The sequence below is a fragment of the Kribbella sp. CWNU-51 genome (genome assembly GCF_054073265.1).
The window spans coordinates 61244-107592 of record NZ_JBSXMZ010000018.1; the positions used below are offsets into that span (position 1 = coordinate 61244).

Annotated in this window: 35 protein-coding genes and 1 pseudogene; 22 read left to right on the forward strand and 14 right to left on the reverse strand. The window is 68.9% G+C overall.

Annotated features, from left to right (window positions below; translation table 11 throughout):
- Positions 1 to 148: 148 nt before the first annotated feature.
- Together ACXC9Q_RS21355 and ACXC9Q_RS21360 are read right to left on the reverse strand one after the other, a co-directional pair.
- Positions 149 to 769, reverse strand: coding sequence for a Type 1 glutamine amidotransferase-like domain-containing protein (locus tag ACXC9Q_RS21355; RefSeq protein ID WP_457058365.1), 621 nt, complete (start codon positions 767 to 769; stop codon positions 149 to 151).
- A 67-nt stretch (positions 770 to 836) separates the two neighbouring features.
- Entirely contained in the window at positions 837 to 5189 is a 4353-nt protein-coding gene (locus ACXC9Q_RS21360; RefSeq protein ID WP_457058366.1) for a S8 family serine peptidase, read from the reverse strand.
- A 511-nt stretch (positions 5190 to 5700) separates the two neighbouring features.
- Between ACXC9Q_RS21360 and ACXC9Q_RS21365 the strand changes: the two genes are divergently transcribed.
- Positions 5701 to 6291: a winged helix-turn-helix domain-containing protein gene (locus tag ACXC9Q_RS21365; RefSeq protein ID WP_457058367.1), complete on the forward strand. Its 591-nt coding sequence runs from the start codon at positions 5701 to 5703 to the stop codon at positions 6289 to 6291.
- A gap of 11 nt (positions 6292 to 6302) precedes the next feature.
- Positions 6303 to 7466: a threonine synthase gene (locus tag ACXC9Q_RS21370; protein WP_457058368.1), complete on the forward strand. Its 1164-nt coding sequence runs from the start codon at positions 6303 to 6305 to the stop codon at positions 7464 to 7466.
- On the opposite strand, the gene ACXC9Q_RS21375 is transcribed toward ACXC9Q_RS21370, so the two are convergent.
- Positions 7463 to 9451: an alpha-1,4-glucan--maltose-1-phosphate maltosyltransferase gene (locus ACXC9Q_RS21375; RefSeq protein WP_457058369.1), complete on the reverse strand. Its 1989-nt coding sequence runs from the start codon at positions 9449 to 9451 to the stop codon at positions 7463 to 7465. The genes ACXC9Q_RS21370 and ACXC9Q_RS21375 overlap by 4 nt on opposite strands.
- A 206-nt stretch (positions 9452 to 9657) precedes the next feature.
- Between ACXC9Q_RS21375 and glgP the strand changes: the two genes are divergently transcribed.
- Entirely contained in the window at positions 9658 to 12252 is a 2595-nt protein-coding gene (glgP, locus tag ACXC9Q_RS21380) for an alpha-glucan family phosphorylase (RefSeq protein ID WP_457058370.1), read from the forward strand.
- Positions 12253 to 12345: 93 nt separating this feature from the next.
- Complete coding sequence (locus ACXC9Q_RS21385) at positions 12346 to 13215, forward strand: alpha/beta fold hydrolase (RefSeq protein ID WP_457058371.1); 870 nt, start codon at positions 12346 to 12348, stop codon at positions 13213 to 13215.
- Between the two features lie 86 nt (positions 13216 to 13301).
- Here ACXC9Q_RS21385 and ACXC9Q_RS21390 read toward each other — a convergent pair whose 3' ends face one another.
- The 6 genes from ACXC9Q_RS21390 to ACXC9Q_RS21415 all read right to left on the reverse strand — a co-directional run bounded on the left by ACXC9Q_RS21390 (position 13302) and on the right by ACXC9Q_RS21415 (position 17034).
- Entirely contained in the window at positions 13302 to 14171 is an 870-nt protein-coding gene (locus tag ACXC9Q_RS21390; protein ID WP_457058372.1) for a transglutaminase-like domain-containing protein, read from the reverse strand.
- Positions 14171 to 14995: a MerR family transcriptional regulator gene (locus ACXC9Q_RS21395; protein WP_457058373.1), complete on the reverse strand. Its 825-nt coding sequence runs from the start codon at positions 14993 to 14995 to the stop codon at positions 14171 to 14173. The genes ACXC9Q_RS21390 and ACXC9Q_RS21395 overlap by 1 nt, the downstream gene beginning before the upstream one ends.
- A 40-nt stretch (positions 14996 to 15035) precedes the next feature.
- The gene (locus tag ACXC9Q_RS21400; RefSeq protein ID WP_457058374.1) at positions 15036 to 15422 is read right to left on the reverse strand and encodes a hypothetical protein; all 387 of its coding nucleotides are present in this window, start codon (positions 15420 to 15422) and stop codon (positions 15036 to 15038) included.
- Positions 15419 to 15826: a MarR family winged helix-turn-helix transcriptional regulator gene (locus ACXC9Q_RS21405; protein ID WP_457058375.1), complete on the reverse strand. Its 408-nt coding sequence runs from the start codon at positions 15824 to 15826 to the stop codon at positions 15419 to 15421. Before ACXC9Q_RS21405 ends, ACXC9Q_RS21400 begins: the two co-directional genes overlap by 4 nt.
- 44 nt (positions 15827 to 15870) lie before the next feature.
- Positions 15871 to 16656 (reverse strand): SGNH/GDSL hydrolase family protein, encoded by a 786-nt coding sequence (locus tag ACXC9Q_RS21410; RefSeq protein WP_457058376.1) that lies wholly within the window; start codon positions 16654 to 16656, stop codon positions 15871 to 15873.
- Between the two features lie 108 nt (positions 16657 to 16764).
- Positions 16765 to 17034, reverse strand: a complete 270-nt coding sequence (locus tag ACXC9Q_RS21415) for a hypothetical protein (RefSeq protein ID WP_457058377.1) — start codon at positions 17032 to 17034, stop codon at positions 16765 to 16767.
- A gap of 202 nt (positions 17035 to 17236) precedes the next feature.
- Here ACXC9Q_RS21415 and ACXC9Q_RS21420 point away from each other — a divergent pair, with 202 nt between their 5' ends.
- On the forward strand, positions 17237 to 21517 hold the full coding sequence (locus tag ACXC9Q_RS21420; protein ID WP_457058378.1) for an nSTAND1 domain-containing NTPase: 4281 nt from the start codon (positions 17237 to 17239) through the stop codon (positions 21515 to 21517).
- Here ACXC9Q_RS21420 and glgX read toward each other — a convergent pair.
- Positions 21514 to 23586 (reverse strand): glycogen debranching protein GlgX, encoded by a 2073-nt coding sequence (gene glgX, locus ACXC9Q_RS21425; protein WP_457058379.1) that lies wholly within the window; start codon positions 23584 to 23586, stop codon positions 21514 to 21516. The genes ACXC9Q_RS21420 and glgX overlap by 4 nt on opposite strands.
- A gap of 128 nt (positions 23587 to 23714) precedes the next feature.
- Here glgX and ACXC9Q_RS21430 point away from each other — a divergent pair.
- The 6 genes and pseudogenes from ACXC9Q_RS21430 to ACXC9Q_RS21455 form a co-directional block, all read left to right on the forward strand.
- Positions 23715 to 24755, forward strand: a pseudogene (locus tag ACXC9Q_RS21430) (Gfo/Idh/MocA family protein); the annotation flags it as partial.
- On the forward strand, positions 24752 to 25795 hold the full coding sequence (locus tag ACXC9Q_RS21435) for a Gfo/Idh/MocA family protein (protein ID WP_457058380.1): 1044 nt from the start codon (positions 24752 to 24754) through the stop codon (positions 25793 to 25795). The pseudogene ACXC9Q_RS21430 and the gene ACXC9Q_RS21435, both read left to right, overlap by 4 nt.
- A 159-nt stretch (positions 25796 to 25954) precedes the next feature.
- The gene (locus ACXC9Q_RS21440) at positions 25955 to 26734 is read left to right on the forward strand and encodes an enoyl-CoA hydratase/isomerase family protein (RefSeq protein WP_457058381.1); all 780 of its coding nucleotides are present in this window, start codon (positions 25955 to 25957) and stop codon (positions 26732 to 26734) included.
- Positions 26735 to 27691 carry a methyltransferase domain-containing protein gene (locus tag ACXC9Q_RS21445; RefSeq protein WP_457058382.1) on the forward strand — a complete coding sequence of 319 codons (957 nt, stop codon included), beginning with the start codon at positions 26735 to 26737 and terminating at the stop codon, positions 27689 to 27691. It abuts the gene before it with no gap.
- A gap of 9 nt (positions 27692 to 27700) precedes the next feature.
- Entirely contained in the window at positions 27701 to 28561 is an 861-nt protein-coding gene (locus ACXC9Q_RS21450) for an acyltransferase (RefSeq protein WP_457058383.1), read from the forward strand.
- Complete coding sequence (locus ACXC9Q_RS21455) at positions 28554 to 29615, forward strand: hypothetical protein (RefSeq protein WP_457058384.1); 1062 nt, start codon at positions 28554 to 28556, stop codon at positions 29613 to 29615. Before ACXC9Q_RS21450 ends, ACXC9Q_RS21455 begins: the two co-directional genes overlap by 8 nt.
- On the opposite strand, the gene ACXC9Q_RS21460 is transcribed toward ACXC9Q_RS21455, so the two are convergent.
- A complete protein-coding gene (locus ACXC9Q_RS21460) occupies positions 29590 to 30336 on the reverse strand; it encodes a class I SAM-dependent methyltransferase (RefSeq protein WP_457058385.1) in 747 nt (248 codons plus the stop codon). The genes ACXC9Q_RS21455 and ACXC9Q_RS21460 overlap by 26 nt on opposite strands.
- 140 nt (positions 30337 to 30476) lie before the next feature.
- Between ACXC9Q_RS21460 and ACXC9Q_RS21465 the strand changes: the two genes are divergently transcribed.
- From ACXC9Q_RS21465 to ACXC9Q_RS21480, 4 genes are all read left to right on the forward strand, one after another.
- Positions 30477 to 31271: an electron transfer flavoprotein subunit beta/FixA family protein gene (locus ACXC9Q_RS21465; protein WP_457058386.1), complete on the forward strand. Its 795-nt coding sequence runs from the start codon at positions 30477 to 30479 to the stop codon at positions 31269 to 31271.
- Between the two features lie 14 nt (positions 31272 to 31285).
- On the forward strand, positions 31286 to 32242 hold the full coding sequence (locus ACXC9Q_RS21470; RefSeq protein WP_457058387.1) for an electron transfer flavoprotein subunit alpha/FixB family protein: 957 nt from the start codon (positions 31286 to 31288) through the stop codon (positions 32240 to 32242).
- 748 nt (positions 32243 to 32990) lie between these two features.
- Positions 32991 to 33788: an NAD-dependent epimerase/dehydratase family protein gene (locus ACXC9Q_RS21475; RefSeq protein WP_457058388.1), complete on the forward strand. Its 798-nt coding sequence runs from the start codon at positions 32991 to 32993 to the stop codon at positions 33786 to 33788.
- A 13-nt stretch (positions 33789 to 33801) separates the two neighbouring features.
- On the forward strand, positions 33802 to 34467 hold the full coding sequence (locus tag ACXC9Q_RS21480; protein WP_457058389.1) for a nucleotidyltransferase domain-containing protein: 666 nt from the start codon (positions 33802 to 33804) through the stop codon (positions 34465 to 34467).
- Positions 34468 to 34504: 37 nt separating this feature from the next.
- Here the strand turns inward: ACXC9Q_RS21480 and ACXC9Q_RS21485 are convergent, their stop codons facing one another.
- Together ACXC9Q_RS21485 and ACXC9Q_RS21490 are read right to left on the reverse strand one after the other, a co-directional pair.
- Positions 34505 to 34987, reverse strand: coding sequence for a pyridoxamine 5'-phosphate oxidase family protein (locus tag ACXC9Q_RS21485; RefSeq protein ID WP_457058390.1), 483 nt, complete (start codon positions 34985 to 34987; stop codon positions 34505 to 34507).
- On the reverse strand, positions 34987 to 35568 hold the full coding sequence (locus tag ACXC9Q_RS21490) for a dihydrofolate reductase family protein (protein ID WP_457058391.1): 582 nt from the start codon (positions 35566 to 35568) through the stop codon (positions 34987 to 34989). Before ACXC9Q_RS21490 ends, ACXC9Q_RS21485 begins: the two co-directional genes overlap by 1 nt.
- A gap of 118 nt (positions 35569 to 35686) precedes the next feature.
- Here ACXC9Q_RS21490 and ACXC9Q_RS21495 point away from each other — a divergent pair, with 118 nt between their 5' ends.
- The 5 genes from ACXC9Q_RS21495 to ligA all read left to right on the forward strand — a co-directional run bounded on the left by ACXC9Q_RS21495 (position 35687) and on the right by ligA (position 43834).
- Positions 35687 to 36226 (forward strand): response regulator transcription factor, encoded by a 540-nt coding sequence (locus ACXC9Q_RS21495; RefSeq protein ID WP_457058392.1) that lies wholly within the window; start codon positions 35687 to 35689, stop codon positions 36224 to 36226.
- Positions 36227 to 38355: 2129 nt separating this feature from the next.
- Positions 38356 to 39558: a cysteine desulfurase family protein gene (locus ACXC9Q_RS21500; protein WP_457058393.1), complete on the forward strand. Its 1203-nt coding sequence runs from the start codon at positions 38356 to 38358 to the stop codon at positions 39556 to 39558.
- Positions 39558 to 40652, forward strand: a complete 1095-nt coding sequence (mnmA, locus tag ACXC9Q_RS21505; RefSeq protein ID WP_457058394.1) for a tRNA 2-thiouridine(34) synthase MnmA — start codon at positions 39558 to 39560, stop codon at positions 40650 to 40652. Before ACXC9Q_RS21500 ends, mnmA begins: the two co-directional genes overlap by 1 nt.
- The gene (locus ACXC9Q_RS21510) at positions 40649 to 41626 is read left to right on the forward strand and encodes a methionine synthase vitamin-B12 independent (protein WP_457058395.1); all 978 of its coding nucleotides are present in this window, start codon (positions 40649 to 40651) and stop codon (positions 41624 to 41626) included. The genes mnmA and ACXC9Q_RS21510 overlap by 4 nt, the downstream gene beginning before the upstream one ends.
- A gap of 78 nt (positions 41627 to 41704) precedes the next feature.
- Complete coding sequence (ligA, locus tag ACXC9Q_RS21515; RefSeq protein WP_457058396.1) at positions 41705 to 43834, forward strand: NAD-dependent DNA ligase LigA; 2130 nt, start codon at positions 41705 to 41707, stop codon at positions 43832 to 43834.
- 99 nt (positions 43835 to 43933) lie between these two features.
- On the opposite strand, the gene ACXC9Q_RS21520 is transcribed toward ligA, so the two are convergent.
- Positions 43934 to 44569: a hypothetical protein gene (locus tag ACXC9Q_RS21520; protein WP_457058397.1), complete on the reverse strand. Its 636-nt coding sequence runs from the start codon at positions 44567 to 44569 to the stop codon at positions 43934 to 43936.
- On the opposite strand from ACXC9Q_RS21520, the gene ACXC9Q_RS21525 reads away from it, so the two are divergent.
- Together ACXC9Q_RS21525 and ACXC9Q_RS21530 are read left to right on the forward strand one after the other, a co-directional pair.
- Positions 44507 to 45484, forward strand: a complete 978-nt coding sequence (locus tag ACXC9Q_RS21525; protein ID WP_457058398.1) for a hypothetical protein — start codon at positions 44507 to 44509, stop codon at positions 45482 to 45484. The two genes, ACXC9Q_RS21520 and ACXC9Q_RS21525, sit on opposite strands and share 63 nt — an antisense overlap.
- Before the next feature lie 46 nt (positions 45485 to 45530).
- A complete protein-coding gene (locus ACXC9Q_RS21530; RefSeq protein ID WP_457058399.1) occupies positions 45531 to 45755 on the forward strand; it encodes a hypothetical protein in 225 nt (74 codons plus the stop codon).
- Positions 45756 to 46349: the final 594 nt, after the last annotated feature.

Sequence of the window (46349 nt, forward strand, 5' to 3'; positions counted from 1 at the left end):
CGGGTGCGAACGCAGCTGGTGGGGATCCCCGCCGGTACGACGAATTGACCGTCCACGTCGCGTTGACACGCGCGTCTGGATCGTTCGGCAGCCGCGATTTTCCGGAACTTCACTGCCGCCTGGTGACGAAGAAGTTCCGGAAAGCGCGTCAGCGGTTCCAGTCCGCCGTGATCGCGGACGGGCGCCGGTCCACGAGTCCGTTGGTGATGAGCAACGCCTCGTCGTCGTTGTAGGCGATGAAGGTGAGGCCGGGCCGGTCGGCGATCAGCTTGTGGTAGCGCTCGCGGCGTCCGCGGTTGGTGTGGACGAGAGGGTAGAAGGGAACGAGACCCAACCCGGTGGTCGAGTTGACCTGGCCGGGGTCGTCGGGGGCGTCGTACACCGCGAGATCCGGGGCGGTGAGGAGGGCGCCGGCCGAAACTCCGGCGTACGCGAGACGTCCGGAACGGACCGCCGGCGGGACCGCCTGCGCGAAGCCGCTGCGCTGGGCGTGTTCGAGCAGGAAGATCGGTTGGCCGCCGGTCACGAAGACCAGGTCGGCGTTCTCGAGTACGGCGTCGACGTCGTGGCGGCCGGCGCCTTCGAGGTCGAACCTCACGACACCCAGGCCGCAGGTGGTGAGCACGTCCATGGCGACGTCGACCCAGGGAGTGGCCGGTAGGGGATTGCCTGCGGTCGGTATGAGGACGGCGCGGCGTGGACGGCGGGGGAGCTCGTCGAGCCAGGCCGGGAAGGCCCCGAGACCTTGGCTTCCGAGAAACAGGTGCACGTCGACACCTTAGAAGGGACCGGCCCTCGCCCCGTGCGGGGCGAGGGCCGGCCTACCTAGCGCAGTGTTACTTGATGGACTTCAGAGCGAAGTCTTCGGTGACCGGGGTGCCGGCAACCAGCTTGGTCGTGCGGGTTTGGGGCTTGTAGCCGTCCTTGGCGGCGATCAGGGTGAGGGGGTTGTTGCGACGGTCAAGCCAGTAGGCGTAGTTGCCGTCCTTGTCGGTGATGAACGTGTAGGACTGCGCCCACGAGTCCACCTCGAGGATCGCGCCCGGGAGCGGCGCTGTGGTGCCGGACGAGCTGACGCCCGTGACGGTGCCCTGCAGCTTGCTCCAGGTGTTCGGCGGGGTGACGGTCATCGTCACACCGACCGGTGCCACCGTGTAGGGCGTGTTCTCGCCGATCGTGACCGCACCGCTGTAGGTGCCGGGCTGGTCCACGTTCGCGGTGAGCGTGACCTTGACCGTCGTCGACGCGCCCGGGGCCAGGGTGGCCTCGGTCTTGTCGATGGACAGCCAGCTCACGTCCGCCGACGACTCGGAGCAGTCCTCGAGACCCGGCAGGGCCTCGCTGTCGACCGTGGCGGTGAATTGACCCAACGAGCCACCGACCTTGTAGAAGCCGCAGGCCGCGCCACCGCGGTATCGCGGCAGGTTGGCGTTCGGCAGGGCGGCCCAGATGTCCGACGCCGGGTCGTACGAGAACCCGGCGTTGGTGATGGCACCGGCCTGCACCCCGCCGACGATCAGCAGCTTGCCGCCGGCGACGGCGAACGACGCCGCCCAGTGGTCGGTCGGAGCGTCGGCGACGGCGGTCCAGGAGTCGGCTCCCGGGTCGTAGACGTACGCCGACTTCTGCGCGTTCACGCCGTCGTTGCCACCGGCGCAGTACACCTTGCCGTCGATGGCGCCGCAGGATGCGAACGCGACCGACTTCGGGTAGTTGGCCAGCGTCTGCCAGGCGTTGGTGGCCGGGTCGTAGCGGACCACCGTGTTGCTCATCGGCAGACAGCCGGAGGTCGTGCAGCCACCGACGGCGTACAGCTTGCCGTCGGCAACGGCCTGACCGGCTGCGGCCCGCGGTGCCGGGTTGGCCGCCAGTGAGGTCCAGGCGTTGCTCGCCGGGTCGTAGGCCCAGGTCGCCGCGTCCGGTCCGGCAGCGCCCCAGCCGGAGCTGGCGATGATCTTGCCGGCTACGACGCCGACGGTGACGGCGTTGCGGGCACCCGGCAGCGGAGCGATGGCGGTCCACGTCATCGACGCCGGGTCGTACACGTAGCTGTTCGCGGTTGATGCGTTGCCGTCGCCACCGGCAATCGAGTAGACCTTGCCGTCCAGGTTGACCACCCGGTTGTCCATCACGGTCGCCGGGTAGTCGGCGATGTCGGTCCACGGAGCCGCGAGCGGCTTCGCGACAGCCGGCGTACCGGCGGTCTTGCCCGACAGCATGCTGGCGAACGAGGTCGGCACCGCGAGCCGCTGCAGCGGAGCACCGGTGCTGGTCAGCACCTGCGCCTTGGTGGTCTTGGTGCCGTTCGCGTTCTCGAGGACGAAGCCGTTGTCCTTCTCACCGAACTTGACGTCGACATCCGCGCCACCGGTGTTGGTGACGGTGAACGACTTGGTGACCTTGCCGGTTGGCAGCCTCAGGTTGCCCGACACACTGCCCGGCGTGACGCTCAGCCGGCCGGCCTTCAGCGCGTAGTCGGCCTGGGTCGTCCAGTCCGCCTCGACGTTGACGGTCGCCGTCGCGCTGACGTAGTTGCCGGCCTTGGCGGTGAAGCCCTGGTCGCCGTCGACGGACGAGTACATCCAGTAGAAGCCGTCGTTCAGGCCGGTGTCCTCGGGCGTCGCCACGGTGGTCGCGGACTCGGAGCTGCCGTCACGGGTGACGACCGCACCGTTCACGAACCCGTTCGTGTTGGCGTCCTTGACGTTGCCGACGACGATGCCGCCGCCGGTCGGCTCACAGGTGACCTGGCTGCCGATCAGCACGTTGTCGACGATCCACCACCATTCGTACGAGGCGTCGTAGTAGTGGAAGCGAACCTGTACGGCGGACTGGCCGGCCGCCTGCGGGATTGCGATCTCCTGGACGCCGCGGACGTCCGCCGCGTTGGACAGCACGTTGGTCCAGGTGGTTCCGCCGTCGATCGACAGGTCCACCTCGGCCTTCTCCTGGCTGAACTGGTTGAAGTCCTGGTTGAACCGGATCACCGGGGCGGTGACCGCGCTCAGGTCCACGACCGGGCTGACCAGCGACGTGTCCTGCGAGCCGCCGGAGCCGTACCTGTCACTGTCGACGACCGCGAACTTGCCACTGCCACCGGACAGGTTGCCCCGGTTGCCCGGGTCGTTGAACTGCCAGACCTGGCCGTTGCTCTTGTTGTCGACGACGGTCCAGCCACTCGGGACCGCGCCGGAGTCGAACGTCTCGTAGACACCGTCCGAGCCGAACTTGTAGCCCGGTGCGGTGATGCAGTCGGCCGTGACCGGGACGGCGATGTTCTTGGTCACGTTGCCGGTGCCGACCGTGATCGGCTGGCTGACCGTCTGGTAACCCGGGTACTGCGACTCGACCTTGAGCGAGTACGCGGCACCGGACGGAACCTTCAGGCTGAAGCGGCCGTTGCTGGGCGTGGTGTAGTCGAACACGCCACCCGGACCCTCGACGCTCACCTTCGCGTACAGCGGCCAGCCGTGGCCGGAGCCGTCCGTGATGGTGCCGCCGACACTCACCTGCGGAGTGCTCTCCAGGGCGAAGTCCTTCGTGGTGGTCTGACCGGTGGTGACGGCGACCGTTGCCGTCTGGGTCTTGTACCCGAACGACTCGACGGTCAGGTCGTAGCTCCCGGCCGGCAGGACCGACGAGAACGTGCCGGTGCTGCTGGTGGTCAGCACCTTGTCGGGCTGGCCGGCCGCCTTCACGGTCACGCTGGCGCCGGCGAGGGCGGCACCGCCGGTGGCGGCGGTCACCTTGCCGGTCAGAGTGCCGGTGTCACCGATCGGTGCGGCGTTGAGCAGAGCCAGTGCGTCCAGACGGCCCTGACCGAAGACGTTGTTGTTCTCCGGGGTGCCGCCGCACTGGCTGTCCGGCGCGTCGACGGCGGTCTGGTTCAGCAATGCGCGGGTGGCGCTGACGTCACCCTTCAGCGCCGGCGAGGCGGACCACAACAGCGCGATCGTGGCCGCGAGGTGTGGTGTGGCCATCGACGTACCGCTGATGCTGCCGTAGGTGTTGCCCGGCAGGCTGGACCGGACGTTGACGCCGGGGGCGGAGACGTTCGGCTTGATCGTGCCGTCCTGACCGGCACCACGGCCGGAGAACGACGCGATGTTGTTGTTGATGTCGTAGGCGCCGGCCGAGTAGTTGCTGGTCAGGCTGCCCGGCGACCCGCTGGTGTTACAGGCGGAGCCGCTGTTGCCGTTGGCGAACGCACCGAAGATCCCGGACGCGGTCCAGGCCAGGGTGATGTCCTCCATGAACGGGTCGTTCGACGGCAGCTGCGAGCCCCACGAGTTGTTGATGACGTTCGGCCGCTTGCTCGCGTCCGGGTTCTGGCCCGCGAGGTTGGTCGGCTCGAGCATCCACTGGCCGGAGCTGATCAGGGCCGCGTCGCTCGGGCAGCAGCCGTTGGCGGCGATCCACTTGACGCCTGGTGCGACGCCGACCTGGTTGCCCGCGCCGTCGTCACCGACCATGGTGCCCATCGTGTGGGTGCCGTGGCCGTTGCCGTCGGCCGGCTGGCTCGGCGAGGTGCCGGCCGCGTCGAACCAGTTGTAGTTGTGGTCGAACGTGCCGTCGCCGTTGTTGCCGCGGTACTGCTTCACCAGCGCCGGGTGGTCGAACTGCACCCCGGTGTCGATGCTGGCGACGACGATCCCCTCGCCCTTGTCGCCGTACTGCGACCAGACCTGGTCGGCCTTGATGTTGGCGACACCCCACTCGACCGAGTTGATCTCGTGCTCGGTCGTGCCCTGGGTGACCTTGGGCACCTCGATCGCGACCGGGGCGTACAGGCCCTCGACCTCGGTGTGGGTGGCCAGGTTCTGGGCCAGCGCGAGCGAGCCGCTGTTGATGCGGATCGCGTTCGTGCCCCAGAACGAGGTGTACTTCACGTGCTGCGCGTCCAGCTCGGCGCGGATCTTGGCCTGGCTGTCGGCCGCGGTCTTGCGCAGCGCGGCGGCCACGGCGGTGCCGCGCTCGGTCCAGTCGGTGATCTTGCTGGCGGCGGTCAGGTCGGCCTTCGGTGCGAACCGGACCCAGTAGTCCGTCGCCGCCTTGGCGTCCTTGCCTTCCAGCTTCGCCATCAGTTCCGGCTTGATCTTGGCGGCCGGTGCTGGTGTAGCTTCGGGTTTGGTGGTCGGTGCGGCCTGGGCCTGGCCGACGGCGGCCAGGCCGGTTGCGACGACAGCCACCGTCGCCAGGGCACCCACCAGCGATCTGGCGAGTCCCCTCCGTGGTTGATGTGACATCTCTGCAGCCCCTCACTTGGAACGACCCCGAGTCGACTCCCCCGAGTCATTTCGTAGCGTGCAGAGGTGCAAGGGGGTTCGCGTCAGGGCGAACGCTCCGTGCCCCCCAGGTCGCGGCATGTGACACCGCGAGCCTGACGTGGAGCCTATGTGTCAGAACAACGTGGTAACAAGCACACTTGGTGAGCAGCATGTGACTAGCTGTCGCACCAATCGAAGCAAAGTGGTCAAACGTTGGCAGTCCGTTGACGATCCCGGGCAGAGGTTGACATCGTGACCAAATGGTCACCGCCCGTGTCCCCGCTGTGCTTTTGGCCTCGCCTCCGGCTCGGCGCGGTGATGGGGCTTTACGCCCGGCCTTCCCTCGTCGCTCCGGTCGCTTCGCTCCCTGCGCTCCTCAGTCCAGGCCGGGCGGCCCCATGACCGGGCTCCTCAGTCCAGGGCGGGAGGCCCCATGATCCCGGCGGACCTCGATCTGACCACGGCTGGTCCGGAGCCGTTTCCGTTGCTTATCGCGGTTGCGGCCTCGCCTGAGCAGCGCGTCCGCCTGGCCGAGCTTGTCGACGACGTGGCGCCACTGCTCCTGGTCTCCAGCCTCGACGAACTGCGCAAGCTGCTCGTGCCCGCGCAGCCGCCCCCGCCCGGGTCCCCCGAACACCCCGAACCGCCGGAGCCCGACGCCGTCGACGCCACCGCGATCCGGGACTCGGACGAAGAGCCGGAGGCCGACGTCCTGACGATCGACCGGGTCCGTTCGGTCGCCCGTTGGCGCGGCCGCGAGATCCAGCTCACCGAGCTCGAGCACGACCTGCTCACTCGGCTGATGTCGGAGCCACTGCGCGTCTGGACGTACGACGCTCTGCACCAGACCGTGTGGCGCAGTCGCGACCTCCGCGGCACCGCCGACGTGCATTCGGTGGTGAAGCGCCTGCGCCGCAAGCTCGACGAACTGGGGACCACGGTCACCATCGACGCGGTCCGCGGCACCGGGTTCCGTCTCACCGATCACCAGCGCCCGGCGATCACCAATCTCCGGGCCGGGTAGTTTCTGCAGGTGTGACGTTCTCTGCGCTGAGTCATCTCGAGTGCCCTCGTTGTGGATCCGTCCACGACGCCGACCAGGTCATCGGCCTCTGCCCGTGCGGATCACCCCTGCTCGCCAGGTACGACGTACGCGCGGTGACGCTGACCAAGGACGAATTGGCCACGCGGCCTCCGGACCTGTGGCGGTACCACGAGCTGCTGCCGGTGCGATCCGCCGACAACGTGGTGACCCTGGGGGAGGGGATGACGCCGCTGTTGCCGTTGCCGCGGTACGGGCGTGAGCTCGGGGTCGACCGGCTGCTGATGAAGGACGAAGGGCTGATCCCCACCGGCACGTTCAAGGCACGGGGTGCCGCGGTCGGGGTGTCGCGCGCGTACGAGGTCGGCGTACGGAAGATCGCGATGCCGACCAACGGCAACGCCGGGTCCGCCTGGGCCGCGTACGCCGCCCGGGCCGGGATGGAGGCGTTGATCGCGATGCCGATCGCGGCGCCGGAGATCTGCCGGCGCGAGGTGACCGTGGTCGGCGCCGAGCTGCACCTGATCGACGGGCTGATCGGCGACGCCGGCGCGTTCGTCCGCGCGGAGCTGGCCAAGCGCGAGGGCTATCTCGACGTGTCGACTCTGAAGGAGCCCTACCGGATCGAGGGCAAGAAGACGATGGGCCTGGAGATCGCAGAGCAACTCGGCTGGCAGCTGCCCGATGTGATCCTCTACCCGACCGGTGGCGGCGTCGGCATCATCGGCATCTGGAAGGCGCTCGTCGAACTCCGCGACCTCGGCTGGATCGAGGGTCCGCTGCCGCGGCTGGTCGCCGTACAGTCCACCGGCTGCGCGCCGATCGTGCGCGCGTGGGAGAAGGGCCTGCCGGAGAGCGAGCCATGGCCGGACGCGCAGACCGTTGCCTTCGGCATCACGGTGCCCAAGGCGTTGGGTGATTTCCTTGTCCTGCAGGCGATCGCGGAGACCGACGGCTGTGCCGTTGCCGTCGACGACGCGGACATCCTGGCGGAGCAGCACAAACTCGCCCGGCTGGAAGGTGCCTTCATCTGTCCCGAGGGGGCAGCGAACTTCGCGGCTGTCCGGCAGCTGCGGGAGTCCGGCTGGATCCGCGCCGATGAACAGGTCGTCGCCCTGAACACCGGCGCGGGTCTGAAGTACCCCGAGACTGTTTAGGCCTGGCCGCGGCGGACGGCGAGGATGTGGCACGGTTCGCCGTTGGGGTCGAGCCTGATGTAGTTCTGCTGGCCCCAGCGCCAGGTCGCGCCGCTGATCTCGTCGTACACGGTGAAGGTGTCCTCGGGGCGCATGCCGAGCGCGGCCATGTCGAGGTGGACCATCGACTCGCGGACCGAGTGCGGGTCGGTGTTCACCACCACGATGACGGTGTCGCTGTGGCCGTCGGGCGCGGTCGTGCGCTTCGAGTAGCACATGATCGCGTCGTCCTCGACCGAGTGCAGCGACAAGTTGCGCAGCTGCTGCAGGGCCGGGTGCCGGCGGCGGATGTTGTTCAGCAGCGTCAGGTACGGCGCGAGCGTCCGCCCCTCGGCCGCCGCGGCATCCCAGTCCCGCGGACGGAGCTGGAACTTCTCGGTGTCCAGGTACTCCTCCGAGCCGGGCCGGAGTGCGACGTGCTCGAACAGCTCGAACCCGGCGTACACGCCCCAGGAGGGTGACGACGTCGACGCGATCGCCGCCCGGATCTTGAACGCGCCGGGACCGCCGTACTGCAGATAGGCGGTCAGGATGTCCGGCGTGTTGACGAAGAAGTTCGGCCGCAGGAAGTGCCCGGTCTCCTTGGTCAGCTCCTGCAGGTACTCCTCCAGCTCCCACTTCTCGTTGCGCCAGGTGAAGTACGTGTAGGACTGGTGGAACCCGACCTTGGCCAGCTCACGCATCATCGGCCGCCGGGTGAACGCCTCGGACAGGAACACCACGTCCGGGTCGGTCTTGCGGATCTCGCCGAGCAGGTACTCCCAGAAGTTCACCGGCTTGGTGTGCGGGTTGTCGACCCGGAACACGGTCACGCCGTAGGAGATCCAGAGCTTCACGATCCGCAGCACCTCGGCGTAGATGCCCTCGGGATCGTTGTCGAAGTTGATCGGGTAGATGTCCTGGTACTTCTTCGGCGGGTTCTCGGCGTACGCGATCGAGCCGTCCGCGCGGACCGAGAACCACTTCGGGTGCTCCTTGACCCATGGGTGGTCCGGCGACGCCTGCAGGGCCAGGTCGATCGAGACCTCCAGGCCGACCGCGCGAGCCTGGCTGACGAAGTACTCGAAGTCCTCGAAGGTGCCGAGCTCCGGGTGGATCGCGTCGTGGCCGCCCTCCTCCGACCCGATCGCCCAGGGCGAACCCGGGTCACCCGGCTTCGGGTCGAGGGTGTTGTTCGGGCCCTTGCGGAACGAGTGACCGATCGGGTGGATCGGCGGCACGTAGATGATGTCGAAGCCCATCCCCGCGACCGCCTCGAGCCGCTTGGCCGCGGTCCGGAAGGTCCCGGACGTCCACTGCCCGGTCTCTTCGTCGTACGACGCTCCCTCCGACCGTGGGAAGAACTCGTACCAACTGCCGTACAGCGCGCGGGTCCGGTCGACCCACACCGGATAGGTCTCCGAGGAGGTGATCAGCTCGCGGACCGGATACCGCCCGAGGGCGGACCGCACCTGCGGCGAGATCCCCGCGGCCAGCCGGGCCTCCGGCGGCAGCGCGCCGTTCGCCAGCGCATGCGCGGCATCGCCGAGCGTGGCGCGATCCGCGCGTACGGCGGGGGGCACACCGGCGGCCGCCCGGTCGAAGAACGCCGCGCCCTCGGCGAACATCAGATCGATGTCGATCCCGGCCGGGATCTTGATCTCGGCGTTGTGCCGCCAGGTCCCGTACGGGTCGCTCCAGCCCTCGACCGCGAACGTCCACGCGCCCTGCTCCTGCAGGGTGACGTCGACCGTCCACCGGTCGCTGCCCTGGCCGACCGGGGTCATCAGCATCCGTCTGGTCTGTCCCGACGGCGAGGTCAGCACGACGTTCGCGTTCACCGCGTCGTGGCCCTCCCGGAAGACCGTGGCAGCGATGGTGAACGTCTCGCCGACCGACGCCTTGGCCGGATACGCTCCGGCGTCGACGGTCGGGGTGACCTCGGTGATCGGGATGCGCCCAGTCATGGCGTAGACGAACCTTCCCTGTCTGAGTGTGGATCCGCCCGGTTGCGGATCCGGCGGGGTGGGTAACTACGTCGAGAACTACAGGACTGATGTTATGGGTTCCCAGTGCTTGCCTGTGACATGCACCTCTGCAAAATCTTGCTCGCGTTGCAAAATCGATGCAGGCCGAGGGTGTCTTGCGCACCTCGGGCCGGTACGGTGTCCCGGTGCGAGCGATACGACGATTCTCCGTCCGCCCTGTCCTCCCCGAGCCGCTGACCGGCCTGGGCACCCTGGTGAACAACCTCCGCTGGGCCTGGCACCCGGAGACGCAGGACGTCTTCGAGGCCGTCGACCCGCAGCTGTGGCGGAGCACCGGCGGTGACCCGGTCAAGCTTCTCGGTGAGGTCCCGGCGGCCCGGCTCGACGAGCTGGCCAATGACAATGCCTTTCTCCGCCGGCTGGAGCTGGCCGTAGCCGACCTGAACGGTTACGTGACCGACGACCGCTGGTTCCAGACCGAGGCCGGTTCGCCGGTGAGCTCGGTGGCTTACTTCTCCCCGGAGTTCGGGATCACCCACGTGCTGCCGCAGTACTCGGGCGGCCTGGGCATCCTGGCCGGTGATCACCTGAAGGCTGCCAGCGACCTCGCCGTACCGCTGATCGGTGTCGGTCTGCTGTATCGGCACGGCTACTTCGCGCAGTACCTGAACGCCGAGGGCTGGCAGCAGGAGCGTTACCCCCTGGTGGATCCGGACGGGCTGCCGATCAGCCTGCTCCGGGATGGTGACGCCCCCGCGACCGTGACTCTGACGTTGCCCGGCAACCGCGAGCTGCACGCGCAGATCTGGGTCGCCCAGGTCGGCCGCGTGCCGCTGCTGATGCTCGACTCCGACATGGAGGAGAACGACGCGGGAGAGCGCGAGGTGACCGACCGGCTGTACGGCGGTACGACGGAGCACCGGCTGCTCCAGGAGCTGCTGCTCGGCGTCGGCGGTGTCCGCGCGGTCCGCGCGTACTGCCGGATCACCGGCCACCCGGCGCCCGAGGTGTTCCACACCAACGAGGGCCACGCCGGTTTCCTCGGCGTCGAGCGGATCCGCGAGCTCGCCGCCGACCAGGGCCTCGACTTCGACACCGCGCTCGAGGTGGCCCGCGGCGGCACCGTGTTCACCACCCACACCCCGGTGCCGGCCGGTATCGACCGGTTCCCGGTCGAGCTGATCCAGCAGCACTTCTCGCCGGACGCGTTCGGCCAGGGGGTCCCGATCGAGCGCATCCTCGAGCTCGGCGCCGAGGACTTCGAGGGCGGCGACCCGGGCGTTTTCAACATGGCGATCATGGGGCTTCGCCTCGCCCAGCGGGCCAACGGCGTGTCCAAGCTGCACGGTGTGGTCAGCCGCGGCATGTTCTCCGGGCTCTGGCCGAGCTTCGACCCGATCGACGTGCCGATCACCTCGATCACCAACGGCGTGCACGCGCCGACCTGGGTGCCCCGGGAGATCCACGAGCTGACCTACGCCAACTACACCGCCGAGGGCGACACCGTCTTCGAGGGTCTGGACAAGACCACCGACCAGCAGATCTGGGAGACCAAGCGGATCCTGCGGCAGCGGTTCATCGACGACACCCGGGCCCGGGTCCGGCAGTCCTGGATCAATCGCGGGGCCAGTGACGCCGAGCTCGGCTGGGTCGACTCGATCCTCGACCCCGACGTGCTGACGATGGGCTTCGCCCGGCGCGTTCCGTCGTACAAGCGGCTGACGCTGATGCTGCGCGACCCGGCCCGGCTGAAGGCGCTGCTGCTGCACCCGCAGCGGCCGGTGCAGATCGTCATCGCGGGCAAGGCGCACCCGCACGACGAGGGCGGCAAGAAGCTGATCCAGGAGATGGTCCGCTTCGCCGACGACCCGGAGGTGCGGCACCGGATCGTATTCGTGCCGGACTACGACATCGCGCTGGCGCAGCCGATGTACCCGGGCTGCGACGTCTGGCTGAACAACCCGCTCCGCCCGTACGAGGCGTGCGGCACGTCCGGCATGAAGGCGGCGCTCAACGGCGCTTTGAACCTGTCCATCCGCGACGGGTGGTGGGACGAGTGGTACGACGACGAGTTCGGCTGGGCGATCCCGTCCGCCGAAGGGATCGAGGACACCGACCGGCGTGACGACCTCGAGGCGCACGCGCTGTACGACCTGATCGAGAAGCAGGTCGCGCCGCGGTTCTACGACGGTGCGGTGCCGGGCCGGTGGATCGAGATGCTGCGGCACACGATCAAGGAGCTTGGCCCGAAGGTGCTCGCCACCCGGATGGTCCGCGACTACGTCGAGCAGCTGTACGTGCCGGCCGCGAAGTCCTCGCGGTCGTTGAACGCGACGTACGACGGTGCGCGCGAGCTGGCCGCGTGGAAGAAGAAGGTCCGGACGGCCTGGCCGCAGATCCGGGTCGACCACGTGGAGCTGCAGGGCCTGGGCGACGTACCGCAGCTCGGGACCACCGTCGGCGTCCGCGCGTTCGCGGCGCTTGGCGACCTGACCCCGGCGGACATCTGCGTCGAGGTGCTGCACGGCCGCGTCGACACCAACGACGAGATCACCGACCCGGTGCGCGCGTCGCTGTCGCTGGCGGAGACCTACGAAGGCAACCGCCACCGCTACGAAGGCGAACTGAAGCTGGACCGCACCGGCCCCTTCGGCTACACCGTCCGGGTGGTCCCCAACCACAACGGCCTCGCCACCCCGGCCGAAATGGGCCTGGCCGCCGGTCCCTCGGACCCCGACGACCCGTCCGCCCCGGACCTCCCCGTCGGCTCCGAATTCTGAGCCCTTCATCACAAACACACGACCCCGCCTGCCTCACCAGGCGGGGTCGTTCGTTTGTCGGCGAGCGCGGCCCCCGACGCTAGGCTTTCGCGCATGGAGTTCGTGCAACTCGCCGATGGCCGCAAGCTGGAGTACCTGATCGAGGGGCCCGCGGACGGGATACCGCTCGTGTTTCATCACGGCACACCGGGTGCTGCCGTCCGCTTAGCTCCACTTGCCGAGGCCGCGGAGCGGCACGGGCTACGACTGGTCAGCCCCGGCCGGCCCGGGTACGGCGCGTCGACACCGCAGCCTGGTCGCTCGATCAGCGACGTGGCCGCCGATGTCAGCAGTGTCCTGGACGCGATCGGTGCGGACCGCTTCCTCAGCATCGGCCTCTCCGGTGGCGGCCCGCATTCGCTGGCCTGCGCGGCGCTGCTCCCCGGCCGCTGCATCGCGGCGGCCACGCTCGCCGGGGTCGGGCCGGCCAACGCGGACGGGCTGGACTTCGTGGCCGGCATGGGGGAGGAGAACGTCGCCGAGTTCGGCGCCGCGTTCAAGGGCCGCGCGGCGCTCGAGCCGCTGATCGAAGAGCAGTCCAGCGAGCTGGCCGGCGCCGCACCGCAGGACTTGGCGGCCGCCTTCGGTGATCTGGTCTCCGAGGTGGACAAGGCGGCGATGACCGGCCCGCTTCTGGACTGGCTCGCCGCCTCGGCCCGGCGCTCCGTCGCCGAGAGCATCGCGGGCTGGCGCGACGACGACCTGGCCTTCGTCAAGGACTGGGGCTTCCGCCTCGATCGGATCAGCACGCCGGTCGCGATCTGGCAGGGCGACCAGGACCGGATGGTCCCCGAGGCCCACGGCCACTGGCTGGCCGGCCACGTCTCCGGCGCCACCTTCCACTTCGAAGCGGGCGAGGGCCACCTCTCCCTGCTGAACGGGATCGACCGCATCGTCGCCGACCTGGTCACCCACCTCACCTGACCACCAGGCCGGCGCCGTTCACCAGGCACGTCGACCTGCCGCCGCCGACCGTGCGCCGTTTCAGGGGTCGCCGGGTCAGGCGCGGGCTACTCGGTCGGGCGGGTGAGATTCATCCAGGCGTGTTCGGTGCGCGCGGGGGACGTGACGAAGGCACGGCCGGTGAAGGTGAGGGCCGGGTTGGACCGGTAGAGATCGGTCAGTTCCTTGCCGGCGGTCTCATCTCCGTTGTCGGAGGCAACCAATAGGCGGGCGACGCGGTCGGTCAGGTCCACGTCGGCACCGTCGAGGCTGCCGGACATGGTGCCCCAGCTGTCCCAGAGCAGGAGTTCGTCGCCTTGCAGGTGGGCGTGCTGGACGTGGACGTAGTTCCGGATGAACCAGCCGCCGCGGATCGGCAGGCCGGGGTCGACGCCGAAGAGATCCGGGTCGAGGTCGCCGGCGCGGACGCCCAGCCACACCTCGGCGGCGGACAGGAACGGGCCCTTCGGCATGTCCAGCGGGTTGAACGGCTGGTCGCCGGCGGGGTCGAGCTCAGGGTCGATCATCACCCAGCGGTCGCCGTTCCAGTACTCCGCGACGACGTGGTCGTGGTTGAACCCGGACGCGAAGTACACCGCGAACCCGATCCGGCTGCGGGCTGGAATCCCCTTGTGCCGCAGGGCGGAGACGAACATCAGCGTGTAGTCCCGGCAGCACCCGACCAACCGGTCGACCGGCTCCCGCGGTACGGCGAGCGCCGTACCGTTGCGCTTCTGGTCGGTCGTCAGCATCGCTGACACCCACCGGTGGTCGATCTCGGCCAGCCGGTCTCCGGTGAACTCGATCCCGCCGCCGCGGTAGTGGATCAGCAGGTTGCGGACCACTGCTCCGATCCCGGCAAGGTCGTCCGGCAACGCATCGAACAAACCGGCGTGTACGCCGGGGTCACTGAACTCGGTCTGAACCGCGTAGTCCATCAGGCTTTCCTTTCGAGAATGGGCAGAGCGATGTCGACGGCCGGCTGGTCTCGCGGAAGCAGATGACAGTCGGGCCGATAGACCTCCCGCGGCGGACCTGCTTCGGGCAAACCGGCCGCGCGCGCCCAGTCGTAGACGAGGTCGTAGGCGAGCATGATCCGCGGAAACGCGCACTCGTCCATCGTGATGCTGCAGTACGCCTCGCGATGGGCCGGTTCGACCCGGATCGCGATCGGCCCGGCCGGATCCACCAGCCCGTCGAACGGCACGCACACCTCGACGGGCGCCTCGGCCTCCGGCGTCACCGCGCCGTGGAAGATCACCCACGACTCTCCGGTCAGCGTCGCCCCCGCGGCGGCCAGGTGCGCGCGGATCTCGTACGTCGAGGACACGATCACCCCGATCAGCGTCTGCTGATCCGTATCGGTCCGGATGGTCGCGATCTTCGTCGCCCGAACGTCGCGGGTCAGCACCGGCCGGGGTGGCAACCCAGACGTCCCCGTCCGGCTCAACCGGTCCCGCAGGTATTGCAGCGTCGCCCGCCGGGCCGCGGTGGTCGCCTCCTGGGCGATCCACCACCGGTCCAGCCGGATCAGCGCTTCCTCGTCGGACCCCGCGAGTATCTCGGCGATCTTGGTCAACGGCATGTCCAGCTGCCGCAGCACACTAATCCGGCGGGCGCGCTCCAGTTGCTCCTCGTTGTACAGGCGGTACCCGTTGGCCGGGTCCACCTGGGCCGGCGGCAACAACCCGGACACGTCGTACAACCGCAACGCCTTGTGCGAAAGCCCGGTCCGCCGTCCGAACTCACTGATCGTCAACACGCGACCATCAAACCCCCTGCCCCAGGGGCAAGGTAAAGCGTCATCCTGGGAACGCCCTCACATCGGGCTGCACCCACCCCGTCCGAGCGGCCGGCGACGCCAGCGTGCGCGACTGGTAGAAATGCATCAGCAGCCGCTTGTCCAAGAGCCCCGGATTGTGCGTGACCAGCTCCTCGAAGGTCGCTTCCGGCTCCTCGTCCATGTGGTACGCCGTCAACTCGACCCAGGCCCGGCTCACGGTCGCGTTGTACTTCTGCGGCACTCCCGCGTAGCGCGCGGTCCGCTGGATCCCGTCGCTGATCAACTCGACCGCGCCGGCCGGCCCACACCGCCGTACGGCGAGCCACGTCAAGTGCACGTGCTCCCGGTGCCCGAACCGGTCGGCGGTCGCCATCACTTCACGCATCAGTTCGTCGAAGGTGCTCATATCGCCGCCAACGCGGTGAGCACCTTGCGAGCCTGATTCACAGCGGTCGGCGACACCCCGGCCAGCGCCTGCTTCTCCACGGCAGCGAAAGCTCGCTGCACCTGACCGGCGCTCTTCACCCCAACCTTCGTCAGCGCGATCTCCACGGCCCGCCGATCACCCGGTCGCGCGGCCCGGGTGATCTGCCCCTTCTGCTCTAGCCGATCGAGTACGCCGGTCAGCGTCGTCGGCCTGACTCCCGCAGCCGCACCCAGCTCGGACACGGTCCGCGCCTGCCCGTCGGCCAGATTCGCCAGCACGTTGACCTCGGAAGCGGTCAGCCCCAGCTCACCCAGCTCCGTCCCCAGCACCTGCAACGTCACATGCGTAGCCCGCTGCAACAGCACCAACAATCCATTTTCCACGAATCCAGATTATCCGGATCCGTAGTATTTGCCCAGTGTGATCGTCAGGGCGCGAGGACAGCGGCCGGCAGGGCGGCGAGCAGGGCGTCGGCGTGGCGGCGGTAGCCGAGGTTGTTGGGGTGGAAGCTGTCCGGCGCGAGCATGCCGCGCCATGGCGGCCGGGCGTGCTGCGAAACCTCAGCCACCGGCAGACCGCGTTCTGTCGCGGTGGTGTTGATCAGCTGGTTGATGCCGGTCACGTACGGGCTGCACACCCCGCCGATGCGCCAGAGGCGGTCCGGGACGGTCAGGTCCATTACCACCGATGAGGACGGGAGCCGCTCGATCACTTGCCGGAGGTGGTCGCGAAACCGCGTCGGCGGCGTGGCCAGGATGTCGTTGCTGCCGATGCCGCACGTCACCAACGCAGGCGTCAGTCCATCGACCAGTGGTAGCTGTTCCTCCAGTACGTGCCGGGTCTGCGCGCCGGACCGCGACAGGTTGAGTACCCGCCACGGACTGCCGGTCCGACGCAGCGCGTTGAGCACTTGGCCGACGTACCCATGCAGTGGCGACGACGCACCAAGCCCTTGAGCAGTGGAGTCGCCGAGCACCACCCAGAGCGGTCCGTCGGCGTCCAGCGCCTTCTCGTTCTGCCGTGTCCAGAAGTCGGCGAATGTCCGAGCCTGTACGTCGACGTACGCGACGCCATCCACCCAGCGCTGCACTGCCAGCCGCGAACTCGTCCGCTCGGCTTCACCCCAACGCATGATCGCGTGGTGCAGCGCACCGATCGGCGTCGTCCGCTCACGCACCCCACGACGCAGCAAAAACATCGGTCCCCCAGACATGAACAGACGGTGACCAGCGAATGTACTGCAGGAAGGTTAACGACCCATCAGAGCGCGCGAACGGCACCGACCGGGACCCGATGGACAGGTCCCGGCCGGTCGCCCCGTTCAGGCGGGATGCGCGGTGGAGCGGTCGCGCCGGCGCTGGACCCCGTACGCGATACCCAGACCCGCGCCGCTCAGCGCGATGCCAGAGAGGGCACCGAGAGCGACTGAGCTCAGGTCCACTGTGTCGCCCGCTGCAGCGGGCGCGGTCGTCTGGTCGTGGGATCCGCCAGGCGGCTCAGGCGGCTCGCTGGCCATCGCCGGCGCGGCGGTTGTCATGAAGGCGACGCTGACTGCCGCCCCCGCGGCCAACCGGGCGAGCCGGCTGGTCATGGAATGCTTCCTGGTGCCTACTGCGGTGGTGAGCATCGCTCCCTCTCCTCCCCGGAGCGGGGTTCGCCATGGTTGGCGATCCGGTTGCGCCTCGAGGTGATGGCACCGTTGTCCCGCCCGGCGGTATCAGGCCGGGCGAGGCCGGTATCAGCGCGGTATCAGCGGCCTTGACGCGTGGCCGGACACGGTCGACAGTCGAAGAGTGGGTATCGCCGTTCTCGGCCCGCTCACCATCGAGGGGGAGTGGAAGAACCTCACACGACGAGACCGCGTCGTTCTGGCCGCATTAGCAGTGCATCCGGGGGAGGTTGTGAGTGCTGGGGCGCTCGCCGACGTGTTGTGGGGAGACCGGCCGCCGGCCTCGGAGGCCAAGGTCGTCCAAGGTTGTGTCGTCCGGTTGCGCAAGCTTCTCGGCAGCCACGCGATCGAGACATCGCCGGCCGGCTACCGGCTGGCCGTTGCTGACGACGAGATCGACAGCCGCCGCTTCGAGCGTGCGGTCGGCCGGGCCGGCCAACTGCTGACGGCCGGCGAGGCGGAACGGGCAGCCGTCGTACTCGCCGATGCGCTGACGCTGTGGCGAGGTCCTCCGTTCGACGAGGTCGCGGGATGGGACACCGCGCGGATCGAGATCGCCCGCCTGAGCGAGCTTCGACAGGTTGCGGAAGAGTTGTATGTGGAGGCGTCGCTGCGGTCCGGTGGCTACGACGGTGCCCTCGGCAAAGCACAGGCTCTGACCGCGGAGGCTCCGCTGCGCGAGCGGAGATGGGCGCTGCTCGCGACCGCGCAGTACCAGGCCGGTCGGCAGGGCGAGGCGCTGGAGACGCTCCGGCGGCTCCGAGTGGTGCTCGACCGTGAGCTCGGGATCGATCCCAGCCCAGCGATCGATGCGCTGGAACAGGCGATCCTGCGTCAGGATCCGGCGCTGGTGGTCCCGAGCGCGCTGCCGGAACCGAGCGCGGTCTGTCCGTACCAAGGCCTGAAGCCGTACGACCTCGACGACGCCGAGCTGTTCTTCGGCCGCGAGTCGCAGGTGGCCGTGGGACTGAGGAAACTGTCCGACACTTCGATCCTTGCGGTCGTCGGCCCGTCCGGTTGCGGCAAGTCCTCACTGATCAGGGCCGGCATCGCGGCGACCCTGCGCAGCGACGGGCGGAGCATCGTGACCATCACGCCAGGGGTCCACCCGCTGCGAGCACTGGCCGCCGCACTGCCCGGCAAAGGCCCGCTGCCCACGCTGGTCGTCGATCAGTGTGAGGAGGTCTTCTCGCTGTGTCAGGACGAGGCCGAACGGAAGGCGTTCCTCACCCGGTTGACCGATCACGCCACCGTGGCGCCGTTGATCCTGTCCTTCCGTGCCGATCGGCTCGCCGACATCTCCTCCCATCCGGGCTTCGCCCAGGTCGTGGAGAACGGCATGCACCTGCTCACCGGGATGTCCGAGGCAGAGCTTCGGGAAGCGATCACCGAACCGGCGCGCCTCGCCTCGCTGATCGTCGAACCAGGTCTGGTCGACCTGCTGATCGGTGAGGTCGCCGACCAGCCCGGCGCTCTCCCGCTGATGTCCCACGTCTTGGCCGAGACTTGGCAGCGTCGAGAAGGCCGCACGCTGACGGTCGCCGGATATCGCGCGTCGGGCGGCATCCAAGGTGCTGTCGCACAGTCCGCCGAGCAGGTCTACGCGCGACTCACACCGGAGCAACAGCCGATGCTGCGGGCGCTCCTGCTGCGCCTGGTCACTCCAGGCCCGGACGGCCAGCCGGTCCGCAGCCGGCTGCCGAGACGGACGGTGGTGACCGGCCCCGAGTCGGACGCGCTCATCGATCTGCTCATCAGCTCTCGCCTCGTCACCAGCGACGACGGCGTCGTCGAACTGGCTCACGAAGCCCTCGCCCGTGCCTGGCCGCGTCTCCGCGGCTGGCTCGAGGATGATCTAGAAGGTCAGCAGATCCTCCATCACCTCACCCAGGTCGCCGACTCGTGGGAATCGCTGGGACGTCCCGAGAGTGAGCTGTACCGAGGCGTCCGCCTCGCAAAGGCCCTGCAGTGGCAACAGGACACAACACCGGACCTCACGCCGACAGAGACCGACTTCCTCACCGCGAGCGAAAGCCTCTCCGCCGCAGAACTCCATGCCGCGGAAGACCGCGCCCGCCAGCAGATCCGTGTCAACCGCCGCCTCCGCGCTGCACTGACCACGGCCGCGATCCTCCTGGTAGGAGCGCTGATCGCCGGCTTCCTCGCAGTCGGCCAAGCCGGCCGAGCTGACCGCCAGGCCACCGCGGCACAAGAAGCAGCCGTAGCCGCAGACGCCGGCCGCGCCGGCGCAAAGGCCGTCGTCCAAAGCGACATCGACACCTCGCTACTGCTCGCCGTGGCCGGCGTCCGCATGAAGGAGTCCCCAGAGTCCCGAGCCAACCTCCTGGCCGCCCTCGCAAAACACCCGCAGCTGATCAGCTCGATCCAAACCGAGAAGCTGGATTCCTACGGCCTGGCGGTGACCGCGGACGGTCGCCGCGTGATCGTGTACGACGCCAACGGCACCGTAGTGCTCTACGACCTGAGCAGTGGCCGACGGCTTGCCGCCCACCGTCCCAAAAACCGATCCTCCGGCGCCGTTCACCTTGATTCCGTGGGCGCGTTCGCCCTGAGCCCGGGCGATCGCGAGCTGGCGGTCGGAATGCCACCACCAACCACCGAACCGGTACGGCTGCTCGAACCCACGACACTCCTTCCAACCGGTCGGCGGCTACCCGGCTTCACCCAGACACCTGCCCGAGCGATCCATCTCGCGTACAGCCACGACGGCAACACTCTCGCCGCGATGCTCCAGTACTACGGCGCTGGTGTCTCGAACGACTTCAGCAGCGGAGCCCTGATCATCTGGGACATCCGGCCGGGCCGCCGGCCGACGGTGCGCAGGACGATGCCGCTGCCGGCCGACTCCGTCCGGGGCGTCGTGCTCAGCCCGGCAGGTGACCGCTTCTACACCACCAGGCCGGCGGCAGCGTACGACGTTGCTTCCGGCAAACAACTCTGGACGCGGCCGGACCTGGCCCTCGAGGAGGCCGATGTCAGTCCGGGCGGGAAGACGCTCGCGCTCGCAGTCGAAGCCGGGGACACCGGCGGCCCGGATCGCTTCAAGGCATTTCTGCTCGACGCTGCGACCGGGAAGACCCTGCACCGGCTGAGCGGACACACGAGCGCCCTCATGGGTGTGCGGTTCTCCCACAGTGGGAAATCCCTGGTGTCGACCGGGTCCGATCTGCGCCTCGTGGTGTGGGACGTAGCCAGTGGACTGGCGTTGGAGGACGTGCCGATCTCAGAGGGCGACACACTGACCGCCGCGTTCAGCCCGGACGACAAGACGCTGTACACGTCGGCAGGCGACAGCGCGGTGCGCACGTGGGATCTCACCGGCAGCCGCAGATACGTCACGCGTGTCAAGAACTCGACTCGTTTCGAGTGGAGTTGCCGATTCATGGCGCCCGGCGGCAAGTCCGTCTATCGAATGGTCAACACGAGCCTCGTCCCTGCGGACGCGGGCGGGCCAGGTGGCAGCTTCGTCAACACCACCACCGGCAAGGCAGTCCGCTTCGACACGACTCACGTCGCCAATTACACGAACAGTTGCGGTAGCTGGCACCCGACCGGGGACAGGTTCGCGATCGGCACCACCGAGGGCTTCGTCTTCGTCTTCGACACTCGAACCGGCCGCGTCCTCGCCAGCCGGAAGGTGTCGGGCGCCCCGGTACTGGACCTCGACTACAGCGGACTCGACGGCAGTCGTCTCGTCGTCGGCGACCAGTCCGGAACGGCAGTGCTACTGGATGCGGACACCCTGCTCCCGCTCAGCAAACCCATCAAGGTCGGTGCTTCGATCGCGTGGTTGTCGGCGAGCCCGGACAACCATTCGGCCTTCGTGCTGACCGGCGGACGCCGCATCTCGGATCGGCTGGACGTTCCCTCCACGGGCTGGGCAATGGTCGATCTGGCCGCGGGCACGGTGCTGCGGCGCGGGAAGCTTCCGATGAGCGATCCCGAGTTGGTCTCCTTCGCGCCGGACGGCAGGCGGGTCGCCATCGGGAGCATCAAGGGACATGTTGTGATCGTGGACTCAGACACCGGTGTGGCGGTGGCTCCACCGCAACTCGTCCATCAGGGCTTCACCAACGGTCTTGCCTTCTCGGCGGACAGTCGGTTGCTGGTGTCGTCCGGCTGGGAAGGTGGCGTCAGTCTGTTCGACGGCACGACGGCGGCGCTCCTCGGTTCCGTCCTCACGCCGAACCAGCAAATTGTCAGCGCCGATTTCCTCGCCGACGGTCACACGGTGATGATCGCCGCGTATGACGACGGGATCTACCGGTGGGACACGCGGCTGGAGCACGCGATCGAGACTGCGTGCCGAATGGCCGGCCGCGATCTGACTGCGGCGGAGTGGCGGGAGAACTTCGGTGATCGGCCCTATACGAAGACCTGTTAGAGCGCGCGGAGTAGGACCAGGCAGCGAGGGGCTAGGGGGACGGTGGCTCCGGCTTCTACTTCGGTGACCATGCTGTTGCTGGTGTCGAGGACTACTTCGTAGGCGGGAGCCCAGGAGGGATCGGGGACGACTACCTGGCGGGTCTCCGGGGTGGCGTTGAGGGCCAGGAGGAAGGAGTTGTCGGTGAGGGCGTTGCCTTCGGCGTCGGTGGCGCGGAGGGCGTCGCCGGCCAGGAACATGCCGATGGTTCGGAGGTTGCCGTCGTACCAGTCGGCGTCGGTCATCTCGCCGCCGTGCGGTGCGATCCAGGACAGGTCCTTGCGACCGCCTGGTACGACGGGGCCGCCGGAGAAGTAGTGCCATTGCCGCAGGACCGGGTGGGCCGCCCGCAGTGCGATCAGCTTCTTCGTCAGCTCAAGGTGATCGGACCACTCGGCCGGCAGCGACCAGTCGAACCAGGAGAGCTCGTTGTCCTGGCAGTAGGCGTTGTTGTTGCCGTGCTGGGTCCGCCCGCACTCGTCCCCGGCGGTGATCATCGGTACGCCGGTGGAGAGGATCAGCGTGGACATCAGATTGGCCATCTGGCGTTTGCGCAACGCAACCACACGCCGGTCAGCGGTCTCGCCCTCGAAACCGCAGTTCCACGACCGGTTGTCGTCAGTGCCGTCCCGGTTGTCCTCGTGGTTCGCCTCATTGTGCTTGTGGTTGTAGCTGACCAGATCCCGCAGGGTGAACCCGTCGTGCGCGGTGACGAAGTTGATCGACGCGTACGGGTACCGCCCGTCGTCGCCGTACAGGTCGCTGGAGCCGGACAGCCGGTAGGCGAGGTCCTTCACGCCGTCGGAGGTGTTCCGCCAGACGTCGCGGACGCTGTCGCGGAACTTGCCGTTCCACTCCGACCACGGCGTGCCGAAGTTGCCGACCTGGTAGCCGAACGGCCCGACGTCCCATGGCTCGGCGATCAGCTTGACCCGGCCGAGGACCGGATCGGCTGCGACCTCGGCGAGGAACGGGTGCTCGACCGTGTCGACCTCGTGCCGCTCGTTGCGGATCAGCGTCACGGCCAGGTCGAACCGGAACCCGTCGACGCCCATCTCCTCGACCCAGTACCGCAGCGAGTCCATCACCAGCCGGCGGACCTGCGGGTGCGAGGTGTCGACCGAGTTGCCGGTGCCGGTCACGTCGTACATCGCGGCGCCGTGTGCGAGCCGGTAGTACGCGCGGTTGTCGATGCCGCGGAAGCTCAGCGTCGGCCCGTCGAACCCGCCCTCGGCGGTGTGGTTGTAGACCACGTCGAGGATCACTTCGATGCCGGCGGCGTGGAACGCGGCGACCATCGCTTTGAACTCGGCCACCTGCTCACCGCGCGAGCCCGCAGACGAGTACGGCGCGTGGGGCGCGAAGAAGCCGAGGGTGTTGTAACCCCAGTAGTTCGGCAGGCCGCGGGCCGCGATCGAGGGCTCGGTGAGGAAGTGGTGGATCGGCAGCAACTCGACCGACGTGACCCCGAGGTCGGTCAGATAGCTGATCACGGACGGGTGCGCGAGACCGGCGTACGTCCCGCGCTGGTGCTCGGGTACGTCGGGATGGAGTTTGGTGAAGCCCTTGGTGTGCAACTCGTAGATGACCGTCTCGCCCCAGTGCACCGGCTCGCTGATCGGCGGTGGCGGTTCGGAGGCGGCGACGACCACGCTGACCGGGACATGCCCGGCCGAGTCGCCGTCGGACGAGTCGTAGATGAGTGGGCTGGCGAAGTTTAGCGAGCCGTCGACGGCCCGCGCGTACGGGTCGAGCAGAAGCTTGGACGGGTTGAAGCGGAGCCCGTGCGATGGGTTGAACGGACCGTGCACGCGGTACCCGTACCGCTGGCCGGCGCCGACGCCAGGGACGAACCCGGTCCAGTATTCACCGGTATGGGCCAGATCCAGGTTCCGCTGGCTGCCGTCGTCGGCGATCAGCGCCAGCTCGACGCGCTCGGCCGCAGGAGCCCAGAGCGTGAACGTCGTCCCATCGGTCTGGACCACTGCTCCGAGCCCGAGAGTGGTCGGGGCGGCGGTCACGTCGGTCACCGGCACATTCTGCACAGTCTGGGGTGGCTTATCGATAACGAAGGTGGATGTGTTCATGAGACGGTAGTTGCGAACGCCTGTGCGCAATGATACGCAAGGACCGTTACTAATTAGCCGAAGTCCAGCAGGGCCGAGTAGGGGATCACATGTCGGAAGAGTTGGCCGGTCTGACCGTCGGTCTGATCGGCGCGGGCAACATCGCCCACGTCCACGTCGCCGCGTGGAAAGCACTCGGCGCCCGGGTTCTGGTGCACTCACTCGAGGGCGCCGACGAGCTCGCCGAGCAGTACGACCTGGAGGTCGCGCCATCGCTGGACGGTCTCCTGGCGGAGGTTGAGTTCGTCGACATCGTCACGCCGTCGCCGACGCACAAGGAGATCGCGCTGGCCGCGATCAAGGCCGGCAAGAACGTGATCTGCGAGAAGCCGCTGACGCTCACCGCGGCCGACTCGCACGAGGTCATCGACGCCGCGCAGGCCGCCGGCGTCCGGCTGTACCCGGCCCACGTGGTCCGGTACTTCCCGGCGTACAAGGCGGCGTACGACGCGATCCAGGCGGGCCGGATCGGCGAGGTCGCGGTGGCGCGGTTCTTCCGCCAGGCATCGTCGCCGGCCGGTGCCGGGTGGTATCGCGACGTCGCCCACTCCGGCGGCGTGATCATGGACCTGATGGTCCACGACCTCGACCAGGCCCGTTGGCTGTGTGGCGAGGTCACCAGCGTGTACGCCGTACAGAACCCGCCGACCGTGGACGGCATCAGCCCGGTCAACGTGGCGGCACATGTGACGCTCACCCATGACACGGGGGCGATCAGCCACTGCCGCGCGACGTGGGGCGCGACGGGTACGACGTTCCAGTCCGGCTATCAGGTCGCGGGGTCGAATGGCGTCCTGAAGTACACGTCCAACGGCGACACCGGCTTTGCCGAGGAGTTGCAGGACGGTGGGGCCGGCGGCGATCTGCTGATCCCGGCGTCGACGCTGGGGGAGAGTCCTTACCTGACACAACTACGTGAGCTGGCGATCGGTCTGCGCGGTGGACCGGAGCCCCGAGTGCTCGCACCGGATGGCGCTACCGCGGTCTATCTGGCCGAAGCGGCCCGCGCGTCCATGGAGACCGGCCGCGCTGTCGACATGAAGACCTTCGTCCAGACGGGAGCCGTGGCATGAGCCTGAAGATCGCGATCGCTTCGTTCGCTCACACTCACGCGGCGGGCTACGCCCACCTGCTCGGCTCGATGCCGGACGTCGAGGTGCTGTCCGCCGATCCCGACGGTGCGTCCGCGCCCGACTCCGGTCCGCGGGGTGCTGCCTTTGCCGAGCAGATCGGCATCCCGTACGTCGACTCGTACGACGAGCTGTTCGCCTGGGGCCCGGACGCCGTGGTGGTGACCTCGGAGAACGCCGGCCATCGTGCACTGGTCGAGCGTGCGGCCGCGGCCGGTGCGCACGTGCTGTGCGAGAAGCCGCTGGCCACGGAGGTCGAGGACGGCGAGGCGATGCTGGCTGCCTGCGAGGCCGCCGGATCGATCCTGATGATCGCGTATCCGGTCCGCTTCTCGCCGTCGTACCTGCGGCTGCGGGCCATGGTCGAAGCCGGCCGGCTCGGCGACGTGTTCGCCGTACTGGGGACGAACAACGGGAAGATCCCGTACGACCAGCGGCAGTGGTTCACCGACCCGAAGCAGGCTGGTGGGGGAGCGCTCGTCGACCACACCGTGCACTGTGCCGACCTGATCGACGGTCTGACCGGCGGTGCGTCGGCGACGCGGGTGTACGCCGCGGCCAACCACGTGCTGCATCAGGACAAGGGCGTGGCCGTGGAGACCGGTGGGCTGGTGACGGTCAACTACGACAACGGGCTGCTGGCAACCATCGACTGCTCCTGGAGCGTTCCGGACAACGGTCCGACCTGGGGTGGTGTCTCGCTGCAGGTGACCGGGACCAACGGGTCCGTGGAGATCGAGCCGTTCCTCCCGCATGTGGGAGGCACGGATGCGTCCGGTGAGGTCTTCCTGGCGATCGGGGGCAACCTCGACGCGTCCCTGCTCGCGACGTTCCTGGACGCGGTGCGCGAGTCCGGCCCCGCGAAGCCCGGTACGACGCCTGCCGTCGTACCGCAGCCGGACGGTGCGGTCGGGCTGCGCACGCTGCGCATCGTGGACGCCGCCCGCCGCTCCGCCGCCTCGGGGCAAGCGGTCGAGCTCTGATCTCCGCTGGTCGCCACCATCTACGGGCCGGTGGCGACCAGCACCCTCAGCGTCTCCTACACGTGAGCCCGCGGTACACCCGCTTGGCCTGTTCCGGTACGGTTCCGGGGATGTGACCCGCGGGTAGTAGCGGCCCCTGGACTGTGAAGGAGCGAGGCGATGGGCGAGTTCGTCAACCTCACCGTGAGTGATGGTGTGGGCACGATCCGGCTGGACCGGCCGAAGATGAACGCGCTGAACGTCCAGGTCCAGGAAGAGATCCGGGCAGCAGCGGTTGCTGCGGCTGAGGACGACGCAGTCCGCGCCGTGGTGGTCTACGGCGGCGAGCGGGTGTTCGCGGCCGGCGCGGACATCAAGGAGATGGCCGACATGTCGTACGCCGACATGGTCAAGCGCTCCGGTCCGCTGCAAATCGCGCTGTCCGCGGTCGCCGCGATCCCCAAGCCGACCGTCGCGGCCATCACCGGGTATGCGCTCGGTGGTGGCTGCGAGCTGGCGCTGTGCGCCGACTACCGGATCGCCGCCGAGGACGCCAAGCTCGGCCAACCGGAGATCCTGCTCGGAGTCATCCCTGGCGCCGGTGGCACCCAGCGGCTGTCCCGCCTGATCGGCGCGTCCAAGGCCAAGGACATCATCTACACCGGACGCTTCGTCGACGCCGCCGAGTCGCTCGCGATCGGCCTGGTCGACAAGGTCGTGCCGGCCGCTGAGGTCTACGGCGCGGCTGTCGCCTGGGCGTCGCAGTTCTCCGGCGGTGCGGCGCTGGCGCTGCGGGCCGCCAAGGAGGCGATCGACGCCGGGCTCGGCGTTGACCTGCAGACCGGGCTGGAGATCGAGCGGCAGCAGTTCGCCGCGCTGTTCGCCACGGAGGACCGCGGCATCGGGATGAAGTCCTTCGTCGAGAACGGCCCCGGCAAGGCCGAGTTCAAGGGAAACTGAATGACCACCTCTGCTGAGAAGCCGGCCGCGACCGCCGAAGAGGTCGAGGCGGCCTGGAACGACAACAAGCTCGCCCAGGTGCTCTACCACGACTGGGAGGCGTCGACGTACGACGAGAAGTGGTCGATCTCGTACGACGAACGCTGCGTCACCTACGCCCGTGACCGCTTCACCGCGATCGCCGGCTCGGACGGCTGGCCGTACGGCAAGTCGCTGGAGATCGGCGCCGGCACAGGCTTCTTCACCCTGAATCTCAAGCTGGCCGGAGTGCTCGCCGAGGCGCACGTCACCGACCTCTCGCCGGGCATGGTCGAGGCGGCCGAGAAGAACGCGGCCACCCTCGGCTTCGCGGTCGAGGGCCGGGTCGCGGACGCGGAGAAGCTCCCGTACGACGACGACACCTTCGACCTTGTCATCGGCCACGCCGTCATCCACCACATCCCGGATGTGGAGCTCGCCTTCCGCGAGATGCTGCGCGTGCTCAAGCCGGGCGGCCGCTTCGTCATCTGCGGCGAGCCCACCCGGTACGGCGACTACGTCGCGCGCCGGCTGTCCCGGTTCACCTGGTGGGCGACCACGAACGTGACGAAGCTTCCCGCGCTCTCGCAGTGGCGTCGTCCGCAGGAGGAGCTCGACGAGTCGTCCCGGGCCGCCGCGCTGGAGGCGGTCGTCGATCTGCACACGTTCGACCCGGACACCCTGGCCCGGATGGCCGGTCGCGCCGGGGCTGTCGACGTACGGACTGTCACCGAGGAGTTGTTGGCGGCGTGGGTCGGGTGGCCGATCCGGACGTTCGAGGCCGCCGTACCGGAGCAGAAGCTCGGGTTCGGCTGGCGGATGTTCGCGTACAAGTCGTGGCTGCAGTTGTCGAAGGTGGACAAGGTGCTGTCGGCCGTCGTTCCCGACGAGCTGTACTACAACGTCTCGATCACAGGTGGCGCTCCCTCTGCGCAGTAGGGTGTTCTGATGCGGTTGCTGACCGCGGCGAATCTGAGCTGGGTGGTGCGCCATCGGGCCTGGACGCCGTACTACCTGAAGCGCTACTGGCGGTTCGCCTGGTTCAAGCTGCGCCACCCGCAGGTGATCACCGAAGGTTTCGTCTTCCTGGGCAAGAAGCTGGAGGTCGTGGCGCGGCCCGGCCACGGCCGGATCATCCTCGGCAAGTGGGTGCACCTGGGTGACGAGACCCGGCTGCGCGCGCACGAGGGCACGCTGCGGATCGGCGACAAGGTGGTGTTCGCGCGCGCCGTCACGGTGAACTGCTACCTGGACATCGAGATCGGTGCGTCCACGCTGATCGCGGACTGGACCTACATCTGCGACTTCGACCACAAGACCGACGACCTGGACCTGCCGATCAAGGACCAGGGCCTGGTGAAGTCACCGGTCCGGATCGGCCCGGACTGCTGGCTGGCCACGAAGGTGACCGTGACGCGCGGAACCGACATCGGTCGCGGCGTGGTGATCGGTGCGAACAGCGTTGCCCGTGGCAACATTCCTGCGTACGCCGTCGCCGCCGGGGTCCCGGCCGTCGTCGTCGCCGACCGCACCACCCGATACGCGGCCAACGCCGCCCGCCGCGCCTACCTGGCCGGCCTGGCCGAGGCCAATGCGCGCACCAAGGCGCGGCTCCATACCGGAGTCCCCGTCGAGGCGAGCGTCGTACCGGAGGAGGTCGCCGCCGACGATGTGGTGGCGACCGGTGACGAAGAGGTTGGCGGCGAGGGGTTCTCAAGTTACTCACCGGTCGGGCACTATGTCCCGCACGAAGAGTCAGTGGCCCCACACGATCGGTTGAGCGTCGGAGAGGAGACCCACCGTGCCTGATCCCGTCGGTGCGGAGCCGTCCGCGGGCGACCGCTCGCCGCTGGACCAGGCCGCGGCCGACGGCTCGATCACGCAGGCCCGGATCCGCTCGGTCGACCCGGTTCCGATCGTGACGGAACCCGCTGGCGCTACGTTGGAACCAGTGCTTGAAACGAATGATCCGGATGTGGGCGTGAATCAAAGGGTGGACCCAGAGGTACAGGCAGTGGACGGCACGACAGCGGCGCGGGCTCCGTTCGCGGGCGCCCGGCGCAGGTTGTCACCGCGGCCGGTCCCGGTCAGCCGGCGCAGGAGACCGCCGGCCGCGACCACCGGACCGGCGACGGACGAGGATCCGACCCCGGCTGAGGAGATGGACGACGTGGGTACGCACGACGAGAAGGCGACGGCCGCCGAAGCCGACAAGGCCGCGGACACCGGCACCCCGACGCCGGCCGCCGAGGCGAGCGGTGCGGGTGCGACGGCCACCGCGACGAGGACCGCCCGGCCGAAGACCGCGGCGGAGATCGTCGCGGAGCAGCGAGCGCGGGAGAAGGCTGCGGCGGAGACCCCGGCCGGCAGTCCGGCCATGGGCACCGGTGCGGCCGGCTCGGAGGCAGCCGCACCCGAGGCCGGCAAGGCTGCGAGCAGCGATCCGGCGGCGACGTCGGTGACCAAGCCGGTCGGTAAGGTGCCGACAGGGGCTGTTGCCTCGAGCAACAGACCCGCCGGCCCGAAGGGCTCGGCCGGCTCGGGTAAGGGCAAGCAGGCGCTGACGTCGGTGGGCTCCGGGGTGCGGAAGCTGCGCAACCTGATCGCCTCGCTGATCTGGCTGGCCGCGGTGCTGGCGGCCGCGGTACTGGCCCTCGGTGCGCTGTTCACCGCGCTCGACCAGACCAACCAGAGCAACGAGATCGTGCGCTGGATCCTGGAGCGCGGGCACGACCTGGTCGGGCCGTTCAAGGACCTGTTCCGGCTCGAGACCGCGAAGAACACGCTGCTGGTGAACTGGGGGATCGCGGCGCTGGTCTACCTGATTGCCGGCAAGATCATCGAACGCTTCGTGCGTCCTTAGGGCGCGCCACTAGGATGAGATCGAGAGATTCGTCCAGGTCGCCTGGGCGGATCTCGAAGTCCTCGTGCGTGGTGCTCGTGACGAGCTCGGCGAGATTCGCATCCCACGCGTCATGCTCGGCGGCCAGCTGACCGTCGACGCAGGACCCGTACTGCGCCTCCCACGCGGTGAGTCGTCGTCCGTGGCGGAGTCCGAGGGCTCGCGTGATGTCGAAGTGCGGCTCGAGCAATTCGGCGAACTCGGCGGCCGTGAGCTCGCGCGTGTGGTACCAGTTCCCACTCGGGAAGGTCAGGCGGTTCGGCGTACTCAGGACGAGGGTGCCGGTCGGCTTGAGGATGCGCGCGCACTCGGTGACGAACCGCGGCTGCTCCCAGAGGTGCTCGATCGTCTGCAACGACGTAACGAGATCGAACGTGCCGGTCGCGAAGGCGGTCTGGACGAGATTGCCCCGGACGACATTGAGCTGTGGATAAACCCGGCCGACGTGCCGCAACGTCGTATGTTCATAGTCGAGACCGGTCACGGAGTCCGCCCCGGCCAGGCGGAGTTGCTCCGCGCCGTAGCCCTCGCCGCAGCCGGCGTCGAGGACGCGGCCGGTCGGATCGATCGGCAGATTGGCCGTGATCCAGCGATAGGCGGCGTCGTGGCGCGCGAACCAGTAGTTCTCGTGCCAGATCCCGGGCGCGGTTCTCTCGCCGGTGAGCGGTAACGTCTCGGTCACCTGAGTCAGACTAGGGCTGCGCCGGCCGGACCGGTGCTGCGCCGGACTGTGATGGGACTCGCACGCGCCATATGTTTCTCGCGAGTAACATCCGTGGCAGGCTTGGGAGAGACCGTTAACCAGAAGGGGTCCCACACGCTATGAAGATCGTCGTCTGCGCGAAGTTCGTGCCGGATGCCACCGCGGACCGCCGCTTCCGCTCGGAGGACAACACGGTGGACCGTGCGGGTGTCGACGGGCTGCTGTCCGAGCTGGACGAGTACGCCGTCGAGACCGCTCTGACTGTGAAAGAGAGTGACGGTGACCCTGCTGACACTGTGGTGACGGTGCTGACCGTCGGGCCCGAGCAGGCCGCTGACGCGGTGAAGAAGGGTCTGCAGATGGGTGCCGACGCCGGTGTCCACGTGATCGACGACGCGATCCACGGCTCGGACGCGGTCGCGACCTCGCTGATCTTGTCGAAGGCGCTGGCCAAACTCGAGGCCGATCTGGTCGTGTTCGGGATGGGCTCGACCGACGGCAGCATGGGTGTCGTGCCGGCGATGGTGTCGGAGCGGCTCGGGCTGCCGGCCGTGACGCTGGGCTCGGAGGTGACCGTCGACGGGCAGACCGTGCGGATCCGCCGTGACGGCGACACCGCGAGCGACACGGTCGAGGGCACGCTGCCGCTGGTGCTGTCGGTGTCCGACCAGGCCAACGAGCCGCGGTACCCGTCGTTCAAGGGGATCATGGCGGCGAAGAAGAAGCCGGTCCAGACCTGGTCGCTGGCCGACCTGGAGATCTCCGCCGAGCAGGTGGGTGGCGCGAGCGCGTGGACCGAGGTGGTCGAGGTGACCGCCCGTCCGCCGCGCAGCGCCGGCACGATCGTCACCGACGAGGACGGCAGCGGTGCCGCCGAGCTCGTCGAGTTCCTGTCCACCAACAAGTTCCTCTGAGGAGCGATCAGTTCATGTCGAACGTTCTGGTTCTCGTTGACCACACCGGCGGCCAGGTCCGCAAGACCACCGCGGAGCTCCTCACCATCGCACGCCGGCTCGGCGAGCCGGTCGCCGTCTACATCGGCGAGGGCGTGCAGGACGCGCTGCCGGCCCTCGGTCAGTACGGCGCGACCAAGGTGATCGCGCTGTCCGACCCGTCGCTAACGCAGTTCCTAGTGGCTCCGAAGGCCGAGGCGCTGCAGCAGGTCGCGGCGAAGATCGAGCCGGCCGCGATCCTGATCTCGTCGAACGCCGAGGGCAAGGAGATCGCGGCCCGGCTCGCGGTCAAGCTCGACTCCGGCCTGATCACCGACGCGGTAGATGTCGTCGCCGGCGATGGCGGCGCGGTCACCACGCAGTCGGTCTTCGCGGGTAACTTCACCGTCCAGGCGAAGGTCACCCACGGCACGCCGATCATCACGGTCAAGCCGAACGCCGCCACCCCGGAGGCCGCACAGACCTCGCCGGAGGTGGAGGAGTTCGACGTGACGATCTCCGACGGCGCGAAGACCGCCCGCATCACCGATTCCAAGCCCCGCGAGGCGACGGGTCGCCCCGAGCTCACCGAGGCCGCGATCATCGTCTCCGGCGGTCGCGGCACCGGCGGCGACTTCGGCCCCGTCGAAGCCTTCGCCGACTCGCTGGGCGCCGCAGTCGGCGCCTCCCGCGCCGCCGTGGACTCGGGTTGGTACCCGCACGCCTACCAGGTGGGCCAAACCGGCAAGACCGTCTCGCCGCAGCTCTACGTGGCGGCAGGCATCTCGGGCGCGATCCAGCACCGAGCCGGCATGCAAACCTCGAAAACCATCGTCGCCATCAACAAGGACCCCGAAGCCCCCATCTTCGAACTGGTCGACTTCGGCGTAGTAGGCGACCTCCACAAGGTCCTCCCCACCGCCACCGAAGAAGTAACCAAGCGCAAGAACTAACCCCCGATCGGCTAACCCCGGCCCCTGCCCGGCTCGGCACCCATCCCGAGCCGGGCATCATCTTGTCGCCGGTGGCTCACCTCCGAGTCGTGGATTTCGGTCGGCGATACCGGCATCCGCCAACCGTCCTCCACGACTCGCCGCCCACGAGTTGGTCTGGAACTTGAAGCCGTGGACCCGCCGGCTTGATCCGGCCCTCGGCGGTCAGTTGTCGATCGCCTGATAGACAGTGGTCCAGAAGTCCTGCCACATCGGCAGGACTTCTGGACGCCCGCGTGTGCCGCTGCAGGATGACGATCGCCGTCAAGTCCTCGGCGGGATCGTCGTACCAAGCGGTGCCGTAGAAGCCGGGACATCCGTAGCTCCCAGCCCAGAGGCCGAGGTGCTCGGGGTGGGTGCGGACGGACATGCCGAAACCGCAGCTCGTGGTGTCGAAGTATCCGGGCCAGAACCCGGGGACCGCCTTCTGTGCCGGCGTCAGGCGGTCGCTGGTCATCAGCGTGACCGACGGCCGCGACAGCAAGAAACGTCGAGGTCGTTACCGCACTTGCCTTCCGCCCCGGGGCAATTTCGGGGGAGAACCTCGCAGCTGCACCCTTCTACCCACCGCATTCCGGGGGTGAAGGGACCAGATCAGGGGTGAACCCCGCACCTGGCCGTCGGGTCCGGCTTCGAGGTGGTGGTCGCTGCGGGTTACCTCCTCAACCTTGCTTGACGCGGCACTAGCATGCGGGAGGTGCGGATTTGGGTGAGTGGGGCTAGGGGGACGCTGGGGAGTGAGGTCTGTCGGCAGTTGGTTGCCGAGGGCTATGAGGTGGTCGAGGCCGACCTGGTGGGGCCGGGGGCGGTCGACCTGAGTGACCGGGCAGCTGTGGCGCGGTCGCTGCGTGGGGTGGACGCGATCGTGCATTGTGCCGGGATCGCGAGTCCGGAGAACATCACGCCCGTGCGCCTGCTCGAGGCCAACGCGCTCACGACGTTCAACGCGCTGGAAGAGGCGTGGCTGCAGGGCATCCGGACGGCCGTGCTCGCGTCGAGCGGGTCGATCTACGGCACCGCGTGGTCACCGGAGGAGATTGGCACTCCGTCGGTGCCGATCAATGAGGAGACCGCCCTCCGATACGTCGATCCGTACGCGCTCACCAAAGACGTGCTCGAGCGTATGGGGGAGATGTACGCGCGCCGCGGCATGCAGGTCACAGCCCTCCGTTTCCACTGGATCCTCACCCCCGACGAAGTACGCCGCTACATCGCCGACGCACCGCCTGAGGACAACCGCCGCAACCTCTGGGGGTACGTCGATCTCGCCGAGGCGGCTCGGGCCTGCGTGCTGTCCCTGCAGCCCCGCACAGCCGCCGAACGCTACGAGACCTTGGTGATCGCCGCCGAGGACACTGGCATGGAGCAGCCCACCGCCGACTTGCTCGCGAGCTACTCACCGGACACCGTGGTCACCGGGGACCTCGCCGGCACCCAGTCGCTCTTCGACTGCCGCCGCGCGGCCGAGGTGATCGGCTGGACCCACCACAGCCGTTGGCGAAACTAGCTCGGGAGGTTCGATGGAGGAGCGGCCTTGGTACGCGGACGGGCTGGATCCGGAGGAGTTGGCGTTCCAGCGTTTGTACGGGCCGTGGAAGGTGTCGACGCCGGCGGATGCCCAGGAGCTGATGCACGGGTACGACGGTGACTGGTGGATCAATGGTGGATGGGCGATCGAGGCTTTCACCGGCGTACGGCGGGAGCACGAGGACGTCGACGTATCACTCTGGCGCCGCGACATCGAGAAGCTCCGGTTTCATCTCAACGGCCGCTACGACCTGTGGTCCAACGCGGGCGGACGGCTGCAGCCGCTGACCGATGAGCGGCCGGAGCAGCCCGACGATGCCGACCAGATCTGGCTGCGGCGGCACGCGCTGGCACCGTGGGAGTTCGACCTCCAGCCCAACCCGGACCGCGACGGCCGCTGGGTCTTCCGCCGCGATCCCACCCTCGACTACGCCCTCGACGAGATCACCTGGCGAGCACCCGACGGCATCCGCTACATCAACCCCGAACTGGCGATCGCCTACAAGGCCCGCCTCGGCCGCCCGAAAGACGAGCGCGACCTGGACGCAACGCTCCCACTCCTCACCCCAGACCGCCGCACCTGGCTGGCCGACATGATCGACCACCTCCACCCCAACCACCCCTGGCTACCGCGCATCCGAGCAACCTCCGCCACCTGACTCAGCTGAGGTGACCCGCAGAGCCGCGACACGCGCTTCAGAGCCAGACCGGGCGGCGGGAATCTATACCGGTGCCGTAGTCGGGGTCTCCGCCGCGGACGAGGAGCCAGTGGGTGGTGGCTCGGGCTCGGGCTCGGTAGAGGCGTAGCTCGGCGGGAGGGCGGAGTTCGTCGACACCGTACGTGCGGAGTTCTGGGTAGCGGGCGGTGTACAAGGCGGCGCAATGATCGAGTTCGTCGTCCGGGACGAGTTCGGCGCGGGCGCGGAAGTACACGGCCGAGGCGCCGCCGATGCGGACGCTCGAGTCGAAGATCGCGATCGTGACGTCCGGAGCGGCCGCGATGTTCAGTGAATGCATGGCATCCGGTGACGACGCCCAGTAGAAGTCGTCGTGGCCGTCGGGCGTGAAGTAGACCGGCGTCACCCAGGGAAGACCGTCGGCGTCGACCGTTCCCAGCGTCATGTACTTGTTGGCTTCGATGACCGCCGCCGCTCGCCGGTCGAGAGTCTCTTGCGACATCACTTCTCCTGACGGATTACGTCGTACGTGAGGTGGGTGGCGTTCGGCGTACTCGCGGTGTCGCGCTGGACCAGGCGGATGGGCGGGATCGTGGTCCGCTCGAACAGCGGAGTGCCGTCTCCGAGCACGATAGGCGCCAGGTGGATGCGCACCTCGTCCACCAGGCCGGCGTACAGGTACTGCCGGCCGAGGTGACCGCCACCCATCACCACCACGTCCTTCGCGCCCGCAGCGGCCTGCGCCGACTTCAGCGCCGGAACGATGCCGTCGGTCTCGAAGCGGAACCGGTCGCCGAGCCGCACCCGAGCCGGCCGATGGGACGTGACCACGAAGACCGGCGGCGCCGCGTCGTCGCGCTCCCAGCCCTGCGGTCCGTCGATGACGTCGAAGGTACGGCGTCCCATCAGCACCGCGCCGACCTCGAACAACTGGTCGAGCACCTTCCGGTCGGCCTCGGCCGGATCGGCAACCCAGTCGTGCAACGGTTCGCCTCCGATGCCGAGACCGTGCGCGAGGTCGGCGCCGGGGGCCGTGACGAAGCCGTCCAGCGACATCGTGATGTCCAGAAATACGCGTCCCATGATGTTCTCCCATCAACGAGGTTGTGGGCACCAGCCTCGGAGCCGGCGGCACGGAAAGTCGTCCGTGCCGACCACTGGAGCACCACGGAAGCACCACGGATGACGGCATGATGGGCGGATGGCTGGTCCGAAGGAGGTGTCCGCGCGGGAGGCCGAGGTCCTGGCCGCCCTGGTCGGCGGCCGGTCCAACGCCCAGATCGCCCGGCAGTTGCACATCCGCATCCGCACAGTGGAGAGCCACGTCTCCGCACTGCTACGCAAGTACGGCGTCTCGGACCGCCATGAGCTGGCCGGACTGGCCACCGTGGACCAGGGCTTCAGCACACCGACCGGTCCAGGCACCAGCTTCGTCGGCCGTGAGCAGGACCGGTCCGAAATCCTCGCCGCCCTCACAAGCAACCGCCTGGTCAGCCTCCTCGGCCCAGGCGGTGTTGGCAAACCCGTCTGGCCCTCCGCATCGCCGCCGAGGTCGGGGACAACTATCCGTACGGCGGTGCAGTGGTCGACCTCGTCCCGGTGCGGCCCGGGTTCGTCGTCGCGGCGGTGGCCGAAGCACTCCAGGTCAGAGAGCAGCCTCCGCAGACCCTCGTCGACGCAGTGCTCGATCGCCTCAAGCGTGGCCGGACTTTGCTCGTCCTGGACAACTGCGAGCACGTAGTGGAGGACGTGGGCAGTCTGGTCGCCCGCATCCTCACCGAGGCGTCGGAGACCGCCGTACTGGCGACCAGCCGGGAGCGGCTCGGTGTGGTGGGGGAGCGTCCACTACAGCTGGGTCCGCTCAAGCTGGGCGCCGAGGCCGAGCAGCTCTTCCGGGACCGCGCCGCACTGGTGGCGCCGGAGCTCGCCGACGACGCCGTCCTCGCGGCGAAGGTGTGTGCCGAGCTGGACGGCGTACCGCTGGCGATCGAGCTCGCAGCCGCCCGCGCTGGGTCATTGGGCCCCGATGGCTTGCTGGCCGCGCTCGATGACCGCTTGCGGTTGCTGGCCGGCGGACGTGGGCCGAACGAGCGGCATCACTCGCTGGCACAGGTGATCGGCTGGAGCTACGACCTGCTGGATGACGCCGAGCGGACTCTGTTCCGACGGCTCGGGGTCTTCGTCGGTGGATTCGACCTTGCCGCTGCGTCCGGTCTGACGCCCGGGACCGGGAAAGGCGAGCTGAGCGACCTGCTCGGACGGCTGACCGACAAGAGTCTGCTGCACCGCGCTCAGTACGCCGGCACGAGCAGGTGGCGGATGCTCGACACAGTCTGCGCGTTCGTGTTGGACGAGCTGCACCGATCCGGTGAGTACGACGAGGTCGCCGTACTGCATCTGGCGTGGGCCGACAGCACGGCCGCAGACCTCGAGGCCAAGCTGGAAGCCGGTGACGATTGGCAGACCGAGTTCGACCAGGTCACCGCTGATCTCCGCGCCGCAGTCCGCCACCCAGAGGGCGACGGGACCGACCTGCGCCGGTTGGCCCGCCGGCTTGCGCACCTGACGTTCGCCCGGAAGCGGTTCATCGAGGCGCACGACCACTACCTCACCGCCGCGGCCCACGCCGCCGACGCCGCCGAGCTGTACGACGACCTCCGCGACGCGGCTGACGCGACCCTCGTGGTCGCCGACGGCACGGAGTCCTACCACCTCATGCTGCGGGCAGCGGAACGCGCCGCCGCCGAGCACAACCACCAGCTCGAGCAAGAGGCCCTCGCCAACGCGGTCACCGTCATCAACCGGTACGAGGTCGAAGAACCCATCCCGGCCGACCGCGGTGCCGGTCTGCTCGCAGCGGACGCCGACACCGTTGCCGTCCGCATCGCCCGGGCTTGGATCGCCCGCTTCGACATCCCCTCGGCCGAGGCCGCCGTCGCAGCGGCCCGCCGGTCCAACGACCCGCTGGCCATCATGAACGCGCTCGACGCGTACGGCACCGCCGTCGGTGGCGTCGGCCGTCTCCACGACGCCCGCGAGGCCGCGAAGGAACGGCTCGCGCTGGCGGCGACCCTGCCCGAGCACGACTCCCGAGCGGTCGCGGAGATCGTGGACGCCTACCACGTCGCCTCCACGACTGCGGTGGCGTCCGGTGAACTGACCGAGGCGGTTCGGCTGGCCCGGCTCACCGACGACCCCGCGCACGTTCATCCGTTCATCACCGCCCCACGCCAGGTCCGCGCGTTCGCGCTGGCCGGACTGTTCGACGAAGCAGTCGAGGCGGCGGACGTTATGTGGAGCGGCTGGCGGGCTGCCGGTTGCCCGCCGCACGCCTGGATGGCATCGGCCGCATCCTCAGCCGCACTGGCCCACGGACTGCTCGGCACCGGCCTGGCGTCGGTCTGGCAGGACCGGGCCCTGGAGATCGCCCGCGTGCAGGACCCGGCCGACGCTCCGGCGCTGGCGGCGAACGCTGCCTTCGTCGACGCCCGGCTGACCATGCACAGCCTCGAAGCCGGCTTGCTGACGGCCAACGTCGCAAACGCGGTCCAGCGGGCTTTCGCGGAGTTTCCCGAGCCATGGTGGGTCCCGTACGCACGGACCGCGGGTGCCGAGCTGGCGGTCGTGGCCGGCTTCCACGACGCCCCGCAGTACGTCGAACGCGCGGTCACGGAGAACGCCTGGTCGGACGCCGTTCTGCTGCGCGCCAGCGGCCGCCTGACCCGGGACCGGGTCACGCTCGCGGAGGCGGCCGACCGGTTCGAGCGGATCGGCGCGCGCTTCGAGCACGCCCGTACGGTCCGGCTCCTGTCCCACCGCTGAGGCCCGAGGAGCGGGAACAACCGCGGCGGACATACTCTTGAAACCGTTATGACCTCTCCCGAGCGCCGCACGGTGTACCTGGACCACGCGGCGACCACTCCGATGCTCCCGGCCGCGATCGAGGCGATGACCTATCACCTCGCGCGGACCGGCAATGCGTCGTCCCTGCACGGCTCCGGCCGAGCGGCCCGGCGGACGGTGGAGGAATCGCGCGAGACGATCGCCGAGGCGCTCGGAGCGCAGCCGAGCGAGGTGGTCTTCACCTCCGGCGGCACCGAAGCGGACAACCTCGCCCTGAAGGGGCTGTGGTGGGCCCGGCTGGCCGAGGACCCGCGGCGGCGCCGGATCCTGCTCAGCGGGATCGAGCATCACGCCGTCCTCGATCCGGCCATCTGGCTGGGTCAGCACGAGCGGGCCGAGATCGAGTGGCTGCCGGTCGACGAGCTCGGGCGGGTGCGGCCGGACGACGTACGACGCGCGATCGAGAGCGATCCGGAGAGCGTGTCGTTCGTCACGTTGATGATGGCGAACAACGAGGTCGGCACACTGCAGCCGGTGGGAGAGATCGCGGCGATCGCGCAGGAGTACGGCGTTCCCGTGCACACCGACGCCGTCCAGGCGATCGGGCAGGTGCCGGTGGACTTCGCGGAGCTGGGGGTGGACGCGATGACCGTGTCCGCGCACAAGCTCGGCGGTCCGTACGGGATCGGCGCGCTGATCGTCCACAAGGAGACGAAGCTGACGCCGATCCTGCACGGCGGTGGGCAGGAGCGCGACGTCCGGTCCGGCACGCTGGACGCGCCCGCGACCGCGGGGTTCGCGGTCGCGATGGAGCACGCGATCAAGCACCAGGCGGACGAGGCGCGCCGCCTGACCGAGCTGCGGGACGCGCTGATCGACGGGGTGGTGAGCACGGTCGAGGGCGCCAAGTTGTCGGGTGACCCGGCGGACCGCTTGCCCGGTAACGCACACTTGTCCTTCAGCGGCTGCGAGGGCGACTCGTTGCTGCTGCTGCTCGACGCGCGCGGCATCGAGGTGTCGACCGGCTCCGCGTGCAACGCCGGGGTCGCCGAGCCGAGCCACGTGCTGCTGGCCATGGGGTACGACGACCAGCGGGCGCGCGGGTCACTCCGGTTCACCCTCGGGCACACCAGCACCCGCGCCGACGTCGACGCCGTACTGGAGAACATCGGACCGGTGGTGGAGCGGGCGAAGTCCGCAGGACTGCAGAACGTGGGAAGGAACACCTGATGCGGGTACTCGCAGCCATGTCCGGCGGGGTCGACTCCGCCGTCGCGGCGGCGCGGATGGCCGAGGCCGGGCACGACGTGGTCGGAGTGCACCTGGCCCTGAGCCGGAACCCGCAGTCGTACCGCAGCGGCGCGCGCGGCTGCTGCACGATCGAGGACTCCCGCGACGCCCGCCGGGCCGCGGACGTGATCGGCATCCCGTTCTACGTCTGGGACCTGGCCGAGCGGTTCCACGCCGACGTGGTCGAGGACTTCGTCGCGGAGTACGCGGCCGGTCGTACGCCGAACCCGTGCCTGCGGTGCAACGAGAAGGTGAAGTTCAGCGCCGTACTCGAGCGGGCCCTCGCACTCGACTTCGACGCGGTCGCGACCGGGCACTACGCGCGGATCGTGGACACTCCGGACGGCGCTCGCGAGTTGCATCGCGCGGTGGATCCGGCCAAGGACCAGTCCTACGTGCTCGGAGTGCTCACGCAGCAGCAGCTCGCGCACGCGTTGTTCCCGCTCGGGGACACGCCCAAGACCGAGGTCCGGGCCGAGGCCGAGCGCCGCGGGTTGTCGGTGGCGGCCAAGCCGGACAGTCACGACATCTGTTTCATTGCCGATGGCAACACTCCGGGATTCCTCAGCAAGCAGCTCGGTGAGGCGCCCGGCGACATCGTCGATGCGCAGGGCAACAAGCTGGGTGAGCACAAGGGCACTCATGGCTTCACCGTCGGTCAGCGCAAGGGCCTGCGGATCGGCACGCCGGCAGCCGACGGCAAGCCGCGGTTCGTGCTGGACATCAGCCCGGTCGACCGCACGGTGACGGTCGGATCGCGCGAGGAGCTGGCGGTCGCGCAGCTGACCGCGTCGAAGCCGCGCTGGTGCGGTCCCGTGCCGGACTCTGAGCTGCACGCGAAGGCTCAGCTGCGCGCGCACGGCGAAGAGGTCGCCGTCACCGCCCGACTCGAAGGCGATCTCGTCGTCGTCGACTTCGACGAGCCGACCTCAGCGGTCGCACCCGGCCAGGCCGTCGTCCTGTACGACGGCACCCGGGTGATCGGATCAGCCACAATCGACACAGTCTCCCGGGCAGCAGCCCAGCACGCATGACGACCACTGGCCTGGGATCCCTGCCGGGTGACGACATCCGCGAGTGGACGAAGGTGCTGCTCGAAGCGGTCGACATCCCGTTCCTGGCCGAGCTGCCGGCGCGTCCGTACGGCGACATGCTCAGCCGGGCCGTCGCCGTACTGACCGAGCTGGCGGTAGACCTGCAGCCGGCCGGGTGGCGGCTGACCGGGGGGAGCGATCCGCGGGCGAGTCTGGATCAGCGCCGGGCGCGGTCGTTGCTCGCTGAGGATCTGGATGTGCTCGAGGAGCTGGCGGACGGCTACACCGGTCCGTTGAAGTTGCAGCTCACCGGGCCGTGGACTCTGGCGGCCACCGTCGAGCGGCCGCGCGGTGACAAGGTGCTCGCGGACCACGGCGCCCGGCGTGACCTGGCCGAGGTGCTGGCGTTGGGGCTGGGGGATCACGTCGCCGAGGTACGACGTCGGGTTCCGGGGGCGGAGCTCGTCGTACAGATCGACGAGCCGGCCCTGCCCGCCGTACTCGCCGGGGCCATCCCGACGGCGTCCGGCTGGAGCAAGCACCGCTCGGTCGATGGTCCGGGCGCTGTGGAGCTCCTGAGCCTGGTGACCACCGCAGCACCCACTGTGATCCACTGCTGTGCTGCCCGACCGCCGATCGAGGTCTTCACCAAGTCCGGCGCCACCGGCGTCGCCGTCGACATCTCTTTGCTCGGCAATCCCGGGTGGGATCAGATCGCCCTCGCCGCAGAGGCCGGCACGACCCTCTACGCGGGCCTGGTCCCCACCACGGGCACCCTGCCGAACCCCGAGCAGGCCGCGAATCCGCTGATCCGCCGCTGGCGCGAGCTGGGCCTCGACCCGGAACTCCTGAAGAAGGTCGTGATCACGCCTGCGTGCGGCCTCGCGGCCTCCCCGTCACCGGCCGACGCCCGCGCGCGCTTGGACCTGCTCCGCCGAGTCGTCGACGCAGTAGGCGAAGCCGCAGACGCCTGACCAAATAGTCGGTTCTCGGCGCCGGAGGCGGCGTCTACCTTGCGGAGAAACGTCGGTGGTCGGCTGTAGGTTTTGCTCATGAGCGAGGAGATTCCCGAGAGTACTGCTGGTGAACAGCCTGCTGCGCCGCCTGAGGTGCGGGAGCGGCATGCCGCGCTGAGCAAGGAGATCGAGGACCACCGGGTGAAGTACTACCTGGGCAGCTCGATCATCTCGGACGCGGACTTCGACGAGCTGATGCACGAGCTGCAGGCGATCGAGGAGCAGTACAACGAGCTCCGCACGCCGGACTCGCCGACCCAGAAGGTCGGCATCCCGATCTCCACGCTGTTCACCCCGGTCCAGCATCCGATGCGGATGGAGAGCCTGGCGAACGCGTTCTCCGCCGAGCAGATGGAGGCGTGGGCCAAGCGGCTGGAGCGGGAGGTGACGCTCAAGCAGATCCACGACAGCGGGTTCATCTGCGAGCTGAAGGTGGACGGGCTCGCCCTCGATCTGGTCTACGAGAACGGCACGCTGGTCAGCGGCGCCACCCGTGGCGACGGCCGCACCGGCGAGGACGTGACGCTCAACGTCCGCACGATCAAGAGCATCCCGAACGAGCTGGACGGCAAGGACCTGCCGTCCTTCCTGGAGGTCCGCGGCGAGGTCTACTTCCGCGTCGAGGACTTCGAGGAGCTGAACGCGCAGCTGGTCGAGGCGGGCAAGGACCCGTTCTCCAACCCGCGCAACAGCGCCGCCGGATCGCTGCGGCAGAAGGACCCCCGGGTGTCCGCGAGCCGCCCGCTGCGTTTCGTCGTCCATGGCCTCGGCCGCGTCGACGGCTATCACGTCCGCCGGCTGTCCTCGGCGTACGAGCAGCTCGGGGCCTGGGGCCTGCCGGTCAGCGACCGCGCCCGCAAGGTCGAGACGCTCGACCAGGTCAACGAGTTCATCGCGTACTACGGCGAGAACAGGCACTCCGTCGACCACGAGATCGACGGGGTCGTGGTGAAGGTGGACGAGGTCGACCTGCAGCGCGCGCTCGGCTCGACCTCGAGCGCCCCCCGCTGGGCGATCGCGTACAAGTACCCGCCGGAGGAGGTCACCACCAAGCTCCTCGACATCGAGGTGAACGTGGGCCGCACCGGCCGCGTCACGCCGTACGGGCGGATGGAGCCGGTGCGGGTGGCCGGTTCGACGGTCGAGTTCGCGACCCTGCACAACGCGTCGGAGGTGAAACGCAAGGGCGTCTGGATCGGCGACACCGTCGTCCTGCGCAAGGCCGGCGACGTGATCCCCGAGATCCTCGGCCCGGTGATCGACCTGCGGCCGGACGACGCCCACGAGTTCGTGATGCCGACCGAGTGCCCCTCCTGCGGTACGACGCTGCGCCCGATGAAGGAGGGTGATGTCGACATCCGCTGCCCGAACACGAAGTCCTGCCCGGCGCAGTTGCGGGAGCGGTTGTTCCATCTGGCCGGGCGGTCGGCGTTCGACATCGAGGCGCTCGGGTTCAAGGGTGCCGACGCACTGATCGGTGACGGGCTGATCGTGGACGAGGGCGACCTGTTCGGGCTCACCGAGGAGGACCTGGCCCGGAGTTCGTTCTTCACCGTCAAGGCCGGATCCTTGTCGGCGAACGCCCTGCGCCTGCTGGCGAACCTGGAGCAGGCCAAGACCCAGCCGCTGTCCCGCGGGCTGGTCGCGCTGTCCATCCGGCACGTCGGCCCGACCGCGGCGCAGGCGCTCGCGGCCGTGTACGACGACATCGAGGGCATCCGCGCGGCGAGCGAGGAGGAGCTCTCGGAGATCGAGGGTGTCGGTCCGACCATCGCGCACGCGGTCATCGAGTGGTTCGAGGTCGACTGGCACCAGGCGATCGTCGACAAGTGGAAGGCGGCCGGCGTCCAGCTCCGCGAGGAGCGCACCGGCCCGACCGTGGCGCAGACCCTCACCGGCCTCTCGATCGTCGTGACCGGCACCGTCGAAGGCTTCAGCCGGGACGAGGCCACCGAGGCGATCGTGTCGCGCGGCGGCAAGGCGGCGTCCTCGGTCTCGAAGAAGACCTCGTTCGTCGTGGTCGGCGACTCGCCCGGATCGAAGTACGACAAGGCGGTCCAGCTGGGCGTTCCGATCCTGGACGCGGCCGGCTTCCAGGTGCTGCTCGACCAAGGCGCCGACGCCGCCTCCGAGGTCGCCACCACGCCGGACCCCGGCGACGCGTAGCTCCCTGCGACGGGTGATCAGCGCCACGTCGTCGTACGGCGTGGATCCAACGGCCGGACTGAGCCGTCCGACTGTTAACTTTGCACGTCCACACGTGGGTCAAAAGGAGCGAATATGACGACGCCGCCGCGGGGACCGTGGGGTCCTGGGCAGCCGGGGGGCCAGCCAGGCGGGCAGCAAGGGGGACAGGGTGCGCAAGGCGGCTGGGGACAGCAACCTCCCGGCCAGGGTGGTGGCGGCTGGGGTCAGCGCCCGCAGCAGCCTCCCCACCAGGGTCAGCCTCCGCAGCAGGGTCGGCCGCCCCAGCAAGGTCAGCCTCCGCAGGGCCAGCCCCCGCACGGACAACCTCCGCACGGACAACCTCCGCACGGACAGCCTCCGCAGCAGGGGCAGTCTCCGCAGCAGGGCGGCTGGGGGCAGCAGCCGGCCCAGCCCGGCCAGCAGGGCCGGCCGGGTCCGGGGCAGCCTCAGGGACAGCCCGCGCAGGGCGGTTGGGGTCAGCGCACCGCGCAGCAGCAAGGCGGTCCCTACCAGCAGCAGGCGTGGGGTCCCCAGGGCCAGCAGCCGGGCGGCGGCTGGCAGCAGCAGCAGGGTGGACAGCCCCAGTGGCAGCCGGGCGGGCCTGGCGGCTCCAAGGGTCCCGGTGGCATCAGCAAGGACAAGCTGCCGCTGGTGATCGGCGGCGGTGTCGTCGGCATCGTGCTGATCGGCCTGCTCGTCTTCCTCGGCATCCACGCGTTCGGTGGTGACGACAAGCCCGAGTCCGGGCCGACCACGTCCGAGCAGCCGACCGGCAACCCGACGAACGGCGGCGGCGACAACAACGGCGAGCTCGGCAATGCGACCGGTCAGGCGAAGACGGCGACCGACAAGCTGCAGGGCCTCGGCTACGGCTGCAGCGACCTGTTCAACACCGCGCAGGGCGCGCACCGCGGCTGCTTCAAGTACGAAGGCGCCACCGAGGCCCAGGCGATCTTCCAGTTCCAGTCGGACGGCACGATCATCGGCGTGGACCTGACGTCGCAGAACGAGGACAACGTCAACAACGCCGCGGTCACCTTCGACGCGGCACTGCAGGCGCTCGGCAACGACACGTTCGGCGGCAGCGAGGTCAAGAAGGTCCAGGACGCGATCAAGACCGGCCAGAAGTCGCAGAAGGTCGGCAGCACCTGGGGTGAGTTCGAGCTGCGTAACGACGGCGACACCGTGGAGCTGTCCGGCGGCAAGTCCGGTTCGGACTCGCTCGACCTGCCGAAAAAGACCTTCGACACGACTGAGCCGCAGCTGGCCGCGGCGCTGAAGGCGAAGCAGTACGTCTGCACGAGCTCCTGCAGCAAGCAGGTCGGCAAGTACGGCTCGCAGCGGGTGTACTTCTACGCCAGCGAGGGCGAGGGCATCAAGCAGATCGAGATGAGCGCCTCGGGTGATCCCGGCGACGTGAAGAAGGCGCTGCCGGCCGCGGTCAACGACGCGTTCGGGGTGCTGAAAGGCGGGGACATCGCGGCGCTGAAGTTGTACATCCAGTCGCACAGTGACGGGAAGTCGTACGCTTCCTACGTGGCCGGATGGCGGGTCGAGATCACCGGCAACGCGTCGGACGACTACGCCTCGCAGCGGATCAACATCTCGTACGAGACGTTCTTCGTCTGAGCGCTACGGTGGATGTCACGGCCGTCGGCGAGGACAGGGAGGCCGGATGAAGTTCCCCCGGGAGAAGCGGGATGCGCGGACCGTGGCGGCGCCACCGCCCGAGGCCGTCCAGCGCGTCGACGGCGGTGGGGCCTGGGGCCCCACCCAGTTCGATCTCCCGGACCGCAACGGCAGCAACAGTCAGGCGATCCTGATCGTCGCCCTCATCGGCGTCGTCGTTCTCCTGATCCTGGCCGGCCTCTGGGTCCTCGCCTACTTCCAGTTCACCTAGGCCCACAGCAGAAGCCCCCCGCTCCCGACGCCTGGAGCCGGGGGCTTTCGCTTGTCACCCCACCCTCCCCCACTGAGCCGCTGACCCCGGCGTTGCGCTGCCGGGGCAATTTGAGGGGATAACCGGCCCCTCGAATTGAGCGTTCTCCCCTCGCATACCAGCGGAGAAGGCACCACGTCAGGGGATATCCGGCGCTTCGGTCGGTTCCGTGGGTGTTGCCCGCGCCGTCGACCGAATCGCCAGGCCATCACAACGAGGCCAGGACGAAGACCTCCCGCCGACGATCGCGGAGTCTCGGTGATTGTGATGGCTTGGAAGTCCGCCACACCCCGGCCGCGCGGCGGTGGGCGGTTTGGCGATGCCGGGCCGCTGACCGGACCTGCTCCACTCACCAAGCAGCGCGATGCGGGAGACGCCCCGCTCGGCCGCGAGCACTCGGCACCTGACCGACCGGGTTAGTGAGTGCCCCACGTCCACGCAGGTCCAGACCCACGGGCCGGCCGGGCCAGGCTGGGGAGGATCTTCCACGGCGAGATCAGGGGGTGGTCGCAACGCGGTGTAGGTCGTCGATGAGGAGGGTAGCGAACATTTCGC

Coding starts and splice junctions, on each gene's coding strand:
- ACXC9Q_RS21375 (WP_457058369.1), bottom strand. CDS start 9,451: ATGACTGGGCGCATCCCGATCACCGAGGTCACCCCGACCGTCGACGCC.
- ligA (WP_457058396.1), top strand. CDS start 41,705: ATGAGCGAGGAGATTCCCGAGAGTACTGCTGGTGAACAGCCTGCTGCG.
- ACXC9Q_RS21385 (WP_457058371.1), top strand. CDS start 12,346: ATGGAGTTCGTGCAACTCGCCGATGGCCGCAAGCTGGAGTACCTGATC.
- ACXC9Q_RS21495 (WP_457058392.1), top strand. CDS start 35,687: ATGGCTGGTCCGAAGGAGGTGTCCGCGCGGGAGGCCGAGGTCCTGGCC.
- ACXC9Q_RS21490 (WP_457058391.1), bottom strand. CDS start 35,568: ATGGGACGCGTATTTCTGGACATCACGATGTCGCTGGACGGCTTCGTC.
- ACXC9Q_RS21510 (WP_457058395.1), top strand. CDS start 40,649: ATGACGACCACTGGCCTGGGATCCCTGCCGGGTGACGACATCCGCGAG.
- ACXC9Q_RS21485 (WP_457058390.1), bottom strand. CDS start 34,987: ATGTCGCAAGAGACTCTCGACCGGCGAGCGGCGGCGGTCATCGAAGCC.
- ACXC9Q_RS21530 (WP_457058399.1), top strand. CDS start 45,531: ATGAAGTTCCCCCGGGAGAAGCGGGATGCGCGGACCGTGGCGGCGCCA.
- ACXC9Q_RS21465 (WP_457058386.1), top strand. CDS start 30,477: ATGAAGATCGTCGTCTGCGCGAAGTTCGTGCCGGATGCCACCGCGGAC.
- ACXC9Q_RS21440 (WP_457058381.1), top strand. CDS start 25,955: ATGGGCGAGTTCGTCAACCTCACCGTGAGTGATGGTGTGGGCACGATC.
- ACXC9Q_RS21390 (WP_457058372.1), bottom strand. CDS start 14,171: ATGGACTACGCGGTTCAGACCGAGTTCAGTGACCCCGGCGTACACGCC.
- ACXC9Q_RS21500 (WP_457058393.1), top strand. CDS start 38,356: ATGACCTCTCCCGAGCGCCGCACGGTGTACCTGGACCACGCGGCGACC.
- ACXC9Q_RS21410 (WP_457058376.1), bottom strand. CDS start 16,656: ATGTCTGGGGGACCGATGTTTTTGCTGCGTCGTGGGGTGCGTGAGCGG.
- ACXC9Q_RS21445 (WP_457058382.1), top strand. CDS start 26,735: ATGACCACCTCTGCTGAGAAGCCGGCCGCGACCGCCGAAGAGGTCGAG.
- ACXC9Q_RS21415 (WP_457058377.1), bottom strand. CDS start 17,034: ATGACCAGCCGGCTCGCCCGGTTGGCCGCGGGGGCGGCAGTCAGCGTC.
- ACXC9Q_RS21400 (WP_457058374.1), bottom strand. CDS start 15,422: ATGAGCACCTTCGACGAACTGATGCGTGAAGTGATGGCGACCGCCGAC.
- ACXC9Q_RS21365 (WP_457058367.1), top strand. CDS start 5,701: ATGATCCCGGCGGACCTCGATCTGACCACGGCTGGTCCGGAGCCGTTT.
- ACXC9Q_RS21470 (WP_457058387.1), top strand. CDS start 31,286: ATGTCGAACGTTCTGGTTCTCGTTGACCACACCGGCGGCCAGGTCCGC.
- mnmA (WP_457058394.1), top strand. CDS start 39,558: ATGCGGGTACTCGCAGCCATGTCCGGCGGGGTCGACTCCGCCGTCGCG.
- ACXC9Q_RS21450 (WP_457058383.1), top strand. CDS start 27,701: ATGCGGTTGCTGACCGCGGCGAATCTGAGCTGGGTGGTGCGCCATCGG.
- ACXC9Q_RS21435 (WP_457058380.1), top strand. CDS start 24,752: ATGAGCCTGAAGATCGCGATCGCTTCGTTCGCTCACACTCACGCGGCG.
- ACXC9Q_RS21480 (WP_457058389.1), top strand. CDS start 33,802: ATGGAGGAGCGGCCTTGGTACGCGGACGGGCTGGATCCGGAGGAGTTG.